We start from the raw sequence: 57,671 nt of genomic DNA, 5'->3' as shown, positions 1-57,671 counted from the left end.
CCACCCGGTGTCCTCGACCAGCGGCAGGAGGCGCTGCGCGACGTCCGCGCGCATCGCCTTGAACCCGCACTGCGCGTCCGAGAACCGCGCGTGCAATGCGCTGCGAAGGATGAGGTTGTAGCTGCGGGAGATGAATTCGCGCTTCGGACCGCGGACCACCCGTGACGAGCGGGCGAGGCGGGAGCCGATCGCGATGTCCGAGTGCCCCGACAGCAAGGGGGCGACGAGGGGCATCAGCGCGTTGAGATCCGTCGACAGGTCGACGTCCATGTACGCGACCACCTCGGCGTCGGAGGCACTCCACACCGCGCGCAGGGCGCGGCCACGACCCTTCTCGTCGAGGTGCACAACGCGGACGCCGTCGATCTCTTCGGCCAGCCGGTCCGCGACGGCGAGGGTGGCGTCGACGCTGGCGTTGTCGGCGATGGTGATGCGGGCGGAGTAGGGGACGCTCTCGTCGAGGTGCCGCCGCAGCCGGCGCACGCAACGTTCGAGTCCGGCTTCCTCGTTGTAGACCGGCACGACAACGTCGAGCACGGGCGAGGTCTCGGAAATCTCGATTCGTCTCATGGCACCCGGTGCGCGGGAGAGGGAATTCGTCGTCATGTGTCCAAGATTCGGCCTCTACGCTCCGATGACTCTGGACGGAGGCTGGGAGTTTCCTGTGCGCTTCGCGCCCGTGAGTACTTATTAACTGCGGGAGGTTAATAAGTACTCACGGGCGGCGAAGCCGCATAATGTCGGCCATGGGATCTGTATTCAGCGCCATCATCAACGGAGATCTGCCCGGACGTTTCGTGTGGGAGGACGAAGACGTCGTCGCATTCCTCACCATCGCCCCCGTCACCCAGGGCCACACCCTGGTCGTACCGCGCAAGGAGGTGGACCAGTGGCAGGACGTCGACGGTGAGATCTGGAACAAGGTCATGGACGTCGCCCGCACCGTCGGGCAGGCCGTCCGACCGGCGTTCGACGCACCGCGGGCGGGCTTGCTCATCGCCGGCCTCGAGGTGCCCCACCTGCACGTGCACGTGTTCCCGGCCTACGATCTCGGCGATTTCAACATCAGCAACGCCGAGCAGAATCCGTCGCAGGAATCGCTCGACGAGGCGCAGACGAAGCTCAAAGCAGCGCTGCGCGAACTCGGTCACGGGGACAACGTTCCCGACTGACGGTCAGCTCGACCGGGGCAGTTCCACCCGGAACGTGGCGCCCTCGCCGGGTCGGCTGTCGACGGTCACCGACCCGCGGTGGGCCGCCACCAGGGCCGCCACGATCGACAACCCCAGCCCGCTGCCGCCGCTCTCCCGGGTGCGGGACGCGTCGGTGCGGTAGAACCTCTCGAACACCCGGGCGGCGTCCTCCTCGCCGAGGCCCGGTCCGGTGTCGGCCACCTCGAGCACGACGCTCTCCTCGGTGGTGCTGAGCCGCACCGTCACGTCGGCGGTCGCGGGGGTGTGTTTGACAGCGTTGGCGAGCAGGTTGCCGAGGACCTGTCGCAGCCGGGCCTCGTCCCCGATCACCTCGGGTGTGCCGGGACCGGGCAGGACGTCGAGCGCGATGGAGCGGTCGGGGGCAACGGCACGCGCGCCGTGCACGGCGTCCGAGGCGACCGACAGCAGGTCGACGGGCCGGGTCTCGAGGGGACGCTGGGCGTCGAGCCGGGCGAGCATCAGCAGATCCTCCACCAGGAGTCCCATCCGCGACGCTTCCCCTTCGATGCGGCTCATCAGGGTTTCCGTGTCGGTCATCGCGCCCTGCCGATACAGCTCGGCGAACCCGCGAATCGTGGTCAGCGGGGTGCGCAGCTCGTGGCTCGCGTCGGCGACGAATCGCCGCATCTTCTCCTCGGACCGCCGCGCCGACTCCTCCGATGCCTCGGTGGCGGCGAACGCGTGCTGGATCTGCGCGAGCATTCCGTTGAGCGCCACGGACAGTCGTCCGATCTCGGTACGATCGTCCCGTTCCGGGACGCGTCGGTGCAAGTCTCCCGAGGCGATCGCGGCGGCGGTCTCCTCCACTTCGACGAGGGGGCGCAGGCTGCGCCGGACGACGAAGTACGCGACCACTCCCAGGGCGATCAGCACCACCACACCGATGATGAGTTGCAGCACGATCAGCCGGTTCACCGTTTCGTCGTTCTCGGTGAGGGTCATCGCGACCGTCGTCTCGGTGCCGTCCGGCGCGGTCGTGGTCAGCACCCGCCACCGCACGTCGGAACCGTCGTCCGAGCCGACCGTCACCGGCACCGTCGCGGGATCGTCGGGTAGGGCCGGCGACACGGATTCGTCGTTGATCTCCCGCAGGAGGGTGCCGTTCGGCGATGTCACCCGGACGTAGAACGGACTCGGGGGCCGGCCGGGATTCGGTTCGTCCGGCGGAGGCAGCGGACGCGCCTCGCGGGGCTTCGCCCACCCCTGCGCTGCGTCGTGCAATTGGTGGTCGACGCGACCGGTGAGGGAATTCTCGAGTGCCGACGTCACCGCGACTCCCGACGCGAGAAGCCCGAGCGCGGACAAAAGGAGCACCGCGCCGACGAGGGTGAATCGCAGCGGCATCGAGCGGATCCACCGCCGCGCAGGCCTGTTCGGGGCGGGAGCGGCGGCCGCAGTGGCCGAGTCCCGGGGAGTCGCGGGAGCGGTCATCGCCGCGGTTCTCGCATCACGTAGCCGACTCCGCGGAGGGTGTGGATCAGCGGCGTCTCGCCGGTGTCGACCTTCCGGCGGAGGTAGGACACATACGACTCGACCACCCCGACCTCTCCGCCGAAGTCGTAGTTCCAGACGTGGTCGAGGATCCGCGGCTTGCTCAGCACCGTGCCGGCGTTGACCATGAAGTACCGCAGCAGCGTGAACTCCGTCGGAGACAGCGACACCAGGTCGCCCGCCTTCCAGACCTCCCGCGTGTCGTCGTCGAGTTCGATGTCGGCGAACTTGATGCGGGCGGACTGCTCCTCCACCGACACCTTGCCGGCCCGTCGCAGGATGACGCGAAGCCGGGTCACCACTTCTTCGAGGCTGAACGGCTTGGTGACGTAGTCGTCCGCGCCGAGGGTGAGGCCGCTGATCTTGTCTTCCACCGCGTCCTTCGCGGTGAGGAACAGCACCGGAGCGTCCACACCGTCGGCGCGCAACCGCTTGAGCAGGCCGAACCCGTCCATTCCCGGCATCATGACGTCGAGAATGACGGCGTCCGGACGGAAGGTGCGCGCCGTGTCGAGTCCCTCGGCCCCGGTCGACGCCGTCGCCACCTCGAATCCCTGGAATCGGAGACTCACGGAGAGCAACTCGAGGATGTTCGGTTCGTCGTCGACGACGAGGACGCGGGCTTCGACAGGCTTCTCATTCACGTAACCCATCATCACTCGTGACGCTGGATCGTCGCTGTAGGTTTCCTGGGAGGTTCCTGTGAGCCGGTACCGCCGGCCCTGGACGGACGGATTCCGATCGTCAGTTGACGACGATATTGAGGTTGAGCACTACCCCGCCGAAGGTCAGGATCGTGTTGGCCAATCCGAGTGTGACACCGCTGTTGAGCGCCCCGAGCAGTCCGAGCATCATGACCTCCATCGTCGCCCCTCGGAAGGGGTGGTTGCGCGCTGTCCGTGCGCGTTGCGGATGACACTAAGTCAAGTCCGAAGAATTCGTGGCGACACGCGCACGTGAATTCCCCGAATAAAATCACCCATTCTCGTTTACCGAAAAAGGGTGAAATTCTCGGCGCATGGGCGAGGATGGGAAAGTTGCGCTCCGGATCCCGGCGCACGTGCTCGACACACACGACGCAACCCCGCCGTCGAACGGACAGCGGGGTTGCATCAAGGGTGGAGTTGTGTTGACGGGCAGTTGAGTTCAGGCGACAACGTTCATGTTGAGCACCACTCCACCGAACGTCCCGATCGTGTTGGCGAGTCCGAGGGTGAAAGCGCTGTTGATTGCGGCAAGCAGTCCGAGCATCATGGTGTGCCTCGTTATCTTCCGTGGTATACGCACAGAATTCACTGTCGGGCTCGACAATAAATGAGGCCGCATCGATCTGCGGAATAATAGGCGCATTCGCGCTCGTGCGCGGCCGACGAGTCTGTGGAGTCGCTCACCACTCACAGGCGCGGAGCGCATCCTTGGGTACCGTGGAATCCGTCGACACGACATCCGGACGAGCGCACCGTACCCGGCCAGCGACAAGACGGTGCCCGGAGGTTTGTCATGGCGTGGATCGTGCTTGTGCTGTCGGGAATCCTGGAGGCCGTCTGGGCCACCGCCCTCGGCCGGTCGGAAGGCTTCACCAAACTCGGACCCAGCGTCGTCTTCGGCGTCGCGTTGATTCTCAGCATGGCGGGTCTGGCCTTCGCGATGCGCAGCCTCCCCATCGGAACGTCGTACGCGGTGTGGGTGGGCATCGGCGCATCCCTGACCGTCGGGTACGCGATGGTGACCGGCACCGAAAGTGCGTCGCTGGTGAAGATCCTGCTGATCCTGGGCATCGTCGGATGCGTCGTCGGACTGAAGGTTCTGCACTGACCGCATCGAGTCGCTCGATGCTTGTGTGTCGCGGGTTACAGTAATCTCATGAACCTGGTGTCGTTGATGACCCTCCCGGTGCGCGTCGGTCTCGCGGCCGCCGATGTCGGTCTCGGAATCGCCGAGGCCAGCCTGATGACCGTCCGGACGGCAGTAGCGGGGACCGGTGTGGTCACGGGCATGAGCACCCAGGGCAGCCCGCTCCAGGTGATCAGCCAGCTGTCCTCGCTCGCGGCCAACGACCGGCCGCTCGGGCAGGCTCTCCAGCCGGGTGGTCCACTCGACCGTCTCCTCGCCCCGGGCGGCCCCGTCGACCGTCTCACCTCGGAGGGCGGCACCCTCGAACGACTGCTCGAACCGGGCGGCCCGCTCGAGCGGGTACTCGCGAAGGACGGCCCGCTCGACCGGGTGCTCGCCGAAGACGGCACGCTCGAGCGACTCCTCGCCAAGGACGGTCTGCTCGACCGCCTCACCGCCGAGCAGGGACCCCTCGAACGGTTGACCGCGCAGGACGGCGCCGTCGAGCGGCTCACGGCGCCGGGCGGTCTCGTGGACCGGGCGCTCGCCGAGAACGGCATCCTCGACACGCTGCTGTCGGAGGGCGGCGCGTTCGAACGTCTCATCGCCGAGGGCGGACCGCTCGATCAGATCGTGGCGCTGTCCGAGACGTTGACGGCCTTGGCGCCCAACCTCGAGCGGATGAGCGCCAGCATCGACCTGCTGCAGGAAACGGTGGGGGTTCTCAGCGCCGCGGTCGGGCCTCTCGGTGACCTGGCCGGCAAGTTGCCGGGACGCTGGTTGAAGGGCAAGGGCGACCGCCCGGGGGTCGACTACACGCTCGGGCCCGCCTGATCGCCTTGACCTGAACAGAACTCGAGGTTTTACGGTCGGGTGATGACTCGCATCGCGGACCTCGGACCCGTCGGCATCTCGCTGAGCATCTCACCGGACGACACGCATCTCGACGAGGCGGCGCGGCTGGAATCGCTCGGTTACTCGGCGATCTGGTTGCGGGGCGGTCAGATCGACAGCTTCGACCGCATCTCGGCTGTCGTCGCGGCAACCGACTCGATCCCCGTGGCGACGGGCATCATCCCCGTCGACGTCTACGGCGCCGACGCCGTCGCGCAGCTGTACGCCGATCTCCAGACCACCGCACCGGACCGGTTCGTCGTCGGCCTGGGCGGCCCGCAGATCCCGCGGCCGCTCCGGGCGTTGAACGAGTACCTCGACAGGCTCGACCGCTCCGCCCCACCGGTGCCGGCGGAGCGCCGGATACTGGCGGCACTGGGCCCGCGCAAGCTGGAACTCGCGCGGGATAGGGCCGCGGGAGCCGTCCTGCTCCTCGTCACACCCGACTACACCGCCGAGGCCCGCCGCATCCTCGGCCTGACGCGACGCTCGTCGTCTCGCTCGTGACGATTCTCGACACCGACCCCGGGCGTGCCCGCCAGACAGCCCGCGTCCCGCTCGGCTTCCTGTCCGGAGTCCCCGGATACGCCGCCAACTTCGCGCGGATGGGCTTCGATGCCGCCGACATCTCGGGACTCGGCGACCGGCTCGTCGACGAACTGGTGGCCTGGGGCGACGCCTACGCGATCGTCGCGCGGGTCCACAGCCACCTCGCGGCCGGTGCGGATCACGTCGTCGTCAGCGAACTGGGTGAGCGGCCCGGCGAGGTGGCCCGGCAGCTCGCGACACTGATGCCACTTCGCGCGTAGGCCGACCGGCCGACAGCGCCCGACCCACGCCTCTGGTATGTATTTCGCATGACACGAACCATCGTTGCGCTGTTGATCCCTGCCGCCCTGCTGCTCGGGGCGTGCAGTTCCGAATCGACCACCACCGAAGCCGAGTCCACGGCGAGCGCAACGAGCGAGGCCACCGAGGCCGCATCCGCCGATCTGCCCGCGGTCGCGGACCTGTGCAAGGGACTGCTCCAGTACGCGAACGGCGCGGAGGCCCGCGCGCAGCAGACCGGCGAGACGTTCGACCGCACGAAGGCCCTCGACGACCTGTTCACCCAGTCGGCCGAGACAGCCGAGTGGAAGGACGCTCCGCAGGAGCGCAAGGACCAGATGATCCAGGCCTACGACGCCGCCAAGACCGGAGCCTGCTGACCCCCGCCCGACCACAGCATGGAGACGCACTGCCGGCACCGAGTGCGGGAGCGGCAGTGCGTCGACAGGTGATGCGTCAGCTTCCGATACCGGCGACTTCCTGGGCGATGCCGGCCAGTCGCGTCTGAGCGGCCGACACCACGCCGTGGCGATCCTTGTGGGCTTCCTCGTAGGCGACGACGGTGCGCACGTCGGACGGGTCGATCAACTCCTTGACCGCGGCGACGGCCTGCGACACGTTGAGCTCGTCGTAGTCGGCGATCGGGAGCTCGTCCGCCTCCAGGACTCCGCCGGCGGCGCGTGCCGAATGAAGCGCGTCCGCGATCCCGTCGGCGCCCTCGCTGCGGGTGACCTGCTCGGCCGTTTCGAGGGCGGCGTCGCGCGAGGCGGCCAGCGTCTTCACCGCGACGTCGCCGGCGTGGGCGCCTCGCCCGAGCAGGGTGCTCAGCATGGACGGCGTGGTGCGCGCGGCGTCGACGGCACGGTCGATACCGCGGGCCGACCACGACACGGGAACGTTGATCAGCCGGACCGTTGCGCCGGCCGCCGCCTGGAACGGAGTGCGCCGCAAGGCGGTCGGACCGCCGAGCGCCTCCTCCGCCAGCACCGTCGTCAACCACTCGACGGTCGCGGTGTGTGCGGTGATCAGGCGGTCCGCCAACCGGACGACGTCCTGCTTCTTCGCCGCGGTCGCGAGAGCCTTCACGTACCGCGCCCGGTCGAGCAGCTGATGCTCCAGGGCGAGGTCGCCGAGCAGCGCCTCGTCGAACGGCTGCGCCTGCTCCGCCATCGCCTTGATCGACGCAGCCACTCGACCGAGCAGCGGGCCGATGAGCTCGGGCACTCCCCCGAGGTCGCGGATGGCACGTTCGATCGCTTCGGCCCGCGAGCGGCCGTTCTCGGCGTTCTGCGTCAGTTCCCGGCGGACGGCTTCGGTACGCGCCTGGGTGATACGAGTGTCGGCCACCTGGATTTCGGTGTTGGTGAGGTCGAGTACTGCACGGAGCTGGGTGACGAGCGTCGGGACGGTGGAGATGGTCATCGATGTTCTCCTTCGACAGTTCGTGGGTGCGGTCAGATGAGGCTCGAGATGAGAAACGCAGCGAGCAGGACGCCGACCAGGACGGACCCGGCGGTAGTGGCAGCGAGAACCACCGATCCGGTCACGGACATCGCAGGCACGGCGGCGACGAGCGCAGCAATGAGTGCGGTGCCGAGCGAGAAGCGGCGGTCGGGTTCGTCGGGCTCGTTCTTCGCGTGCCGGGGTGCGCGGCGAAGAGCATTGTGGGCGGCAAGGGTCATGGTTCGAATTCCCGTCTGGAGTCGAAGTTCGGACCAGAGGTCGGGGTACACGAGGGACGTTCACCGGGACGGCGCTGTCGGCGGATTCGTGCGGGCCCGCGCTGTTCGCGATCTACAGCGGTAGTGCGCTGACGACTCGAGGTGTGTCTCGTTCGGCCATTGCTCTTGTTCTCTCCCTGCCGCGACGCGGTGGCATTCATCGGTCGCAGCCTTAATGGATCGTCAACTTATCTGCTCTGGCGGATACATATTTTATCGTATCGGCTGAGCACTGAAGTTCAACCCATCGAGGTAAAAAGAATGGATTGGCCGGATGAGCGCGGCGCCGGACCCGTCGTGACCTGCGAACAGGACGGATTCGCGGGATCCCACTACTCGAGAACGTCGTGGGCGACCTGGGATCGTCACCCGGCCGAGGTGTGCCCGCCCGGCCCTTCGAGCCGGGAGGACAGGTCCGCGTTCTCCGATTCCAGCGCCAGGATTCGCTGGATCCCGGCCACGTTCACGCCGCCCTCCATGAGCTGCGCGATGCGCGCCAGCCTCAGCAGATCGTCGTCGCTGTATCGGCGAGTGCCGCCACTGGTCCGGGCGGGTGTGAGCAAACCGCGGCGCTCGTAGAGCCGCAAGGTCTGCGGACCTATGCCCGTCAGCTCGGACGCCACCGCGATTGCATAGACCCCGCGACGTGAGCGGGGCAATACGTCGATCGTCACAACAGGCTCCCTTCTGCTTAAGGAACACCTGATGTTATCAAACAGATGAAATGAATCTGATTGACGAGATATAGATTTTGCATCTTTCACAGTTCACGGGCGGGCCGCTGCGGCGAAGTCCGGGATCGCGTGCCGTAATCTCGGATCCGAACCGAACACGAACCGAGGCTGCTTTCGCAGGGTTCGTGGAGGTGTCGTGGCTGCGAGCGCCACGGCCTCTGCGCCAGAGACGAGAGAACCGTGCCCCGCACACAGGAACACGCAGATCGTTACCGCGACGCACTCACCGCACTCGCGGCGGCCACCCAGCGACCGGCAAATGTCGTCAATACCGGTGCGGGCTATGCGATCCGGGTCGATTTCGAATACAACCGCTACCTTCTCGCGTCCAACGCAACCGACGGACTCACCGACAGCATCGACGACACGTCCGCGTGGCGGGTCAGCCTCTACCAGGGTGTCACGGACGGGGCTTCCGACGAACTGCTCGCCGCCGCGGAGCACGCGTGGCTGGTCGACGCTTTCGATCTCGCGTTCGCGGACATCAGGGCCGAGGGTAAGTGGCAGGCGGCCGACGCGTCGTTCGACGAGTTCACTCCCACGAACGACCAGTCCGCGAGCTGAGCCGACCGGACCGTCGGTCGCCTGTCAGGCGCGGCCGGCAACGTCGGACTGTAGGAGTTGCTCCAGTTCGGCGTTCCTCGCTGCGAGGAGAGCATTTTCGGCTTCGAGGCGAAGGATCTGACCGATTCCGATCAGATTGACGCCGGCGGCCACGAGTTCGGTGATCTTGTGCAGGCGCGCGACATCGTCCTCGCTGTAACGACGAGTTCCGCCACCGGTGCGGGTCGGCGTGATCAGCCCGCGCCGCTCGTACAACCGCAGCGTCTGCGGCCCGATACCCGTCAGCTCAGACGTTACCGAGATTCCGTACACACCCCGCTGCGAACGAAGCGGCACATGAGAGGACGTCACCGAGTCTCCCTTCTTCTCAGGGCGGATTAATCCTATCAAGGTTCGAACCACACAATATGCCGCAGGGGGCGCAGGTTCGCTCCGAACCGAGCGCTGCGCCTCCTCACCGGCCGACGCAGCTCACTCCGACAGCACGAGCGGTCACGCAGTCACACAAAGTTTCCAACGCGATCGCGAACCACCGAACCGCACCTCCGAGACCGCACGGTAGCGGCGAAACCTCCACGTCAGGACCCCTGCGAGTGCGAGAAATCCCGCCGTCACCGGCGAGCGGAGGGACCTGGCGCGACCAGCAATCTTGCCGATTCGGCTTGAACTTCCCCGCTAAGGGCTGTACAACAAAATCTATATTCTTCAACGCAGATAAGTTCACATCACGAGTTTGCACCTAGGAGAACCGATGACCACGCCCCATCCGGAGAACACGCCCCACGACGGCGAGGTCCTGGTCCTCGGCGCAGGCAGCGGCGGAGCGATCGCCGGCGGCCTGATCGCCACGCTGGCCCTCAGCGCGCTGGCTCTCCTCTCGTCTCTGCCGACCTGACCGGACACGATTCCCGCCCATTTCCCTCACGACAGGACACCGCGCTGATGCCCGCCAGTTCCACATCCCACGCTTCCGTCACCAGCACTGCCACGCGAGGCGGAGCAACGATGAGCACCGAGGAAATCAAGGCCCGGATCGAGGCGATGTTTGCCGACGAGGCCGCCGACACGTCCCCCGCACTCGTCGAATAGCGACGCCGTCGCCGCACGTCGAATAGCGACGCCGTCGCTGATGACGGCCGGTCAGAGAAGGGCAGAGCCATGAATGCGTCCACCCAGCTCGTCGAACCGTCCTGCGAGATCCGCCGCATTCCAGCGCGGATCAAGCCGACACATCGCACCGCGTCTCGCGAGCGCGACCAGTACCGTGACGTGCCCGCGCAGTGCGCGGCAATCGGCCGTCTGGCCGCCACCGACCCCCGCCGCGACATACTGCGGCAACGGCTGATCGAACGATGCCTGCCGCTGGCCGAGCACATCGCCCGACGGTTCCACGGCCGTGGGGAGCCACTCGACGACCTGATCCAGGTGGCGCGCCTCGGTCTGGTGAAGGCCGTCGACCGCTTCGACGGCCGGTGCGGAGAGAATTTCGTGTCGTACGCCGTGCCGACGATCACCGGCGAAGTGCGCCGCCACTTCCGGGACACGGGCTGGGCCATGCACGTTCCGCGCAGCATGCAGGAGCTGCACCTCTCTCTCACCAACGCCACGACCGAACTCACCACCACCCTCGGACGGGCCCCGACCGCGAGCGAATTGGCCGAGGCCCTGGGGATCGACAAGGACGAAGTGGCGCAGGGACTCCGGGTCTCCGACGCCTACAGCACCCTGTCGGTCGATTTCCCGCTCGGCGAGGGCGAGCGCCCGCTGTCGGAGACGGTCGGCGACGTCGACCCGTCCCTCGCACACGTCGAGGACCACGTGATCCTCGAACCTCTGCTGGCATCACTTCCCGACCTCGAACGGACCGTGCTGGTCCTGCGCTTCTTCGGCAACATGACCCAGTCGCAGATCGCCGCGCGTGTGGGTGTCTCGCAGATGCAGGTGTCCCGGCTGCTGGCCAAGACGCTCACGGACCTCCGCGGAAAGCTCGCGGACGTCGGTAGTCAGGCGTCCTGACCGGCGGCGAGGAAGCCCTCCCAGGTCCGCTTGCCGGTAGTGCCGCCGAGCGCCAGATTCTCGCCGGTCCGGTACGCGCGGCCGGCCTTTCCGGGCATCCGCACCGGCAGCATCAGCCGATGCTTGCCGTTCGCCCGCAGGTATCCGCGAGCGAGATCGGCCATCCCGTAGACCGTCGGTCCGGGCAGGTCGGGCACCAGACCGGCCGGCGGTGCGAGCGTCAGCTCCACCAGCCGCGCCGCGACCTCGCCCGAGTCGACCGGCTGGAAGCGCAGTCCGCCCGGGACCGGGATCACCGGCAGCTTGGTCATCTTCTGCATCATGCTCAGCATCAGGTCGTGAAACTGGGCCGCGCGCAACGTCGTCCACGGCAGACCCGATTCGGCGACGGCCCGTTCGGCGGCCGCCTTGGACGCGAACCAGCCGAGCGGAACGCGATCGGCCCCGATCACCGAGATGTACACCAGGTGCTGCACCCCGGCTCCCGCGGCGGCGTGCACCAGATTCCGGGTCGCGACCTCGTCGCCCTTCGGTCCGCCCGCGAGGTGCAGCACGATCTCGACCCCGTCTACTGCGGCCTCGATCCCGGTGCCCTCGAACAAGTCACCGCTCACGTAGTCGACGCCGTCGCCGGACTCGCTCGTGTGCCTGCTGAGCACGCGCACGTCGCGACCCGCCGCCCGCAACAGTGGGACCACCTGACGCCCGAGCGTGCCGGTACCGCCGGTGATGAGAATGGGTGATGTCATGATCTCTCCAATTCGTTCGACGACTGATGTCGGTGGGTCTACTGCCAAGACACGCCGCGAGGAAGGAATGTGACACGGTGGACGACCGCGACGTGCCGACCGATCGTTTCCAGGAACATCGGCCTCGTCTCCAGGCGGTCGCCTACCGGATGCTCGGCTCGGCGAGCGAGGCCGACGACGCCGTCCAGGAGGCCTGGCTGCGGATGAGCCGCGCCGACACCGGCGATGTGGAGAACCTCGAGGCATGGCTGACCACGGTGGTGTCGCGGGTGTGCCTGAACGTGTTGCGCTCACGCGAGCAGCGGCGCGAGGAACCTCTCGACGTGCAGGCGCACGACCCGGTCGTCGGCCACGACGCAGGCGGCGACCCCGAGCACGAAGCGATGCTCGCCGACTCCGTCGGGCTGGCGCTGCTGGTGGTCCTCGACACGCTGACTCCGGCCGAGCGGCTCGCCTTCGTGCTGCACGACATGTTCGACGTGCCGTTCGACGACGTCGCCCCCATCGTGGGCCGCTCCTCCCCCGCGGTACGGCAACTCGCCAGCCGTGCCCGCCGACGGGTGAAGGGGGCCGCCCCGACCCCGAACTCCGCAGACCCGGACTCCGCGGACCTGGATCGCCGGCGGCGCGTCGTCGACGCCTACCTGGCCGCCACCCGCGCAGGCGATTTCGACGCCCTCGTCGCGCTGCTCGATCCGGATGTCGTGCTCCGGGCCGACGCCGCGGTCGGACCCACGCCGGCGCCCCTGGTGATCCGCGGCGCCCGAGTCGTGGCCAAGGGCGCTCTCGCCTCCGCCGAGCGGGCGCGATCCACCGAGACCGCGCTGGTGAACGGCACGGTCGGGCTCGTGATGGCTCCCCGCGGACGACCGTACGTGGTGCTCACCTTCACGATCGTCGACGGCAGGATCACCGAGATCGACGTCATCGCAGAGCCGGATCGTGTGCGCCGGCTCGATCTCGCCCCGCTCGGTGACTGAGCGGGGATTCGGCGTCGATACGACACCGGTCACCCGAACAGGGTGATGACCGTGCGCGCCGCGATCCGCAGCATGGAGGTAGCCAACACTCCGGAAGAGGGCCGCGAACGTGACGACTGCCTCGGAAGACGACGCCGCACCCCAGAGCGCGGCGGCACCGTCGCCGTTTCCGCCGATCGCGGACTACGCGTTCCTCTCGAACTGTCACACCGGCGCGCTGGTCGCTCCCGACGGTTCCGTCGATTGGCTGTGCGTGCCCCGTTTCGACTCGCCCAGTGTGTTCGGTTCCCTCCTCGACCGCGAGGCAGGCATGTTCCGGATCGGGCCGTTCGGCCTCAACGTTCCGGCGTCCCGGCAGTACGAGCCGGGCAGCAACACCATTTCGGTGGTGTGGAACACGCCGACAGGCTGGGTGAACGTGCGGAGTGCGCTGACGATGGGACCGAGCAAGGGAGAGGACACCGTCACTCCCCACACCCGTCCGCCCGCGGACGAGGACGCCGACCACATGCTGGTTCGCACGGTCACCTGTCTCGACGGCAGCGTGGAGGTGGAGTTGGTGTGCGAGCCGGTGTTCGACTACGGGCGCACACCGGCGGAGTGGGTTCTCGTGGGCGGCAGCCGGCACACCGCAGACGCGAGCGGCGCGGGTCAGACCCTGCGCCTGCAGACCGACATGGCACTCGGCATCGAAGGGGGGCGCGTTCGTGCCCGCCATGTGCTGGAGAAGGGCGAGACGCTGTACTGCGCCCTGACGTGGGCGGCGGATCTCGTGGCACCGCAAACTGTGGAAGAGGCTGCCGGGCAACTCGATGCGACGACGGAGTTCTGGCGTCGGTGGTTCAGTCACGCGCGTTTTCCCGACCACCGGTGGCGTGAGGCGATCCAGCGTTCCGCCCTGACGATCAAGGGCCTCACCTACATGCCGACCGGCGCCACCGTCGCAGCTCTGACGACCTCCCTTCCGGAAACCCCGGGAGGCGAACGCAATTGGGACTACCGGTACACCTGGATGCGGGACTCCACGTTCACGCTGCAGGCCCTGCACTACCTGAATCTCGATTGGGAGGCCGACGAGTTCATGCAGTTCGTCGCCGACCTCGAGTCGAATACCGATGGCGCACTGCAGATCATGTACGGCATCGACGGCAGCCGCGACCTGACGGAGTCCACCCGGGACGACCTGTCCGGCTACGCGGGCGCGCGTCCCGTCCGAATCGGCAACGGCGCGTTCGACCAGCGGCAGAACGACGTGTTCGGCGCCGTCCTGGATTCGATCCTGTTGCACACGGTCCGCAGCAAACGCCTCCCCCGCCGCCTGTGGCCGCTCGTGCAGCAGCAGGCGACGTGCGCGTCCGCGGTGTGGCGCAACCCCGATCAGGGAATCTGGGAGGCCCGCGGCGCGCCGCAGCACTACGTGTCGTCGAAGCTGATGTGCTGGGTGGCGCTCGACCGGGCGTCGAAGATTGCGGGGATCCGCGGCGACCGCGTGGCCGAGGAAACGTGGCGTGCCACCGCCGAAGAGATCCGGGCCGACATCCTCGAGCACGGTGTGAAGAAGGGCGTGTTGCGCCAGCACTACGACACCGAGGCGCTGGACGCGTCGACCCTGCTCGCCGCCGTGTTCGGGTTCCTCCCCCGAGGGGACGAACGCCTGCGGGCCACCGTCGACGCGATCGCGAACGATCTCACCGAGGACGGATTCGTCCTGCGCTACCGCACCGGCGAAACCGACGACGGATTGTCGGGCAAGGAAGGCAGTTTCCTGATCTGCTCGTTCTGGCTGGTCTCGGCACTGACCGTGGTCGAACAGACACAGGAGGCGACCGATTTGATGGAGCGCCTGCTCAGCGTGTCCTCTCCCCTCGGGCTGTACGCCGAAGAATTCGACACGAGCACCGGCCGCCATCTCGGTAATTTTCCGCAGGCGTTCTCCCACCTCGCGCTGATCGAGGCCGCCGGGCGCATCATCCTGCACGAGCGGATGCGCGAACTGATGTGAGCCGAGACGGGACCGCGCCGACCGTGACCGTAGGCTCGAGAACGTGGTCAGAGCTGAATCGAACCGGACGTACAGCGGCCAGCCGGTTGCCGAACGTCGCGTGGCCCGCCGGGCCCGGTTCCTCGAATCCGCCCTGTCGGTCTTCGCGGAGAAGTCCTACGCCCACAGTTCGATCAGCGACATCTGCGCCCACGCCGGACTGTCGCGTCGCCAGTTCTACGAGGAGTTCGGCAGCCGCGAGGAGATCCTGCTCGCTCTCTACGACACGATTCAGGACGAGGCCCGGGACGCGGTGCTCGCCGCGAACGAGGCGGCGCCCTCGCGCGATCCGCGGACCGTCGCCGGCACCGTCATGACGGCCTACATCGAATCGGTCGGCACGGACGAGCGGCGGGCGAAGATCATCTTCGTGGAGGTGGTCGGGGCAGGCCCCCGGGTCGAGCAGTACCGCCTCGAGCGCCGGCGTCAGTGGGCACAACTCTTCGAAGCGGTCACCCGCACCATCGACGGCGGCGTCGTCGACCCGCCCGAGCGGTTCGCGATGGTGTCGATCGCGTTCATCGGCGCGGTCAACGACCTCGCCCACCACTGGAGCACCGCCTCCCCCCGGCCGGCCGCGTCGATCCTGGTGGACGTCCTGAGCACGATGCTCATCGCGCTGGTCACCGACCAGTCCTGAGCCGAACTTACTCGCCAGTATTGCGATACGCATCACGCGTGATCTAGGGTCTGCTCTCAAAGTGAGACACGGACGTCTCACTTCGGGCCGGGGAGGACGACATGACCAGATCGAGGGCGCTGCGACGCCGGATACTGCTGGCGGGAGCGGTGCTGGCGAGCTGTCAGCTCGCCGTTGCCGCACCCGCGATCGGGGCTCCCGCCGACGACGGAAATTCGGTGGACGTGCAGCCCGCCCCGGTCGTTCCGGCGTGGCCCGATGCCGACCGAGCCTTCTACGAACCGCCGGCCGACGTGGTCGCGGCAGCCGAGCCGGGCGAGATCATCGCGGCCCGCGAAGTGCGCCTCGCGAACCTGTCGGTGCTTCCGGTCGACGTCGACGCGTGGCAGCTGTCGTACCGCTCCAACAATTCGCGGGACGAGCCGATCCCCGCGGTCGCGACGGTCGTCAAGCCCCGGGGCACGATCGCCGGCGTCCGCAATCTGCTCTCGCTCCAGCCTGCGGAGGACTCGCTCGGCAAGTACTGCGCCGCCTCGTACGCACTGCAGCAGTGGTCGGTGCCCGCACTGCTCACCGGTCAGATCGTGGCACCGCTGCAGTTCCTCGAGGCCCAGGCCGCACTCGCCCAGGGCTGGGCCGTCGTGATGCCGGATCACCAGGGTCCGAACGCCGCGTATGCGGCCGGTCCCCTCGCGGGCCGCATCACCCTGGACGGAATCCGTGCGGCGGAGAACTTCGATCCGCTGGGCCTGACGGGCCGGCACACTCCGGTCGGGTTGATGGGCTACTCCGGAGGCGCGATCGCGACCGGGCACGCCGCCGAACTCCACGCGAGCTACGCGCCGGACCTGAACGTCGTCGGCGCGGCCGAAGGCGGCATCCCCGCGGACCTCGGCGCCCTGGTCGATCTCGCGGACAGCAATCTCGGTGCCGGAATCGTGCTGGGGGGCGTATTCGGGGTGAGCCGGGACTACCCCGAGCTCGCGGACTATCTCGACAATCATCTGAACCCACTCGGCAAGGAGCTCCTGGCCGCCAAGAGCAACCTGTGCGTCAGCTATCAGTCGGCCCTGCTGCCGTTCGCGAATCTGAGGGGCCTGTTCGACAGCCTGAGCGGCGACCCGCTGCGCGATCCGGTGGTCGAATCGGTTCTCGACCGGACGAAGATGGGCCACCGCGTGCCGGACGTTCCGATGTTCATGTTCCAGGCGAACCCGGACTGGCTGGTGCCGGTCGGGCCGGTCGACACCCTGGTCGACACCTACTGCCAGGACCCGAACGCCCGAGTGACCTACACCCGCGACCACGCCAGCGAGCACCTGTCGCTCGAACCGATCGCCGCGGCGAGCGCACTGATGTGGCTGCGGGACCGTTTCGACGGGGTTCCGGCCGACGCCGGGTGCACCACCCACGACGTGGGGTCGATGGCTCTCGACCAGAAGACGTGGCCCGTGTGGTCGTCGATCGTCGGAAACACGCTCGCGAGCCTGCTCGGTCAGCCGATCGGCACGTGACGGGTCAGAGTCCGCCGCCGACACCGGCGAGCAGGGTGCGCGAGCCCTCGTGGAGCCGGTCCCGGACGACGTCGACGGTGGTCTTCATCGTCACCGCCACCTCGTCGCAGGACATTCCCCGGTAGTACACGAGGGCGAGCGTCTCCCTTTCGAGGGCCGGCAGCGCCTCGACCGCGTCCAGTACCGCCGACCTGCACGCATTCACTTGCATGAACCCATCGTCAATGACCGGTGGGCTCGGAGACAGGGACCCCAGGGTGACGATCGGACCACCCCAGGGGTGAGCGCGGAAACGACAGAGGGCCACCTTCCGGGAGGAAGGTGGCCCTCTGTGCGCGGTGACAAATCCGCGGTGGAGCCTCCTGTCAGGATTGAACTGACGACCGCTCGCTTACAAGGCGAGTGCTCTACCACTGAGCTAAGGAGGCGGACACGCGCGCCCATCATATCCATTGCGGGAACGTCGGCCACTTCCGCCCACATTGGATAGCGTTGAAGCCATGAGTACCTCGGAGATCGCCACTGTCCTCGCTTGGCACGACGCCCTCAACTCCGGCGACATCGACACCCTGCTGTCACTGTCGAGTGACGACATCGAAATGGGTGGGCCGAAAGGCGCCACTCAGGGTCTGCAGGCGCTCCGGGACTGGGCGTCGACGGCGGGCATCACGCTGGTTCCGAGGCGAATGTATTACTTCGACGGTGTGCTGGTGGTCGAACAGGAGGCCACGTGGACCACGGACCCGGAAGAGACGCGTATCCTGGCCTCTGCATTCCGTGTCGTCCACGATCAGGTCATCTCCACGTTCCGCCACGAGACACTCGAGTCTGCACTCTCCGCTACCGATTTGACCGAGAAAGATCTTGTCTCCGACACGTAGTATGGCCAAGCTCACAGATACCCTCCAACGTCTCACCGGCGACCGGCGCGCAACGGTCGATGCGGTCACCGCTGCACCGACACCGCTGCAGCCGATCGACCTCACCGACGACGCGGTGGTCGCCGAAGTACTCGACCTCGCCGTGCGCGTCGGTGAAGTGCTCCTCGCGTCCGGCACCGGCGCGATGGACACCGCCGAGCAGGTGCAGTTCATCGCCGCCACGTACGGCCTCGCCCAATGCGATGTGGATGTCACGTACAACTCCATCGTCTTGTCGGCGTACCGCGGGCCCACGCTCCCCCCGGCGAGCACGATGCGGATCGTCCACTACCGCTCGATGGACTTCACCCGTCTCGCGGCGGTCGACCGGCTCACGCGGCGGATCCGTCGCGAAGCCGTCACCCCCAGCGAGGCGCACGAGGCCCTGACCGCGGTCACGACGGCGCCGCACCCGTACAACCGCTGGATCGCGACGCTCGCCTGGGCGTCCATGGCCGCGTCGATCTCCGTGTTGATGGGTGGTGGCGTGCTGGTCGCGTCCGTCGCCTTCCTCACGACGATGGTGATCTACCGGGTCAACCGCGTCCTGAACCGGGTCGGACTGCCGTTCTTCTTCCAGCAGGTGGCGGGTGGTCTGGTGGCGGCCACCCCGGCGGCGACGCTCTATACGTTCCAGGATCAACTGGGTGTCGAGATCAGACCGTCGCAGATCATCTCGGCCGGTGTGGTCGTGCTGCTGTCCGGACTGTCGCTGGTCGGCTCCGTGCAGGACGCCATCACGGGGGCACCGATCACCGCGGCGGCCCGGTTCTTCGAAGTGGTCATGATGACCGGCGGCATCATCGCCGGCGTGGCCATCTCGTTGCGTCTGACCGGGGTGCTGGGTTCGACCCTGCCGCCGGTGAACGTGGAGATCACCGAACTCACGCAGCTGCCCGTCCTGGTGATGTCGGGGGCGTTCGCGTCGATGTTCTATGCGCTGGCCTGTTACGCCGAGCAGCGCGCGCTCACTGCCGCGTGGTTCGGCGGCGCCGCCGGTGCCCTCGTCTACATGGTGGCGCACCAGTTCGGTATCGGCCCCATCATCGGTTCGGCACTCGCGGCCACCGTGGTCGGGTTCGCCGGTGGTCTGATGGCCCGCCGCGCACTCACGCCGCCACTGGTCGTCGTGGTGGCCGGTATCACGCCACTGCTGCCGGGTCTGTCGCTGTACCGGGGCCTGTACGCGCTGCTGAACAACGAAGTGGTGATCGGGCTCAGCTCGTTGCTGGCCGCGTTCGGTATCGGTTGCGCTCTCGCCGCAGGTGTCACTCTCGGTGAATGGATCGCCCGGACCCTGCGGAGGCCGCGCATCCTGCGCCGCACAGACGACATCCGCCGCCCCGTTTTCAAAACGAGGCGGCGGAAGCCGGTCGAAACGCAGAAAGCGGCCTGAGGCAGTTTCAGATGACGGCCATGTCGGCCGGGAACGACCGCCGGTGTCTCACCGGACGGTCGTCCCGGCCACATCGTCGCCGAAACGCCGGGCGCCGGAGGGTCAGCTCTTGTCGACGCTGTGCCGACCGCCCGACTTCTCGTCGGCCTCCATGGCCTCACGCAGGCTCTTCGGGCGCATGTCGGTCCAGTTCTTCTCCACGTACTCGAGGCACGCGGCCCGGCTTTCCTCGCCGAAAACCACACGCCAGCCTGCCGGCACCTCAGAGAACGTGGGCCACAGTGAGTGCTGGTCCTCGTCGTTCACCAGCACGTAGAAGCGGCCTTCTTCGTCATCGAATGGATTGGTGCTCATCTCGCCTCGCTTGTCGCATACGTGTCCTGTGCGTTCACACTAGCAAGCGTGCCGTCGCGGCCACGCCTTGTTACGACAGATGTAACGATCTCTCCCGCCCGCACGGCCACATTCGACAGGAGCGACGACGTGATTCCGTGCGTTTTCTCAGTGCCGCCCTGCAGATAGATTCCCGCTGTGACGTCCGGTGAAACCGCCAATCGGTAATCGCGGCCCACTTCACGTGGTGGGTGGGTTTTCGGCGCGAGATCGCCGAGCAGAGGTTCGAGGGGCGCCGGGGTGAATCCGGTGGCCAGAATCAGTGCGTCGCAAGAGAGAGTGTCGGTGAGACCGTCCACGCCGCTGCGTACCGCCACCTCGATTCCGTCCGAAGTCTCGTCGACGGCGACGATCTCCGACGCGCGGCGCATGAAGAGGCGGCGACGTCCCCGCACCCGTTCCTGATATTCGGTCGCGTAGAGCTCGTTGATGAGTTCGATGTCGACCACCGAATAGTTAGTACTCCTATGGACATCCAGGAGTCGCAGGCGTTCGGCCTCGGGGGCGCCGTGGAGATCGTCCACCGCCTCCGGATCGAAGATGCGGTTGGCGTACGGACTGTCGTCTGCCGGGCTGTACCCGTAACGCGAGAAGACGCTGTGGACTTCGGCTTCGGGGTAGTTGGCGTGCAGGTACTGCACGATCTCGGCGGCGCTCTGCCCCGCCCCGAGGACGACGAACCGGTGGTGGACCGGGTCCGGCATCTCACCGAGCCGGAACAGGAACTGATGGTTGTGGAAGCAGCGCGCAGAGGGATTGGCCCACTCGGGGATTCGCTCCCGCAGTCCGGCCCCCATCACCACGTTGCGCGCGATCACCGCGGTGCCGTCGGCGGCGCGGACCTCGAAGCGGTCGATCACCCCGTCGTCGCCGCGAATTCCGCGTACCGTCTCCACTGCGGTGCCGTACCGCACGTCAGCGTCCACTCGACGTCCCGCCCACTGCAGGTAGTCGTGAAACTCGTGGCGCGTCGGGAAGAAGGTCTGGTGATTGACGAAGTCGACGAGGCGACCCTGATCGAAAAGGTAGTTGAAGAACGTGAATGCGCTACGCGGATTCCGGAACGTCACCAGGTCCTTGGGAAACGCGATCTGCATCGTCGCGCCGTCGAGCAGCATCCCGGGATGCCACCCGAATCGATCCTGCCTCTCGAAGAACTGCGCACTGATCCGCTCGCGTGGGGGGCACTCCGCGTTATGTTCCTCGATGGCGATGGCCAGGGCGAGGTTAGCGGGACCGAACCCGACACCCACGACATCTCGCACTGGGAGATCTGTACCGACCGTTTCCGGCGATTCACTCATAGCTCGTTGTCCGTCCTCGACGCCGCGCCGCACCCGACCCAGCCGCCGTCTCTGCCTTCGAAAAGATAGTGAAGCCTATCCTTATTTCGAGCACAGTACCAAGTACTTCCGGCTCCCGCGGCGGCGAACTCCGCCCCGGAACTGCGATCTAAATCACTCTTGATCATCGAGATCCTTCCGCCCATGCGGTGACCAGCGCGGACAACTCCGAAGCCCAGCCACGAACCTTGTCGGCGTCCAGCACGTGCGACGAGAACGAGAAGTACGCGTGGACGGGACCGTCACCGATCGGCTCGTGGAAACTCAGCGTCAGATCCGAATCCGGAATACCCACCGGCACCGGCATCAAGCCGCCCAGCGCGTCGAGATGCCCGAGCCTGGCCTGCTCATGGTGGACGAGCAGGACCTGCGGTCGAAGCACCGACGTGTCACCGACCGCCTCCACGACGTCGGCGAACGCCACGTCCTGGTTGTCCAGCGCATCGAGATTCGCCGTGCGGATACGCCGCAGCAACTCCACGGGATCGGGGTCACCGCTCGTATCCGTTCGCAACAGAACGATGTTGAAGAAGCAGCCCACCAGCGCGTCCAGCGTCGCCTCCGTGCGTCCCGCGACGAGCGATCCCAACGGAATGTCCGTGCCGGCGCCGTGCCGGGTCAACACGGTGGCGAGCGCGGCCTGCAACACCATGAACAGGCTGGTCCCGGTCTCGCTCGCGAACTTTCGGGCCGCACTGTGGAGTTCCGCGTCGATCTCGACCGGAACGATCTCCGCCGTCCGCGGCCCGCGGACGGTCGGGGCGGGCAGGTCGAGCCGGGACGGCATGCCGTCCAGGGTTTCGCGCCAGTACGCGAGCTGACGGGACCGCCTGCTGTCCGGGTCTTCGGGATCGCCGACGAGCGACTGCGACCACACGACGTAGTCGGCGTATCCGACGGGCAGCGGCTGCCAGACGGGTTCCTCGCCGTGCGAGCGGGCGGCGTACGCGCCCATCAGATCACCGAGCAGCGGCACCACCGACCACTCGTCGACCGCGATGTAGTGCATCGCGAGAAGCAACGCCTGTGTGCCGTCGGCGCCGGCGACGAGATGCACTCGCAGTGGGGCCTGCTCGGTGAGATCGAGGGGCTCCTGCGCCAAGTCGAAGACGGTGCGGTGGACGTCGCCATCCCCGACGTCGACGAGTTCGAGGGCGGGCCGCACCGCCTCCTGGGCGACGACGGCATCTCCGACCTCCACGTACACGGTCCGGAGCGGTTCGTGCCGGGAGGTGACATCGTCGAGCGCCTGCGCCAGGATCTCGGGGTCGACGGGGTCGCGAAGCTGCAGCGACAGTGCGTGACTGGCCTTCGCCTCGGCGCCGGCCGCCCGGAACTGCTTCCAGAACCGGCGTTGCGGCCCGGACAGCGGTAGCGCCTCCGGGCGCGGGTCCGCCACCGTCAGGACCGGTCTGCCGGTGGCGGCCGCCGCCGCGACGATCGCGGCGAGTCCGGCCACCGTGGAATGGTCGAACACGTCCCGGATGCCGATGTCGACGGCGAATCGCCGGCGGATGCGTCCCACCAACCGCATCGACGCCATGGAGTTGCCGCCGAGGTCGAAGAAGTTGTCGTGGATACCGACCGACGGCAGGTGCAGGATTTCGGCGAACGCGTCGGCGATCTCCTTCTGCTCCGGGGTCTGCGGAGTGCCGTCCCCGGTGAGGGCCGACCAGTCCGGCAGCGGGAGCGCCTTGCGGTCGAGTTTGCCGTTGGGAGTGAGCGGCAGATCGCCGTCCAGCACGACCACCAGCGTCGGCACCATGTAGTCGGGCAATCGGGCAGCGGCGTGTTCCCGCACGGCTTGCGGATCGACCTCCCCCGCTCCGTGACCGTCGGTTGCCGTCACATAGCCCACGATTCGGACGATGTCACCGGACCGATCCGCCACCACCGCCGACTGCTTCACTGCCGGATGGCTTCCGAGGGCCGCGATGATCTCGCCGAGTTCGATGCGGAACCCGCGGATCTTGACCTGGTCGTCGACGCGTCCGAGGAAGTCGATGTTGCCATCCGCCCGCCAGCGCGCCCGGTCGCCGGTCCGGTACATCCGGGATCCCGGTTCGCCGAAGGGGCTGGGCACGAACCGTCCCGCCGTGAGATCGGGCCGCCCGAGGTAGCCGCGGGCCAGACCGCGTCCGGCGATGTACAACTCGCCTGCCACGCCGGGCGGCACCGGCAGCAGACGGTCGTCGAGCACGTACGCCTGTTCGTTGGGGTCGGGGATGCCGATCGGGACAGCCGAATTCCATCCGGGCTGCGCCTGCCACAGGGTGTTGTTGACGGTGGCCTCGGTGAGTCCGTATGCGGCCAGCAGGTTGAGCCGTTCCGCCCAGCGGCCGATCAGTTCCGGCGGCACGGTTTCCGTGCCCACCAGCACCGTGCATCCCTCGGGGACGTCGCATCCCGACGGCAGCGCCGCCAGCAGGGACGGCGGAATGATCGCGTGCGTCACGCCGTGGCCGGCCATGAACTCGGTGAGTTCCGGTCCGGCGACCCGGGACTCGTCGGGCACGATCACCAGACGGGAACCCGTGCAGAGGGCCATGGACAGCTCGAACACCGCGACGTCGAATCCGATGGACGCGAACTGCATCACCACCGACCCCGGAACCAGCTTCATCCGCTGTTCTGCGGTGGCGACGAGACTGGGAATTCCGTCGTGAGTGAGGATCGCGCCCTTGGGCTTACCGGTGGACCCCGATGTGTAGATGACGTACGCGGCGTGGTCGAGGCCCCGCGGCGCCTGCGGCAACGGGTCGTCGTGCTCGGTCCTGAGTTCTGCGGCAACGGATGCGTCGTCGAGAAGAACACGGTCGAGCCCGTCGATCTCCGCGATGCGGGGGCTCTCCCCCACCGTGGTCACCAGCACCCGCGCCGCGGAATCGGCGAGCATGTAGGAGATGCGGTCGGAGGGATGGTTCAGGTCGAGCGGCAGGTACGCCGCCCCGAGCCTCAACACACCGAGCACGACCGCCACCATCTGCGTCGATCTCGGGACTGCCAGTCCCACCACGTCTTCGACGGTGACGCCGCGGCGATGCAGCACTGCGGCGACACGGTCGGCGCGAACGCTCAGCTCCGCATAGGTCACCTCACCGTCCTCGTCGACCACGGCGACAGCGTCGGGGGTCGCGGTGACGTGGCGCGCGAATGCCTCGTAGAACGTCTCCTCCGCCACCGGATGCGCGGTGTCGTTGAACCCGCGCACCACGAGTGCGTGCTCGTCGCCGAGGAACACGTCCAGGTCGCCAACCGCGAGGCCCGGATCGGCGGCCACCGCGTCGAGCACCGTGACGTGCCGGCGCGTGATCTTCTCCGCGGTGCCCCGGTCGAACAGGTCGGAACCGTATTCGACGCGCAGTTCCACGCGGTCCTCGTCGAGGTACTCGGTGAAGTTGAACACCAGGTCGAACTTGGCCGTCCGCTCGTCGAACGACACCGGGGCGAGGGCCGCGTCGGACGTGCGGCTGTGGTAGCCGACCATCACCTGGAACAGCGGGTTCCGGGCAAGGGTGCGCGCCGGATTCACCTTCTCCACCACGGTTTCGAACGGGACGTCCGCATGCGAGAACGCCGCCAGGTCGGTGTCGCGGACCCGCGTCAGGAGTCGATCGAACGTGGGGTTGCCCGACACGTCCGTGCGCAACACCACGGTGTTGACGAAGAAGCCGATCAGGTCGTCGAGACCCTGTTCGCTGCGGCCCGCGACCGGTGCGCCGATCGGCAGGTCGTCGCCCGCGCCGAGGCGGTGCAGCAGCGCCGCCGACGCCGCGTGCAGCACCATGAACATGCTGGTGCCCGACGTCCGCGCGAGCGAACGCAGGGCTCGGGTCGTCGCGGCGTCGAGTGTCGTCTCGACGACGCCGCCCGCGAAACTCGGCCGGGCCGGACGGGTGCGGTCGGTCGGGAGCACCAACTCTTCCGGTGCGCCGTCGAGGGTCTTCGCCCAGTAGTCGAGTTGACGGCTGACGAGACTGGCCGGGTCCTGCGGGTCGCCCAGCACGTCGCGCTGCCACAACGTGTAGTCGGCGTACTGCACCTCCAGGGGCTCCCACTCCGGCGCGGAACCCTGTGCGCGAGAGGCGTACGCCGTCATCAGGTCCCGCAGGAACGGGCGGTCGGACCATTCGTCGGTGGCGATGTGGTGCAGCACGATGGCCAGCACCTGTTCGTCCGCCACCCGGATGAGGCTCGCGCGCACCGGGATCTCCGTGGCCAGGTCGAACGGGCGGCCGACGGTCTCGGTGACGAGCCGCACCAGATCGGCCTCGGTGCCCTCCAGCACCGCGACGTCGGGGCGGACGTCGTCCAGGATCACCTGCACCGGTTCGCCGGCGTGCTCCCCGAACACGGTGCGCAGCGATTCGTGTCGCGCCACGACATCGGTCAGCGCCTGCTCGAACAACTCGGGGTCCAGCGCGTCCTGCAGTCGAAGAACGATGGGGAAGTTGTAAGCGACGGCGGAGCCCGCCCCATCCCGAACCGACGCGCCCTCCATCTGCTGCAGCAGCCACAGTCGTTGCTGCGCTGCGGAGAGCGGCAGGTGCTCGGGACGCGGCCGGGCCACCAGTATCGGACGCGTCGATCCGGTGCCGGCGCCGATGCGGGTGGCGAGTTCCGCTACGGTCGGCGCCTCGAACAGGTCGCGCATCGCGAGGTCGGCGTCGAGCGCGGCCCGCGCCCGGCTGATCAGCCTCGTGGCCAGCAGTGAATGGCCACCGAGGTCGAAGAAGTTGTCGTCGACACCCGGGGCGGGCACGCCGAGGATCTCACCGAACAACTCGCACAGTACTCGTTCGGTGTCGGTGCGCGGTTCCGTACGCGCACCGCCGGTACGGCCGAGCACGTCGTCCGCCGACGGCAGGGCGGCGACGTCGAGTTTGCCGTTCACCGTCATCGGCAGGCTGTCGACCTCGATGACCGCGGCCGGGACCATGTAGTCCGGCAGTGTTGCGCGCAGCGCCTGTGAGTACTTGTTAACGTCCCGCGGTTGATAAGTACTCACGGGGACGGCGTAGCCGACCAGTCGCTTGAATCCACCCGCACCGGAGTCGACCACGACAGCCGCCTGGCGCACGCCGTCCAGCGCTTCGAGTGCGGACGCGATCTCGCCGAGTTCCACCCGGTGCCCGCGGATCTTCACCTGATCGTCGGTGCGGCCCAGGAAGTCGAGATTCGCTATGACATTCCCCCTCGCTCCGCTCGACCGGTCCTCGCGACGGCGGACGAGATCGCCCGTCCGATACATACGTACGGATTCCCGGAACGGATCGGCGACGAACCGCTCTGCGGTGAGCGCGAACCGGTCGAGGTAACCGCGCGCCAACCCGACCCCGGAGATGTACAGCTCACCGGGAACGCCGTCGGGCACCGGTCGCAACCAGGGGTCCAGCACATAGGCGGACGTGTTCCAGATCGGTGTGCCGACGGTCGGCGCCGAACTGTCCTCGGTGCCGGCACCGAGGGTGTTGATCGTGTACTCGGTGGGACCGTAGAGGTTGTATCCGCACGTTCCGTCCGTGTCGCGCAACCGGTTCCACACCGAGTCGGACACGGCCTCACCGCCGAGGAGTACGAGCGGCGGCCGGTGCCGGCCCGGACCGTCGTCGAGCAGACCCTCCTCGATCAGGTGCTGCGCATAGGTCGGTGTCACGTTGACGACGTCGATCCGGTGCGTGTCGCAGTACGCCACGAGCGCCTCGGCGTCACGCCGGAGGTTCTCGTCGCAGATGTGGACCTCGTGACCTTCCACCAGCCACAGCAATTCCTCCCACGACATGTCGAAGGCGAACGACACGGTGTGGGCGATGCGGAGTCGCCGGCCCCCGGCCGCACTGACAACCGGCTCGAAGATCGCCTCACGGTGGTTGAACTGCATGTTGGTCAGGCCTCGGTACGGGGTGACGACGCCCTTCGGCCTGCCGGTGGACCCGGACGTGTAGATGACGTACGCCGGATGGTCCAGGCGCCCCGGGGTTCCGGGCGCGAATCCGCCGAGTTCCGCCTCGGACAGCGGGCCGGACGCGACCGACTCCACGTCGAAGGTGTCGACAGCCAGCGTGTCGACCGTGGCGGCGGCGAGAGTGCCCGCGACCTCGGACGTGGTGACCAGGGTCGCCGGGCGTGCGTCGTTCAGCATCCCGACGAGCCGCTCGGCCGGGTGGTCCAGTTCGAGCGGCAGATACGCGGATCCGGTGCGCAGGACGGCGAACAGCGCCACCACCATCTCCACCGACCGCGGCAGCGCGAGCGCGACGATCCGTTCCGGGCCCGCGCCGTGCGCGAGGAGGAGCCGGGCCATCCGGTTCACGTCGGCGTCGAGTTCGGCGTAGCTCACGGTGCGGTCGCCGAACACCAGCGCCGTCTCCTCGGGCCGGATGCGGGCCGCGTCGGCGAACAGGTCGGCGATGGTCGCGTCGGGCAGCGGCAGCGCCGGGGCAGGCAACGGTGCTGCGGCACCGGCGATTCCGCCCACCACACCCGACAGGTCGGTGGACCATTGCTCGAGCACGGTCAGGTACCGCGACAGCATGCGCTCGACCCGCAACTCCGACACCTGTTCGGGGTGGAATTCGAACTTCACCTTCACGCTCGCGCCCGGTGTCACGACGACGGTGACCGGGTAGTGCGTGTGGTCGATGCTGTCGCCGCCGCTGATGTCGTGGGCGGCGTTGAGCGCCGACACCTGCTTCTCGTCGACGAAGTTCTGCAGCACGTACAGCACGTCGAACAGCTGGCGGTGCTCGGAGACCCGCTGGATGGACGCCAGTCCGAGGTAGTCGTACGGGGTGAGTGCCAGTCGCTCGGACTGGGTGCGCCGCAGCAGGTCGGCGACCGACTCGTCCGGGCGCAGCGTCGTCCGGACGGGGACGGTGTTGAGGAACATGCCGGCCACCGCGTCGATGCCCGGGACCTCCGGTGGGCGTCCGGCGACGGTGGTGCCGAACATGAGGTCCTGCCGTCCCGTCTCGATCCCGAGCACGACGGCGAGCGCGGCGTTCAGCACCGCGTTGAACGTGACACCGGCACCGCGGGCGCCGGCGCGCAGTCGCTCGCTCAGTTCCTCGGACAGCACGGCGTCACGGCGCTGCGGTGGCTGCGGCTCCCCCGGCACCGACGCGGCGAGCAGGGTCGGTTCGTCGAGACCGCGGAGCGCCTCGGTCCACGCGAACTGTGCGGCGTCCGCATCCTGCGCGGCCAGCCACCGCAGATAGTCCTCGAACGTGCCCTCGGGGGCACCGAATCCGGAGTCGTCGCCGCCCGATTCGTAGAGGGCGAGCAACTGGCTCACGACGAGCCCGTTGGACCATCCGTCCCACAGCAGGAACTGCCGATTGATCACCAGCCGGTCGTGGGAGTCGCCGAGCCGCAGGACCATGGCCCGCCACAGCGGCGGGGACGTCAGGTCGAACGGTGTCAGCCGGTCCTGCGCCGTCAATTGCTCGGCGTAGGAACCTCGTTCGGATTCGTCGAGTTCCCGCAGGTCGAACTCGGTGATCGGGACGTCCGGTCCGGCGCCGAAGAACTGGACGGGCGCGGGCAGGCCTTCACTGACGAATCCCGCTCGCAGGGTGGGGTTGCGCCGCTGCAGAGCACGCAGCGCGGCGGCGAGCCGTTCGGTGTCGAGGCGGTGCGCGAAGTCGAGCGAGAACTGTGCCGTGTAGATGTCGGGGCCGGCGTCGAACCCGGCCTGGAAGTACAGCCCCTCCTGCAGCGGCGACAGCGGCAGCACCGTGTCGACACCAGTCGGGCTCGCCTGAACGATCCGGTCGATCTCCTCCTGCGTCAACGTGACGAGAGGCAGGTCGGACGGGGTGAGCATCGCCGGACCGTCGTGTTCTGCGGCGGCGTCGACGAGCTCACGAAGGGCGGTCACCCAGCCGTCGCTCAACGCGATGGTGTCGGCCTCGGTGAGGTCGGGCTCCGACCAGGCGAACACCGCCTGCAGTTCGGTGCCCTCCGCGGACTCCTCGCACAGGGCGTTGATCACCAGCCGGTAGGGGCCACCGAGATCGGCGTCGGGATCGGTGGCCAGCGAATCGGATTCGGCGGCCGGTGTCCACGCGCCGGGCTGTGCGTGCGGCATGCGGCCCAGGTAGTTGAACAGCACCTGCGACTCCGAGCGCGCCGCCAGAAGACCCGCGGTGCGGGCGTTGACGTACCGCAGCATGCCGTAGCCGATGCCGCCGTCGGGCGCGCCGCGCAGCTGTTCCTTGACGTCCCGGAGCGTCTCGAGTGGGCCCCCGCGGCTGCGCAGCCGGACAGGGGTGACGTTGGTGAGCCAGCCGATCGTGCGGGACAGATCCAGGCCCTCGGCGAGTTCTTCGCGGCCGTGCCGCTCGAGATCCACCAGCAGGTCGTGGTCGCGGCCACGTGCGGCGAGCCACCGGTCGGTCGCGAGCCGCAGCGCGGCCAGCAGCACGTCGGTGACGTCGGCGCGGACCACTCCGGGAACGGTGGTCAGCAGGGCCGTCGTGAGTTGCGGATCGAGCCGCACGGTCCGCCGTGCACCGCTGCTCACCACTGCGTGCCCGTCGCTGCCGGGCACCAGGTCGGCACCGGGTTCGGTGACGCGCACCCAGTGGTCGAGTTCGGCGAGGCGGGCGGGTTCCTGCGCCTGCTCGAACACGATGCGGGCAAATCCGCGCAGCGACGTGGCTACCGGGTCGAGGGCCGCGCTCTGGCCGCTGTCGGCGGCCACCCAGGCCATGGCGAGGTCTTCGATCAGGGTCCGCCACGACACTCCGTCGATCACCAGGTGGTGCGCGACGAGGAGCAGCCTGCCCAGCTCCTGCGGGCCGGCGTCGAACCACACGGCCGACAGCATGGTCCCGGCGTCGGGGTCGAGCCGGTCGGTGGCGGCGTCGGATTCTGCTGCCACCGCCTCGCGCAGCGCGGCGGTGTCGAGTCCGGTGACGTCGACACGATGCACGGGCAGTTCCGCGGAGTCGGTGATCTCGAGCGACCACACGCCCGGTGCGTGCCGGGTGAGCTTCTGCCGCAGGCCGTCGTGGTGGTCGATCACCGAGTGCAGGGCCGCCGTGAGGACGGCGGTGCTGGTGCCCGCCGGTGCGTGCAGGAGAGCGGACTGGTTGAAACGGCTCGTTCCGCCGCTCCACTCCGAGAGCCGATGGACAACGGGAAGAGGCAGCAGGACGCCGGTGCCCGCGTCGTCCATTCGCGGGGCCGCGGCGACCGCTGTCGTCGCCGCCAGCCGGGCGAGTGCGGACGGGGTCCGCTGTTCGAAGATCTGCCGCGGGGTGATCGTGATCCCGTCTCGGCGAGCGAGATTCACCAGGCGGATGGCGAGGATGCTGTCGCCGCCGAGCGCGAAGAAGTCATCGTCGGCTCCGACGGTCCCGAGTCCGAGGACCTCGGCGTAGTGCCCGGCCAGCACTGCCACCGGTCCGCCCTCGACTACCGGCGCGGAGGTCACCTGCGCGACGAAGTCCGGTGCGGGAAGGGCTTTGCGGTTCAGCTTGCCGCTGGGACCGAGCGGAAACTCGTCCAGCGTCACGAACGCGACCGGCACCATGAATTCCGGCAGTGCCGCGGTCAGGCGCGCACGGACGTCGTCCGGGTCGGCGTCGCCGACGACGTATCCGACCAGTTGCTGCTGACCGGGCCGATCCGCGCGGACGACGGCGGCAGCCTGCCGCACGCCGGGGCAGGCGGCCATCTGGGCTTCGATCTCGCCCAGCTCGATGCGGAACCCGCGCAACTTCACCTGGTCGTCGACCCGGCCGAGGTACTCGACCGCGCCGTCCGCGTTCACCCGGGCGACGTCGCCGGTGCGGTACATGCGGGACCCGACGAGGGAGAACGGGTCGGCGACGAACCGCTCGGCGCTCAGACCGGGTCGGCCCAGGTACCCGCGCGCCAGCTGCGGCCCCGACAGGTACAGCTCACCGGCGGCACCCGGCGGCACCGGTTGCAGGTACCGATCGAGCACGTAGAGACCGGTGTTCGACGTCGGCAGGCCGATCGGCACGGACGCGGCCGCGGTGATTCCCTGAACGGACGCGGCGTAGCTGACGTCCACCGACGCCTCGGTGGGGCCGTAGAGGTTGTCGAGTTCCACGCCGGGCAGGAGTTCGGCGACGCGCCGCGCGGACGCCACGGGAAGCGCCTCGCCGCTGCACGAGATGATCCGGAGCCCGGTGCACCGGGCCGCGGCGGGTTCGGCGAGGAAGACCTCAAGCATCGAGGGCACGAAATGCACGCGCGTGATCGACTGCCGGACGATGACGTCGGCGAGGTACGCCGGGTCCTTGTGGCCGTCGGGTCGCGCGAGCACCAGGGTCGCCCCGGCGAGGAGCGGTCCGAAGAACTCCAGCACGGACACGTCGAAACTGGACGGCGTCTTCTGGAACACGGTGTCCGAAGGGGTGATCGGACGGAACCGCTGCACCCACAGCAGACGGTTGACGATGCCGGCGTGCGGCACGACGACGCCCTTGGGCCGCCCCGTCGAACCGGACGTGTAGATCACGTACGCGGGGTGCTGCGGCGCGAGCGCGACGCCGGCGAGTGGCTCGGACGAGAACTCGGCCGCGTCCGACACCCGGACCTGCGGAACGTCGGAACCGGCGAAGGTCACGGTGCCGTCGGTGAGAACACAGACCGGCTGCGCGTCGTCGACCATGTACGCCAGCCGGTCGGCGGGGTAACCGGTGTCGAGCGGAACGTACGCGCCGCCCGCCTTCCCGACCGCGAGGAGCGCGACCATCAGATCCAGCGAACGGGGCAGCGCCACCGCGACCTTCGACTCCGGTGCCACCCCGCGGTCGACGAGCAACCGGGCGAGGCGGTTGGCCCGCGCATGCAGTTCCGCGTACGTGAGGTGATCGTCCTCGAACACGACCGCCACCGCGTCGGGTGTCCGCACTGCCTGTTCCTCGAGCAAAGCCGTGACCGTCGTCTCGGGGAATTCCACCTGCGCGTCGCGCAATGCCGCGTCGATCGGCTCCCGCGACGCCAGCGCCACGGCAGACACGTTCTGGTCGGCGTCGCGGGTCAGCTCCGCGAGATACGCCACGGTCGACTCGGCGAACCGGGCCGCCGTTGCCGCGTCGATGCGGGCGGCGTCGTACTTGAGCTCGAGGGTCAGCGCGTCACCCGGCACGACGATCAGCGTCAGCGGGTACGGCGGGTGCTCGTCGAAGCGGATGTCGGTCACCTGCACCGCACCGGTGGGATCGGCGACGGCGCCGTCGCCGAGCGGGTAGTTCTCGAACACGACCAGCGTCTCGAACAGGTTCTGCAGACCGGCTTCCCGGCGCAGCTCGGGCAGCCCGAGGTACTGGTGGTCGAGCAGGATCGACTGCTCGTGCTGCCACCGCGCGAGGGTGCCGGCCACCGTGTCGGTGGGCCGGAACCGCAGCCGGGTGGGAACGGTGTTGATGAACAGGCCCACCATCGTCTCGATGCCGGGCAGATCGCCACCACGGCCCGACACCGTCGAACCGAACAGCACGTCCTCCCGGCCGGTGAGGCGGCCGAGGACCAGACCCCACGTGCCGTGCACGAGAGTGCTGAGCGTCAAGCCGCGCGCCCGGCCGACCGCGGTGAGCGCGGCCGTGGCGTCCGGCGGCAGCGCCGCCCGCACACTGCGGATCCCCGACTCGCCCTTCGACGCGGGCTGCGGAAGTTCCACCGGCTCGGGTGCATCGGCGAGCGCCTCCCGCCACACGGCGATCGACGCTTCCCGGTCCCGCGCGCGCAGCCAGTCGAGGTAGTTGCGGTACGGCGTGGGTGTGGGCAGTGTCGGCGGCGTTTCCTCGACGCTGTACAGGGCCATCAGCTCACGCAGCATCACCGGCACCGACCATCCGTCGGCGACGAGGTGGTGAATCGACTGCAGCAGAAGGAACTTCTGCGGCACATCCCCCGTCGATTCGCTCGCTCCGGCCACCCGGGCGAGCGTGTAGCGCAGCAGTGGGGCGCGGTCGAAGTCGAAGCCCCGGGCCCGGTCGGCCGTCAGCACCTCGTCGATTCGCCGGGCCGGATCCGGAATTCCGGTGAGGTCCAGCACCTCCATCGGCACCGGGACGTTGTCGCGGACCACCTGCACGACCCGGCCGTCCGACACGGCCTGCACTCCGACGCGCAGGGCCGCGTGCCGGTCGACGACCGTCTGCAGTCCGCGGTGGAGCACCGCCGCGTCGACAGGCCCGGTCAGTTCGATCACCTGCTGCACCACGTACGGGTCCGCACCGGTGTCGTCGAACGCCGACTGGAAGTAGATGCCTTCCTGCAGCGGAGTCAACGGAAGCACGTCGGCCGGTTCCGCCAACGCGTCGACGTCCGACTGCGTCAGAGACACCAGCGGGAAGTCCGACGGCGTGTGACCGCCGAGACGGTCCAGCCCGGCCAGCACCCGCAGCGCCGCGGTCCACTCTTCGGCAAGCGATTCGACGGCGTCACGAGCGAGCGCACCGGGCGCCCAGGTCACCGTCGTGCGCAGCACGGGACCGTCGGGGCCGTCCTCGGCGATCACGTCGAACACGAGGGCATGGCCGAGCGGCATCCGCGGGTCGTCGGCGCCGCCCATGGCTCGGGGCAGCCAGTCCACACCCTCCCCGGACGCCACCCGTCCGAGGTAGTTGAACAGCACCTGCGGCGTGGGTGCGTGTGCGAGTTCCGGCTTCGGGCCACCGAGGTAGCGCAGCGCTCCGTAGCCGAACCCGGAATTCGGGACGCGTCGCAACTGTTCCTTCACGGTCTTCAGCGCGGTGGCCATGTCCGCCTCGTCGGCCGCGGCCCCGGGGTCGAGCACCACCGGGTAGACGGTGGTGAACCAGCCGACGGTCCGGGAGAGGTCAACGGCGGGTCCGTCGGCGCGGCGCACGAGTTCTTCCTCGCGTCCGTGGCCCTCGAGATCGAGGAGCACCGGGCCCGCCCCTGCGCCTCGCCACCTCTGCAAGGCCACGGCGACACCGGTGAGGAGCGCGTCGTTGACGTGACCGTGAAACGCCGCGGGCACCGTGGAGAGCAGCGGCCGGGTGAACTCCGGGGGCAATGTCACGGTGAGGGTTTCGGCGTCGCCGGCGAGGTCGGCCGCCGGGTCGAGCGCGCGCGAGCCGAGGAGCGGGTCGGGGGTGGACGTCACGCCCGACCAGAAGGGCAGCTCGTCGTCGAAGGCACCCGCACGGGCGTGCTCGTCCAGCAGCTCGGCCCACCGGCGCAGCGACGTGCCGACCGGAGCGAGCGTGGGGGCGGCGCCGTCGATCACGGACGTTCCGGCGCGGGCGAGATCCTCGAGGACGACCCGCCAGGACACGCCGTCGACCACCAGGTGATGTCCGATCAGCAGCAACCGGCCGGACCCCTCGGTCGCCGAGAACAGCACGGCCTGCACCATCGTGCCGGTGTCCGGGTCGAGTCGTCCGACCGCCGCACGCGTCTCGGTGTCGAGTTGTTCTGCGCTGCCGTCGCATTCGACGACCCGCAGGATTCCGTCGAGGGAGGCGGGCGACGGTTCGGGAACGGACAGCGTCCAGTGTTCGCCGCGGACGAGCGTCGCACGCAGGGCGTCGTGCCGTTCGAGCACCGCTGCCAGGGCGGCACGCGCGGCACCCTCGTCGAGGTCGGCCGGGGTCTGCACGAGCACCGACTGGTGGAACGCGGCGATCTCGCCGCCCCTCTCGGCGGTGCGGGCGAGGATCGGGGTGCTGCGGACGTCGCCGACGGCGACGTCGTGCGCATCCACCGCGGCCGCGGTCCGGCCGTCCTGGACGCGGGCCAGTGCCTCGGCGGTGCGGAGCTGGAAGATCTCCCGGGGACTGATCGAGAGACCCTCCCGTCGAGCGTGGTTCACCAACTGGATAGCGACGATGCTGTCGCCGCCCAACGCGAAGAAGTCGTCTGTGACACCCACCGAGTCCACACCGAGGACGGCGGCCATCAGCGCGCACAGCTTTTCCTCGGCCGCGGTGCGCGGCGCGACGTTCTCCCCCGCCGCGCCGAGGTCGGGCTCGGGCAGGGCCCGGCGATCCAACTTTCCGTTCGGTGTGAGCGGGAACCGGTCGAGGATCACGAACGCCGACGGCACCATGTATTCCGGGAGCTTCGACGACGCCCACACCCGCAGCTCGCCGACATCCGGAACCGAATCCTGTTTCGCCACCACATAGGCGGCGAGATACTTGGCACCCGAGGGTGTTTCCCGCACGACCACGGCACTGTGCCGGATGTCGGGATGCGACACGATGCCCGCCTCGACGTCCTCGAGCTCGAGTCGCATTCCCCGGATCTTCACCTGATTGTCGGCGCGGCCGAGGAAGTCGAGGGAGCCGTCGACCGCCCACCGGGCCAGGTCGCCGGTCCGGTACAGCCGGGAGCCGTCGGTCGCGAAGGGGTTGGCGACGAAACGGGACGCCGTCAGCCCCGGCGCCTTCACGTAGCCGCGGCCGAGCAGGAATCCGCCGGCGTACAGTTCGCCGCCGGCGCCGAGCGGCACCGGGTTCAGGTGCTCGTCCAGCACATACAGCTGCGTATTGGGGTTCGGGCGTCCGATCGACGTCGCGATCCGTGCGGCGTCCTCCCGGTAGATCACGTGCGACACACCGATCGTCGCCTCCGCCGGGCCGTACCCGTGATACAGCGTCGTGGCGAGCTGCGTCCGGAACCGTTCGAACAGTCCGGGAGTGAGAACCTCACCGCCGCACCACACGTGCGTCAACGCCCCGAGCAGGTCGGTGCCCCGCGACAGGTCGAGCAGCACGTCCAGCATCGACGACACCAGGTACACGAACGTCACCGACTCGCGGGCGATCAGGTCGAGGAGGTACTGCGGATCCCGTTCCCCGCCTGGCTCGGCCACCACCAGACGACCACCCGACACCAGCGGCAGCAGAATCTCGTTGACGGAGATGTCGAACGACAGCGGCGCCTTGAACAGCGACGCGTCCTCGGCCCCGAATCCCAGGATCTCGTCGCGCTGCCACAGCAGTCGTGCGCAGACGGCCTCGTGGCGGATCATGGCGCCCTTGGGGCGTCCCGTCGAACCCGACGTGAAGATGACATACGCCAGCCGCGCACCCTGCACGGCCACCGCGGGCGGTCGGGTGGGCTCCTCGGCGTACGCCCACGCACCGAGGTCGACGGGCACGGCCCGCTCCCCCGCGTCCGACACCCCGCCGGGGCCGGTGAGGACCAGCGACGCCCCGGCATCCGCGAGCACCGACGACCGTCGGTCCTCCGGCCACGAGGGGTCGAGGGGCACGAACGCGCCCCCCGCACTCATGACGGCGAGCAGTCCGATCACCATCTCCGCGGAGCGCGGAAGACCGATCGCCACCACTGTCTCCGCCGCGACACCGCGGGCGCGCAGGTGATGGGACAGCTGCGCCACCCGTCCCCCGAGTTCCCGGTAGGTGAGCCGGATCTCGCCGGAGATCAGCGCCTCGGCGTCCGGAGTCCGTGTGACCTGGTCGTGGAACAGGTCGGGCACGGTCACCGACTCCGGCGGGGCCGCAGTGTCGTTGAACTCCACCAGCAACTGTCTGCGCTCGGCCTCGGTCATCGGATCGAGCGACGCGATGGGCAGCGACGGGTCTGCGACGAACTGCCCGACGAAGTGCTCGAGCCGGCGGCGGTGCTCCTCGAGTTCGGCGTCGAGACCGGCCGGCGCGCGGAGATCGATCTGGATGGGCTCCGAATCCTGCCCGCCGCGGATCGAGAAATCGAGGTCGCGGACCGGTCCGGTGGCCGAACCCCGCACCCACGCCGGGAACCCGCCGAAGGTCAGCGAGTGCTCGAACATCATGGAATTGATTCCGGGGCCGAAGATCTGACGGTCCGGGTCGATCGACCGCAGGTCGCGCGCGAGGTCCTCGCCGCGGTAGCGACCGTGCCGCAGCACCGAGATCAGCGTCGTGTCGATGCGGGTGGCGAGCTCACCCACCGTCATGTCGGGATCCACCTGCACGCGCAGGGGCAGGATCGTCGAGCACATTCCGGGGATGCGGCGCAGTTCACGTCCGACCCGCGCCGTCATCGGCAGCGACACGGTGAGGTCGCGCCGGCCGGTGATCCGGTGGAGGTACGCCACGACCGCGGCCAGTGGCAGTCGGGTGCGCCTGATCCCGGCGTCGGAGGCGAAGTCGTAGAGCGCATCGGCGTCGACACCGTCGATCTCGACGAGAGCGGAGATGGGCGAACCGGAATGGTCGATCACCTGCGGCAGCAGCCGCGGCGGTTCCGGCGCGTCGACGACCTGCCGGATCCAGAATTCGCGGTCGGATGCGAAGCGCGCGGACGCCCGGTAGTCGCGATCGGACGCCACGAGCGTGTCGAGCGGCCACGCCGCCGCGGAGGTCTCGAGTTCCGGGTGTTCGTATCGGTCGACGACATCGGCCACGAGCAGGGTGATGGCGTAACCGTCGATGAGGCTGTGGTGGTAGCGCTGATACCAGATCACCGACTCGTCGCCGGTGCGCAGCAAGGCGTGCCGGAACAGCGGCTCGTCGCCCTCGAGGTCGACGACGGTCTGCATGTCGTGGTCCATCCACGCGCGTGCGGTCGCGTCAGGATCCTCGTCGCCGCGCAGGTCCACGATGCCGAGGGTCCACGCGTCGGGTGCGATCGGGGCCTGGACCAGGTGGTTGTCGGCGCCGCATTCGAAACGCACGTGCAGCGCTTCGGCCCGTTCGACGGTCTTCCGGATCGCCGCGGCCGCCCTATCCAGGTCGATCCGGCCCGCGACCTCGACGACGAGGGACAGGTTGTACACCGGGCTGCCCGGGTTCAACTGCTGCCCGACCCACACCTCGGACTGCGCGGCCGTCAGTGGTAGCGCGACACGCGTCGAAGTGGTGAAAGCCGAGGAAGGAGCGCCCTCAGCCGAGGTGGCCTGAGGGCGAGCAGCCGCCGAGTGGTCCGGAGACATGGGGGATCCGATCGTCCGTCGAGAGTGCCCGTCCAACGACGGGCACCCGAGGAGTTTAGGTTAGGCTACCCACCAGCAACAACCCGGTTGCCAGCAACTTCACAGGTGCGAGTTATCACAGCGGCAATTCGAGTTCAACGTCCCCGAACGCGTGTCCCTCGCATCGTGGAGCGCATTTGCCGCGTAGAACCGGTCCCGAAGCGGCCTTGGAGCACGTAAACATACCGCGCGTCGGTGAGGACGTCGGACCCCTCACCACACCGTTTTCGGGCGGCAGACGCCCAGCAACCAAGGGCGTGTCTCCCAATCCCTCTCGGATGCACCTGGCGAAACAATCGTCGTCCGGCAAGGCGGAGGAGAAGCCGATACCGCTGTTGTATCGGCGCCGACGACAACGCAGCAGGGCGGCGATTGGGCGCCAGGAGCGCCGAAATGGGGATTGGGAGACATGCCCTATGTCGTCTGTGCATGCCAGACGGCAGTGTTGCCCCCGAGTCGCTTCGCGGCGTAGAGGGCGGTGTCGGCATGGTGGAGCAACTCGTCGACCGTGTGAGCCGACGTACTGCGGGCCATCCCCACGCTGATAGTCACGACGAGCAGTTCGTCGCCGACGTCGATCGGCGTCGTGATCGACGAGACCATCAGGGTCACCACCTTCTCGACGTCGATGTCGCCGGCCTCGGGGAGGATCGCCACGAACTCGTCACCACCGAGCCGTCCCACCACGGCAGGGGCCCGCATCGCGCGGGACAGGTGCTCCGACACCGCCTGCAGGATGCGATCGCCGACGCGTTGTCCCCTCGTGTCGTTGACGTCCTTGAACCCGTCGACGTCGAGGAACATGACCACAGCCGGACCGGCGCCGGGCTCGACGAGCCGCTGCAGGTGCTCGGTGATCGCGGCGCGATTGAGCAGTCCGGTGAGACTGTCGTGCCTCGCCTCGTGGAGAAGGAGAGCGTGCGCCTCGTCCGCCTGCTGCTGGGCGGTGACCTCCGCGGTCACGTCCCGGAAATGCACGACGAGCGCGCCGGAATCGGCCGCGGCGGTCACCTCGATCGTCGTGCCGGGCGAATACAACGAGTCGACCCGGGTCTGATGCTCCCGCCCGGTGGCGAGAACCTTGCGACACAGTGCGTCGAAGTAGCTGCCCCGAGTTTCGGGAAGAACGTCGGTGACGACCCGGCCGAGCATCTCGTCCCGGGACCGCCGTACGTGCCGCAGGCAGCCGGAATTGACGTAGATGATCCGGAGGTCCTCGTCGAGGGCCATGAACCCCAGACCGACCCGGTCGAGCAACGACGCGAGTTGCGCGTCCTGGCCGGTGAGATGTCCGAGTTCGATGACCACGCCCGTCAGCTCCGCAGGAACGCCGGACTCGTCGACGGTGACGTCGATGCTGCGGGTGAGGATGTAGCGGGTCGACCGGTCCGGCAGCACGATCCGGAAGACGCATTCGGCACCGACCGACCCGGCCGTGTCGCCGAACATTCGCCGGACCACGTCGATGTCGTCGGGATGCACGCGCTCCCGCCACTGCAGGAGGGGCGGCAGGGAGCCGTCGTCACCGAAGATGGCAGCGGCCTTCGCGTCCCACCACAACACTCGATTCACGATGTCGTACCGGACGATGCCCACCCCGAGACGCGGGTTACCCGACGCCATCAGAACCTCGCCGTCACCGTGATCGCCCCCAGCCGCTCGGAACTGTCAGTTGGCGAGGAATTCGAGCAGTACCTTGTTCACCACTTCGGGCTGTTCGAGGTAGCCGTAGTGCCCCACGTCGGGGATCTCGTAGTAGCGGGCCGACGGAATCGACTCGGCCACTTCGCGGGAGAGATACGGCGGAATCATCCGGTCGTCGGCGAAACCGATGGACAGGCACGGCGTCGTGATCGCTCGGTAGGCCTGCCGCCGGTCGAAGCTGCGATCCATCTCCATCTGCGCGCGCACGCCGTCCGACGTCCGGCCGCCGCTGAATTCGAACAGGTCGAGCCAGTCGCGGGCCGTGTGCGGGTCGACGAGCGATGCGGGCGACAGGTTCATCACGGCGGTCACCGCCGCCCGGTACTTGGCCGGGAGTTCGACGCCGCTGTCGTGGAGGGCGCGCTCCCCCTCGGTGAGCGTCTGCTGGAAGTAGTCCATGCGGGCGTGACCGGCGAGGAAGGCCGCCTTGTGCACGAGATCGGGTCGGGACAGCGCAAGTTCCTGCGCGACACGGGCGCCCATCGAGGTGCCGACGACGCGGGCCGGTCCGCCGCCCAGGTGCTCGATCAACCCCGCCGTGTCCGCGACGAGGTCGTCCATGGTGATCCCGTCCACGCTCTCACCGGACGGCGCGATGCCGCGGTTGTCGAACGTGCAGACGCGGTAGCCGGCGTCGATGAGCGCAGGCGTCTGGTGCAGATCCCACACACGTCCCGGGCTACCTGTCCCCATGATGAGCACCACTAAATCGCCGGACCCCTTGACCTGGTAATTCAGGGGGATCCCGTTGATCGTGGCGATCGTCATGTTGCCTTCCTTCCATGGGCGGTCTCACCAAATTAGATTGGATAGCCTAAGCTGGCCTCGCTGCCGCTCTCGTGCGGCGTTGACCGACAAGCACGTCCAGGAGGACCGCGTTGAGAGTCGCCACACTCGGATATCAAACCTGGGGTCACCGTACCCTGCAGGCCCTGCTCGAGTCCGACCATGAGGTCGTGCTCGCGATCACTCACCCCAAGAGTGATCACGTCTACGAGCAGATGTGGGCGGACTCCGTCGCCGATCTGGCCACCGAGCACGGGGTGCCCGTGCACATCGCCACCAAACCGGACGAGGACTTCAAGGCCGCATTGAAGCAGGCCGACCCCGACATCGTCGTCGCCAACAATTGGCGCACGTGGCTGCCGCGGGACATCTTCGACTCGCCCCGCTACGGCACCCTCAACATTCACGATTCGCTCCTGCCCAAGTACACAGGATTCTCCCCGCTCATCTGGGCGCTCATCAACGGTGAGGAAGAAGTAGGCCTCACCGCGCACCTGATGGACGAGGAACTCGACGCCGGCGACATCGTTTTGCAGAGGTCGACGCCCGTCGGACCGACGGACACCGTCACCGATCTGTTCCACCGCACCGTCGACATGATCGGCCCGATCACCCTCGACGCACTCGAGCTGATCGCGTCCGGCCGCACGGACTGGACACCGCAGGACCGCTCGCAGGCCACGTTCTTCCACAAGCGTGCTCCCGAGGACAGCCTCATCGACTGGACGTGGCCCGCCGACGCGATCGAACGGCTCGTCCGCGCGCAGTCCGACCCGTACCCGAACGCCTTCACCCATTACAAGGGACAGCGTGTCCGGGTACTGAAGGCCGCCGTATCCGAAGGAAATTACGGTGGAACGCCCGGGCGTGTCTTCATCCACGAAGGCGACGGAATGGTGATCGTCGCCGGACCCGACGCCCGCACCGGCCGCAACAAGGGTCTCAAGATCCAGCGCGTCCGGCTCGACGACGGCACCGAACTCGACGGGACCGAGTTCTTCCCCCACGGGGGCGGTTACCTCAGCTGACCGGTCCGCCACCTGGACCACACGGGTGAATGTACCGTTCAACGCTTCGAAGGCGTTGAACGGTACATTCACCCGTTTTTGGGTGCGGCGCTACCGCCCCTCCCACGCCGACCACAGTTCCGCATACCTCCCGCCGGCGGCGACGAGCTCGGCGTGCGGGCCTTCCTCGACGATCCGGCCGTGTTCGAGGACCACCACCCGGTCCGCGGACGCCGCCTGCGTCAAACGGTGGGCCACCACCAACGTGGTCCGGCCGCGGGTCGCGGCCTCGGCCGACGCCTCCAATTCCCGCGCACCGGCGCTGCCGGCTTCGGCGGTCGCCTCGTCCAGGATCGCGACCGCCGGATTCGCGAGGACGAGCCGCGCGAGCGCCAGTTGCTGCGCCTGGGCTGCGGTCAGTTCGTGGCCGCCCTCCCCGACCACGGTCTGGACGCCGTGGTCCAATGCGGTCACCCAGACGTCGGCGCCGACGGCTTTCAACGCCATCGCCGCGTCCTCCTCGGACGCGTCGGGTGCCGCGAGCCGGAGGTCGTCGATCAGCGGTCCGGCGAACACGTGAACTTCCTGGCTGACGATGGCGACGCGGCGGCGGAGGTCGCCCGGTTCGAGGTCCGGCAGCGTGGTTCCGCCGATGCGCACCGAACCGGACGTCGGGACGATCGATCCGGCCGCGATCGCCGCGACCGTCGTCTTGCCCGCCCCGGTCGAGCCGACGAGGGCGACCCGTTCCCCGCTCTTCACGTGCAGGCTGATGCCGTGCACCACCTCGTGGCTGCCGTCGTACGAATGCCGGACGCCGGCGAGTTCGAGCGTCGAGTCCGTGGTCTCCCGCACGGCAGCGCTCCCGGTGCTCGATTCGTCCGGGAGGTCGACGACACCGACGAGCCGCGCGAGGCTCGCGCCCGCCGACTGCACCTCGTCGAACGTGTACATCAGCATGCCGATCGGATTGAACAGCCGGTGGAAGAGCAGTGCGGCGGTGGTGGTCTGCCCGACGGTGACGATGTCGGCGTTCACGAGTGCGAACCCGGCCGCGAGGATGGTGGCGAGCCCCACGAACTCGGCCCGGTTTCCGCGCCCCGCGAATCGGGTGAACAGCCCGAAGACGCCGACGGACAGGTCGCGTGCCTTCTCCGACGCACCGTTGATCTGCCCCAGATGACTGTCTTCCAGACCGTAGGCGCGCACCGTTCGGGCACCCTGCATGCTGCTGATCAGGGCCTGCGAACGCTCCCCCATCGCGACGCGTTCGGCGGCGTACACCGGCGCGGACCGCGGCAGGTACCAGCGCATCGCGAGCGCGTACATCGGCAGCGCCACCATGCCGGCGAGTCCGAGTCGCCAGTCGATGCCGAGCATCGTGACCATGCTCAGTACCACGAGCAGCACGGCGGTGACGAGGTTGGGGACCACGTCGGTGACGGCCTTGCCGATCACCGCGACGTCGTCGCCGACCCGCGACAGCAGGTCGCCCTTCCCCACGCGTTCGACGGTCTGGATCGGCAACCGGAGCGCTCGGTCGACGGTGCGCTCGCGCAGATTCGCCAGGATTCCCTCGCCGAGACTGCGGATGAGGAACGACGCGAACCCGGCGCACACGCCGCCGATCACCGCGGCGGAGGCGATCACGGCGACCACCCATCCGATGGTGGACGGCGGCGCCCCCTCCTGCACGCGGTCGACGAGGACGCCGAACACGTAGACGGGTACGAGGGCCATGCCCGCTGCGACGGCCGCCACCAGCAGGGTGAAGGCGCTCCGGCCCCGGCGGCGTCCCAGTTCGGACTTCAGCCAGCCCCACGTGTCGCGCGCGTCCGCGATGGGCAGCAGTTCACTCATCGCAGGACCGCCTGACGGTAGTTCGCGTCCTGGGTCGCCAGTTGCGAGTGTGTGCCCTCGCCGACGACCGTGCCCTCGTCGAGCACGACGACTCGGTCGGTCACCGACAGCAGCGCGGGGCTGCTCGTGATGAGGATGGTCGTGTGGGCTCGGGTGGAGCCGCGGTGCCGCAGGTCGGCGATGCCGCCGGCGATCGTGTGTTCGGTGACGGCGTCGACGGCCGTCGTCGGGTCGTGCAACACCATCACCGGCGACTGCGCCACCAGGGCGCGCGCGAGGGCCACCCGTTGCCGCTGGCCGCCGGACAAAGACGACCCGCGGTCGGCGACGTCGTGGTCGAGCCCCTCCGGGTGTGCTTCCACGACGTCGACCGCCGCGGATGCGGAGAGCGCCGCTTGCACCTCGGACGCCGTCGCGCCGGGCCGGCCCGCGGTCACGTTCGACGCGACGGTGCCGGAGAACAGATCACCGTTGTGCGGTTCGACGAGCAGTGCGCGGCGCGCCTGCGCGAGATCGGCGTCCGACAGCCGGACCCCGCCCATGGTCAGTTCCCCGTCGTAGCGGTCGGGCGGAACCTGCCCGGACAGCAGCGCGGCCAGCGCCTCGGCGTCCTGCGGGCGGTACGCGACGATGCCGAGCAGTTCGCCGGGCGTGACCCGCAGATCCACCGCGCTCAGCGACCGGTAGGACACCCCGGTCAGGCTGAGCTCGCTGCCGTCGAGCGTGCGGTCCGATCCGGCGGGGAGCAGCGGTTCCGCGTCCAGGACCAGGGCGAGGCGGTCCGCCGACGCGCGGGACAGGGCGAGGAATCCGGGCAGACCGGCCAGGACACCGAGCGGCTCGATGAAGAACTGGGACAGTCCGACGACGGTGATCAGCTCGCCGATGGTGATACGCCCCTCCAGGGCGAACCAGCCGGCGAAACCGGCGACACCGACGGCGAGCAGGGCGCTGACGGTCATCGACACCCCGGCGAAGACGGCCGAGCTCTTCGCCGTGTGGAGCGTCGCGCCGAGCGCGTCGCGGCTGGCCGCCCCGTATCGCCGCGACGCCGACACCTCCGCGCCGATCCCCCGCAGCGGCCGGAGCCCGCTCACCAGGTCCGTGGCCATGGCGGACGCCCGCGCGACCGCGGCCTGCTGGTCGGTGGCCCGGCGGGTGATCAGCGGCGCCGCGAGTTGGAGAAGTCCGAGGATGACGGGGGTGCCGATCAGCACGGCGAGCCCGAGCGGCACGTCGATCAGCAGCAGCGCGACGGCGGATCCGATCGCGGCCGTGAGGGCAGCGGCCGCGCGCGGTGCGATGTCGGCGATCCAGGCGGCGCGATCGGCGTCGGACGTCGACACGGACAGCAGCTCGCCGGCACGCAGGTCGGTGCGCACGCCGCGGGGGTCGAGAATGCGGTGCGCCACCTCCATCCGCAGCTGGTGCGCCTCGTTCTGCATCGCCACCACGATGAACCGCGCGCCGTACCGCCAGGCCGCCGTGAGCACCAGGAACAGCAGGGCCAGAGCGCACAGCCACACCGCGAGGGCGAAGACGTCCCCGGTCGCGACGGCCCGGTCGACGATCACGCCGATCGAGATCGGGACCAGCGTCTCGGCCACCTGATGCAGGCAGACCAGGACGGTGCCGATGCCCAGCCGGGCACGATTCCGCACCAGCGTGCGACGCAGAATTGCGGTGCCACCAGTCTTCACGCGCGTAACTCCCAACGCCGACGCTTCCCCACTCACCAACCAAGTAAGCAGACCCTAACTAGATGAACCCTAATCGATGGGCAACTAGCGTTGACATGCCCGGTTCTCATAGAGTCGCCGATACGAACTACTGCGCGTGACGCAGCAGCAAGCCCGAGAGGAAAAAGATGGCCGCGAAGACGACCGCCGAAAACGACATCGCGGACGAGGATCTCGAACCCCTAGCCGACGAGACCGCCCGCCAGGCGCAGCGCGTTGTCGCTGCATACGCCGAAGACGCCGACGAGTGCAGAATGCTGCTCTCGATGCTCGGAATCGGACCCACCACCAAGCTCGACTGAGAATTTCATCCACTTCGACTGCGAAGGAAGCCCGTGGCTGCCAGCTCGGAATCGTCAGCATCGTCATCACGCTCGACATCTGATCCTGTTTCCGGGCAAGCCGACTTCGTCGTCGTCGCGAACCGACTCCCCGTCGATCTCGAACGCCTTCCGGACGGCACCACCCGCTGGAAGCGCAGCCCCGGTGGCCTCGTCACCGCGCTCGAGCCGATCCTGCGCCGCAACAAGGGCGCATGGGTCGGCTGGGCGGGGGTCGCGGACGCCGAACTCGACCCGGTCGTCGAGGACGAGCTCGAGCTCTACCCCGTCCCGCTGAGCGCCGCGGAGATCGCCGACTACTACGAGGGCTTCTCCAACGCGACCCTGTGGCCGCTGTACCACGACGTGATCGTCAAACCCGAATACAACCGCGACTGGTGGAACGCGTACGTCGAGGTCAACCGGCGTTTCGCGGAGGCCACGTCGAAGGCGGCCGCGCACGGCGCCACCGTGTGGATCCAGGACTACCAGCTGCAGCTCGTCCCGAAGATGCTGCGCATGCTCCGCCCCGACCTCACCATCGGGTTCTTCCTGCACATTCCGTTCCCGCCGGTCGAACTGTTCATGCAGATGCCGTGGCGCACCGAGATCATCGAAGGTCTGCTCGGCGCCGACCTGATCGGATTCCACCTCCCGGGCGGCGCGCAGAACTTCCTCTACCTGGCCCGCAGGCTCGCCGGTCAGCAGACGTCCCGGGGCACCGTGGGCGTCCGCTCCAAGCTGGGCGTCGTGCAGGTGGGATTCCGCACCGTGCGCGTCGGCGCGTTTCCGATCTCCATCGACTCGGGCAAGCTGGACGAGCAATCCAGGTCCAAGTCGATCCGGGACCGCGCCAAGCAGATCCGCAAGGAACTGGGCAATCCCAAACACATCATGCTGGGCGTCGACCGCCTCGATTACACGAAGGGCATCGACGTCCGCCTCGCCGCGCTGCACGAACTGCTCGACGAGCATCGCATCGATCCCTCCGAGACGGTGATGGTGCAGTTGGCCACGCCGAGCCGCGAACGGGTCGACAGCTACGTGCAGATGCGCGACGACATCGAACGCAAGGTGTCGCGGATCAACGGCGAGTACAGCGAGGTCGGCCGGCCGGTGGTGCACTACCTGCATCGGCCGATCCCCCGCGACGAGCTGATCGCCTTCTTCGTCGCCGCCGACGTCATGCTCGTGACGCCACTCCGCGACGGCATGAACCTCGTCGCCAAGGAGTACGTGGCGTGCCGCAGCGATCTCGGCGGTGCCCTGCTGCTCAGCGAGTTCACCGGCGCGGCCGCCGAACTGCGCCAGGCGTTCCTGTGCAATCCACACGACCTCGACAGCGTCAAGGACGCGATGGAACAAGCCCTCGAGCAGCCGAAGGAGGACGGCCGACGCCACATGCGCGCCCTGCGCAGGCAGGTGCTCGCTCACGACGTCGACCGGTGGGCCAAGTCGTTCCTCGACGCGCTCGCGCACGGCGGAGCCGCAGGGCCGGCGCTGATCGCTCCCGCCGAGGCCTCCGAGTCCGACTACGACGAGGACGCCACCGGGGAGAACTGATCTCCACGGCCCAGCTGGCCGGACGTCACCAGGAAGGCGACGAAGTCGCGGATCGTCTCGTCGGCCGGGCGCGGAACGTAGCCGAGTTCCGACCGCGCCTTGGTGCCGTCGACAACGGGCGCCGCGAGCAGCGCCGACATCGCCGACCGCGACAGCACGTCGGAGCCGAACCGCGCCCCGATCGGTTCGGCGATCGGCAGCACCCGCTCGATGACGCTGAGCGGGAACGAGTACAGCGGCCCCCGACGGCCCGCCGCACGCGCTGCCCTTCTCACGGCATCGTGCATGCCGAGCATGTGCCCGGAGATCAGGTAGTTCTCCCCGGTGCGCCCCTTCTCCCCGGCGGCGATCAGGCCGGCGGCGACGTCGCGGACGTCGACGAAGTCGAACCCACCCTGCACCGCGGCGGGGACCCTGCCGCGAGCAGCGTTGCGCAGCAAGGCATTCACGCGGGACAGTCCGTGGTCGACGGGCCCGTACACGCCGGTGGGGTTACAGATGACCGCGTCGAGTCCGGTCTCGATCACGTCGCGCAGTTCGAGTTCGCCGGCCCATTTCGACCTGTCGTACACCGGGATCGATGCGTCGACGGAGCGGGGCGAGTTCTCGTCGAGCGTTCCGCCGCAACTGCTCTGATCGAACGAGTGCACGGAACTGCAATGCACCATCCGCCGAACACCCACTGCGAGAGCAGCTTCGGCGACGGTCCGGACTCCCTTGGTGTTGACGGTCCAGGCCTGATCGTCCTTCTGGGCGAGGGTGATCATCGCGACCAGGTGGTAGACCACGTCGGCTCCGTCCAGCGCCCGCTTCATGGATTCGACGTCGAGCACGTCGGCGTTCACCCAGGTGACCCCGTATTCGGGTGCGTACCGGGAACGCACGCGGTCGATCGCGGTCACCTCATGCCCCGCCTCGACCAACAGATTCAGCAGGTTGTTGCCCACGAATCCCGCGGCGCCGGTTACTGCAACCTTCATCGACGACTCCCCATTCGGTTGTGGCCCCGTGACGCAACGCGGTGCGTCGGCGATCGGCCCGGAGAACCCGAGAGTACTAGAACTTGTTTCATTTTGGGAAGGGGCCGACCTGCTCGACGTACATCCGCACCCGCGAGATCTCGTGGGACCGCGGCGTGAACTCGATCAGCGCCACACCCTCCCACGAAGCCGCGCGGACGGATGCAGTCACCGTGCGTCCCGCCACGATCATCTTGTTCCACCGCAGTTCACGCAGGGCATTGGCGAAGTCGTCCACTGAGAGGGGGGTGCCCGCAGGCAGTTCGAGGGTGGCACCGCGGGCGAGCCGGGCCGACACCGCGGCGAAATCCTGCCGGCGCACGGCGACCAGGAATCCGATGGCCGCGTTCCGCCCCGGGCGCCCGACCGTCCGCAGACCGCGCATGAAACCTGTTGCACCCGGAACGCCTTGATTCGAGAGGAGTTGCGGCCCCAGCTTCGCCGACGCCGCTGCGCCCCGCCAGCCTGCCCTGGCCAGCTGGCCGATCATCCCCGGGAGCTCCCAGTGCGCATACAAGCGGTCCAGGCTCACGCCGTGTACCTCCGCGACGAGGTCGTAGCGGAGGTGCATCGGGACAGTCAGCACCACACCCGTCGACATCCGCGTCTCGAGTTCGAGGTCACGGACGACGGACATCCCGCAGACCACGTCCCGCGTCACGTGGAAGGTGATCGTGTTGGGCGCGATGAACGTGTCGTAGAACTTCTCGATGGCCGCCCTGCCGACGTGCGGTCGCGAGCCGACCGGGTCGTTGACGCGGGCGCCGTCCGAGAACAGCCCCACCCACGCGGCCCGGTCGTGAACCGCCACGGCAGCGGGTGAACGGCCGACTGCGGCAAGCAGTTCCGCCACGGTCGGCGCCGGTTCGGCCACGGCTACACCGGTGTCAGCTGATCGACGAGCCAGCGGTCGTCCACCTTCTGCAGCGACACCCGCACCCTGCTGCCCGACGTACGGGCGTCCGGGGCCTCGGCACTGGTCGTGGTCTGGTTCAGGTACAGCAGCACCACCGCCTCGTCGGGTGTGGTCGACACGGGCGCGGCGGCCTGCACCGACACCTGCACGGTGAGTTGCTTCTCCTTGGCACCCGGAGCGATGGTCTCCTGTACCAGGGTGGTGTAGTCGTCGCGGAACGAACCGGTGAGTCCGTCTGCGGCAGCGGCCAACTGGTTGTCGACGTCGGCGAAGTCGTACGCCAGCATCGCGACCGCCTGCTTGCCCGCCGCGTCGACGGCCTCGGTGCGTGCCTGCTCCGCCAGCTGATCCTGCCGGTGGCCGTACCAGAGGAAGCCCACCCCGACGGCGAGGGCAACCACCACGACCGCGGCGGCGATCTTCAGCGCTGTTCCCTTGGTGATCGCGAACTTTCGCTTGCCTTCATTGTTCTCGCTCATGGGACGAACTCCACCTTCGATGCGGTCAACTTGCCGTCGACGTCGCTGATCGTCACCCGCATCCGGAAGTCTCGCGGTGAGGGGTCCGGCTGTTCCTTGCTGCTCACCATCGTCCGCGCGGCCACGAGCACGTTCGCCGAGATCGACGTCTCGCTCCCGTTCTCGACGCCCGCCTCGACGACCTCACCCTCGGTGGTCACGTTCGCGTCCTGGACGACACCGACGAAGGGATCCTCCCGGCCCTCGAACTCCTGGAGGAACTGCCCCGACGCTCCGGCGATGATCCGGTCGACGTCTTCCTTCGCGGTCTCGGGATGGATGGTGGTCAGGTTGAGCACCGTCTGCCGGGCGGTGTCGACGTAGGCCTGCCTGCGATCGTCCCGCTCGCGTGCGGACCGCTGGTCGAGCAGCAGCACCACCGCCGCGGCGACCAGCGCGACGATGACCACCGCGGTAACGCCCCACGCGAGCAACGACTTCAGGGGTCGACGCTGCTTCGGTGCACCGGGCGCCGGAGCGTCCGACGCGGGCTCCGGGGACGCAGCCTTCGTCGTCGAGACCTTGTCCGGCGCGGGTTGGGCGTCGGCATCTCCCGGCTTTGCGAGGACCACCGGCTTCGGGGCCTCCGTCTCTCCCACCGGTGGGCCCGCGTGCCGGACGGCTCTTCGCCTGCTCCGCTCCTTCCCGGCGGGTGCCTGCTCGGCCGCCTGCTCCGCGGAGTCGGTTGCGCGTTCGTCTGTGCTGGAACTCAAATCTGCTGACCTGTCATCATCGTCTGCCACGTCGAGTCCTTCCCCCGCACCGCCAGATCCGGTTGGGTGTACGTCTTTCCATCCGAACCAATGAAGCTACCGGTGGCCGGGTCGTAGGGCACGGCCGCGACCGGTGCACCCGCGGCGCCTTCGTAGGAACTCGGAACGGCTGTGTACGAGGGTACATCCGGCGGCATGATGGGCCCGTACGGCGGGTTGTTGCCCGTCGCCTCCCAGCCCTCGCGGCACGCCTCGACGGTCGGTGCGCGACGCCCGGGGAATTCCATGCACGGCAGGTTCCGCGCACCACGGACCACGGACGGGTCGTCCGGGGCTGCCTTGCAGTACAGGTCGTTCGGGGTGGCGATCGGGTCGGTCTGATCGCCGGACCGGCGTTGCTCGGGGGGCAGGAATCCGGTCGTGCACGCGGGCGGGTCGTGCAACTGCAGTGCGAAGTCGACGATCGCGCCGTCCTCCACCGGTCCGCCCTTCGCCGCGGTCACCAGCGCGGCCGTCAGGGGTGGGTAGATGACGAGGACCTGCTCGATGCTCTTGTTGTAGATCACCCCGACCTGGGCGACGCTCACCAGATTCCGCAGCAGGATCGGCAGCGTCGGCTGCAGGTCCTGGAACAACTGGGTGGCCTCCTGCGCCGCTCCCGGCCCCTTCTCCAACACCGACCGCAGATTCGGGTCACTCGCCCGCAACTGGTCGGTGAACGTCACGAGGTCCCGGGTCCACGACCGGATCGCGTCGCTGCTCACCGTCTGGGTGTCGAGCAGCGGGCCGACCTGATCGATGAGAGCCTTGGTCGCGTCGCTGTTGGCGTCCGCCTCCTCGACGAACAACCGGGCCGAGTCGATGAGCCTCTGCAGGTCGGGTCCGGATCCGTTGAACGCGGTGAACGCCTCGTCGACCACCGTCTGCAACCTCGTGTCCGAGATGCTCGCGAGCAGTTCGTCCGCCTGGTCGAGCATCTCGCCGACGTCCTGCGGAATGCTGGCGCGATCCAACGGAATCACGTCGCCGTTCGCGAGGTACGGTCCGTCGGCCTCGGCGGCGCCGTCCCGGGGAATCAGATCGACGTACTGCTCACCGACCGCCGACACGCTCTTGACGGCGGCGTCCACGTCGGCCGGGATCTTGTAGTCGCTGTCGAGCGACATCTTCGCTTCGACGCCGTCCGCCGTGAGCGCGACGTTCTCGACGACACCGATGTTGGTGCCGCGGTACGCGACGTTGGCGTGGGGGTAGAGCCCACCGGTGGACGGCAATCGGACACTCACCTCGTAGCGTCCGACGCCGAACAGCACCGGCACCTTCACATACTGGATCGACATCACCACCAGTCCGATGACGGTGAGTATCGAGAAGATGACGAGCTGAATGCGAACGAATCTGGTCATTCTCACGGTGTCGGCGCCCCTCCCAGTTGCGGCGGAAGGCCGGGTATCTGCGGTAGTCCGGGTATCTGTGGCAGTCCCGGAATCACCGGCGGCGCCGGTGCCGGCTTCGGAGCCGGCTGCAGGGGTGACTGCAGCGGATCGCCCGACTGTCCGGCCACGCCGGCGAGTGATCCCACCGCGCCCTCGACGCCGCCGAGTGATCCCCCGAGGCCGGTTCCGGTCAGGAAGTTGTTGTCGACGCGCGCGTTGGTGAGGTCGATCGTCATCATGAGGTTCGCGTAGTCACCCTGGATCGCCTTGTCCATCGTCTTCATCGGGAAGGGATACGTGAGCATCAGGGTCAGGACTTCGGTCAGTGCGCTCCCCGAGTTGGCCAGCTCGCGCAGCACGGGGGTGAGGTTGCGGAGATTCGCCTTCAGTTCCTCGCCGCTGCTCTCGACGAGGCGGGTCGCGGTGTCGCTGAGCTTGCCCACCTCGACCAGTGCGGTGGTGAGGTTCTGACGCTGGTCGACGAGCACGTCCAGCGCCGGCGGGATGCCGTCCAGCGCCGCGTCGAGGGTGGCCTTCTGCTCGTTGACGGTGCCCGACAACCGGTCGAGCCCCTCCATCGCACCGATGATGTCTCCGCGCTGCTGATCGAGGCTGGTGACGAGCTGGTCGAGCCGCGGCAGAAGGTCCCGGATCGAGTCCTCGCGGCCACCCAGTGCGGCGTTGAGCTCGAGGGTGATGTCGTGAATCTGGGCGATGCCGCCACCGTTGAGCACCACCGACAACGACGACAGCGTCTGTTCGGTGGTCGGGTAGGCGCCCGCCCGCTCGATGGGGATGACGTCGCCGTCCTCGAGCGTGCCTTCGGGCTCGGTGTCGGTCGGCGGAGCCAGTTCGAGGTGCTGTGAGCCGAGGAGGCTGGTCTGGCCGATCTTGGCGGTCGCGTTGGCGGGCAGTTGGACGTCGCCGTTGATCGAGACGGTGACCAGGGCGTGCCAGTCCTGCACCTCGATACCCGTCACCGCTCCCACCGTCACGTCATTCACCCGCACCGGCGAGTTCTGCGACAGCGTCGTCACATTGGGCATCTGGATCTCCACGGTGTAGGCGTCGTCGCCCTGCCCCTCGGTACCGGGCAGCGGGAGTGAGTTCAACCCTTCCCACTCGCACCCGGTGAGTGTCAGGGACAGCGTGATCGCCACCGCCGCGATGCCGCCGCGGCGTGCCCGTGTGCGCTTCGTCATCGCCCACCTCCCGGCTGCAGCAGATCGTTCAGGTCTCTCGGCACGTCCACCGTGGGCATCCCGGCGAGGGTGCCGGTCACCGGCGGCGCAGACCGCGGCGGAACCGAACCTTCCAAACTCGGCGGGCTGTACTCGATCTGGTCCGGGAACGCATTCACACCCGTGGTCGGGTTGGTGAGGATGGGCAGGTAGTTCATCGTCAGCGAGTTCAGGACCGGCGACAGGTACTGGGTACACAGGTCCGCACTTCGATTCGCCTCGTTGGCCTGCAGGCTCTGGATGGCACCGCACATGAAGTTCACGGGATTGCCGAAGTTCGACATGGCGACAGCACCGACGAGTGAGCCCTGCGCGGGCTTGTAGATGTTGCTGAAGTTCGCCAGCGCGGTGGGCGCGACGTGGAGAACCTGCTCGATCTGCGGCCTCTTGTCGGCGAGCACCTGAGTGGCGTCGGCCAGCCGGCCGACCTGCTCGCTGAGACTCGCCCGGTTCTCCACCACGAACCGGTTGACGTCACCGAGGGCGATGTCGAGATCGTTCAGCGCCGTCCCGAGTTCGTCGGAGTTGGTGGCGAGCATGTTCGACACCGACGCGAGCCGGCCCTCGAACTGGACGATCTGCTCGTTGCTCGACGACAGCGCGGCCACGAACGTCTGCAGGTTGCGGATGGTGGAGAAGAGGTCGGTCCGGCCGTCGGACAGCGTCCGCATGGTCTCCGACAGCTCGCGCAACGTGTTCCGCAACGATTCGCCGTTGCCGTCGAGGTTGGCTGCGGCGGTGTCGATGAACGTGCCGAGGGAGCCCTGCGGGTCCGCCCCCTGCGGGCCGAGCGCCTCCGACAGTTTGTTCAGCTCGGTCTTGATCTCGTCCCACTCCACCGGCACCGCGGTGCGCTCGATCGGGATGCTCGCACCGTCGCCCATGGTGGGCCCACCGGCGTACACGGGGGTCAGCTGGACGAATCGTCCCGACACCAGGCTGGGCGCGACGATGACGGCCTTGGCGTCGGCGGGAATCTCGACGCTCTTCTTCACGTTCATCGTGACCCGGGCGAAGTCGGCACCGGGTTCGATCGAGTCGATCGTGCCCACCTTCACGCCGAGGACGCGGACGTCGTCACCCGAATACAGTCCCGTCGTCGTGGGGAAGTACGCGGTGATCGTGTTCTGGAACAGTTTGGGCACGAACATCACAGCGGCGCCGACGACCAGCACCACCACGACTGCGGCGATGCCTCCGCGGATCAGCCACTTCTTCCGCGTGTTGGTGATTTCCGGGTTCGTCGTCATCGCGGCGGTTCCCTCAGCTCGATGGACGGACCTGTCTGCAGGTAGGCCTGGAGGTCGTTGGGCAGATGCTCCGGCCAGGTCACGGCGTCGCTCAAACCCTGGAACAGATTGCCGATGCCGATGTTGTAGACGTAGGCCATGAAGAACGGTCCGCTGCCGACCGACTCCCCGAGCTGGGTGGCGTACGGGGCGAGACCGTCGAGGGCCTGCGAGATGTTGTCCTTGTTCCGCTGCAGGATGTCGACCACCGAGTTCAGCTTGTCGAGCGTCGGTTTCATCTGCTCCTCGTTGTCCTGGACCAGACCCGTCAGCTGCTGGGACACCGCGGAGATGTTGACGATCAACTGACTGATCGCCGCGCGGCGACGGTCGAGCTCACCGAACAGCTGGTTCCCATCGACGATGAGCGAGTTGATCTGCCCGCTGCGCTCGGCGAGGATTCCCGTCACGTTCTCGGCACGCGAGAGCAGCTGCCTCAGGCTCTCGTCTCGCGAATTGATGCTCTCCGACAACCGGGTCAGGCCGTCGAGTGCGGTGCGCAGTTCGGGTGGCGTGTTCTCGAGCGCGCCGGACATCGCGTTCAACGCGTTGTTGACCTCGTCGGTGTCGAGTTGGGACACGGTGGTGGACAGGTCGCCGAGTGCGTCGTTGAGCGAATACGGAGAGTTGGTGCGTTCCAACGGAATCGTCGATCCCACCCGCATCGTGTCGTGCCCGAGCGGGGTGACGGCGAGGGACTTACGTCCGAGAACGGTGTTGGTCTTGATGTTCGCCTCGGTGGCGTCGCCGAGTGCGATGCCGTCCTCGATCGAGAACGTGACGAGCACGTTCTGATCGTCGAGTTCGACGTCGGCGACCTTCCCGACGTCGACACCGGCAAGTGTCACCGTGTCACCCGCCATGAGGCCGCCCGCGTCGTCGAACACGGCGGAGTACTGCGTTCCACCCGAGAGGAATTGCAGCTGATCGTATTGCAGGGTCGCGATCACGATCATGCTCGCGATGGCGACACCGATGATGCCTACCTGTACGGGATTGCGTTCGCTCTTCATGGCTACGGTGCACACCTCCCCGCCGTCTGACCGCCCGGCATGTTGAGGAGCAGATCCGATCCGTCCGGGCCGGAGAACTTGAACTTCACTGTGCAGACGTACATCTGGAAGAAGCTGCCGTACGTACCGATGCGGATGAGGCGGCGGTAGGCGGCGGGCAGATTCTGGAGGACCCAGTCCAGGTCGTCCTCCCCCGCCTGCAGTTGGGTGGCGGTCCGGTTCGCCTCGGCGATCGTGCTCTGCAGCGGCGGCCGTGCGCCCTCGAGCAGGTTCGCGAGGTCGCCGGTGGCCCCCGCGATACGGGGAATGGCGTCACCGATCTGGTCGCGGTCCTGGGAGAGCCCGCTGACCAATTGCTGCAGTTGGTCGAGCGTCGCGCGGAACTGGTCGCCCCGGTCGTTGATCGTGCCGAGAACCTGGTTGAGGTTCGTGATCACCTCGCCGATCAACTGGTCCCGGTCGGCCAGGGTGTTCGTGAACGAACTCGTGCTGCCGAGGAGCGAGACGAGCGTTCCGCCCTGCCCCTGGAACACCTGGACCAGCGCCTGGGACAGGTCGTTGACCTGCTGGGGGTCCAGCGCCCGCAGCAGTGGCTTGAACCCGCCCAGCAGGAGGTCGAGGTCGAGCGCGGGAGAGGTGTTCTCGACGGGGATCGACCCGCCGTCCGGCAGCGGTTCCACCGATCCGGCGCCCTCGAGGAGTTCCATGTACCGGTCGCCGACGAGGTTCTCGTACCGCACCGTCGCCTTCGTCCCGTCGAACAGCGAGTACTTGGTGTCGACGGTGAAGTCGACATCGGCAAGGTTGTCGTCGTCGATCTTCACCTTCTCGACGGCGCCGACGGGAACGCCGGCGATGCGCACCTTGTCGCCGGGCTTGAGTCCGGACACGTCCGTGAACGTGGCGTGGTAGCCGTCGCTGCTGCTGAAGCGGTACTGGCTGAACACCAGGGCGAGACCGGCGAAGATCACCGACATCACCGTCGCGAAGATCAGCAGCTTGACCGTGGTGGCTCGCACAGTCACCGCCCACCCTGCTCGGGGTACACACCGGCGAACAACAGCTGGAACACCTTGGGCAGGTGCACCTGAACTTCCGTCGACGGCACGAACGGCACCGTTCCGGTGTCGGCGACGACGAAGTTCGCGTGCACGGTGGGGTCAGGATCGGGAAGACCGTGACAGTTCGGCCCACCTGTCGCGTTCACTTTCGGCAGGTCCTTCGGGTAGGTGTACGGCGTCTGCCCGTACATGAAGCTGGCGCTCAGCGCGATACCCGGCTGATTGCCACCGATGAGTTGCTCGGCGAGGGGGATCACGTTGTTCAGGCCGACGATGAAGCAGGAGATCTCGGGCGAGTACTCGGCCAGCAGATCCGTCGTCGGGAGCAGCAGGTCGAGCGCGGAGTCCAGGTTCTGCTCGTTCTCGGTCAGGACGGTGTTCGCCGTGTCGGCCAGCCCGGTGACGTTGAGCAGCACCGCATCCAGGTTGTCCTGTTCGTCGACGACGGTGCCACTGGTGGCCGTCGCGTTGTCGAGTACCCGCAGCAGATCCGGTGCGGTGTCGGCGTAGACGTCGGTGACCTGGGCGGCCTTGGACAGGTCTTCCTGCAGCTGAGGCAGACTGGGATTCATCTTCGCCAGGTAGCTGTCGCTCTGCTCGAGCAGGGAGCCGAGTTCCTCGCCCCGGCCGTGCAGCGCCGAGGAGATGGCGCCGAGCGTGGCGTTCAGCTTCTCCGGCTGCACCTTCGCCAGCACGTCGGAGAGATGCTGGAAGACCGTGTTGAATTCCACGGTGACGTTGTCGGACGCGATGACGGCCCCCGGCTGGAGGTGAGTGGACGACGGATTGTCCGGCATCACGAAATTGACGTACTTCGCGCCGAACACGGTGGTGGACTTGATCTCCACGGTGGCGTTGGAGGGAATCAGCGACATCATGTCGGGGTACATCGCCAGCTTCAGTTCGGCGCCGTCCGTCACGTGTTCGATGGACCCGACGCGACCGACCTCGACGCCGAGGAGCTTGACCTTGGCGTCGGGTTCCATCACCAGCCCGGAGCGATCCGAGGTGACGGTGACGGGAGTGGTCTCGCTGAAGGTTCCGTTGAACATGGCCAGCGACACACCGATGATCGCGAGCAGACTCACGACGAGGACGAGTGCCGCGAGCTTCTTCTTCCCACCCGAATCAGTCATCTACCGGCACCCCCTAACCCGACAGGTTGAAGTTGCCGGACCCGCCGTAGATGGCGAGCGAGATGAGCAGGGTGACGGTGACGACGGCGATCAGCGAGGAGCGCACAGCGTTGCCGACGGCCACACCGACGCCGACCGGACCGCCC

At 68.1% G+C, this 57,671-nt stretch carries 44 protein-coding genes, 1 tRNA gene, 1 pseudogene and 1 riboswitch (2 of these 47 running past the window's edge); of the genes and pseudogenes, 18 read left to right on the top strand and 28 right to left on the bottom strand.

Going from position 1 to position 57,671, the window contains the following annotated elements:
• Window positions 1–606, bottom strand: the 5' portion of a protein-coding gene (locus RJ1_RS02230) for a bifunctional glycosyltransferase family 2/GtrA family protein (RefSeq protein WP_073358258.1). Its footprint begins 639 nt before the window's first position; only the first 606 of its 1,245 coding nucleotides appear in the window; it begins with the start codon at window positions 604–606; its stop codon lies off the left edge, out of view.
• Between the two features lie 140 nt (window positions 607–746).
• Between RJ1_RS02230 and RJ1_RS02225 the strand changes: the two genes are divergently transcribed.
• Window positions 747–1,172 carry an HIT family protein gene (locus RJ1_RS02225; RefSeq protein WP_174694934.1) on the top strand — a complete coding sequence of 142 codons (426 nt, stop codon included), beginning with the start codon at window positions 747–749 and terminating at the stop codon, window positions 1,170–1,172.
• Window positions 1,173–1,175: 3 nt separating this feature from the next.
• Here the strand turns inward: RJ1_RS02225 and RJ1_RS02220 are convergent, their stop codons facing one another.
• Window positions 1,176–2,558 carry a sensor histidine kinase gene (locus RJ1_RS02220; RefSeq protein WP_073358256.1) on the bottom strand — a complete coding sequence of 461 codons (1,383 nt, stop codon included), beginning with the start codon at window positions 2,556–2,558 and terminating at the stop codon, window positions 1,176–1,178.
• A gap of 83 nt (window positions 2,559–2,641) precedes the next feature.
• Complete coding sequence (locus RJ1_RS02215; protein ID WP_170008876.1) at window positions 2,642–3,358, bottom strand: response regulator transcription factor; 717 nt, start codon at window positions 3,356–3,358, stop codon at window positions 2,642–2,644.
• Window positions 3,359–4,133: 775 nt separating this feature from the next.
• Window positions 4,134–4,195: riboswitch (guanidine-III (ykkC-III) riboswitch) on the top strand.
• Window positions 4,196–4,205: 10 nt separating this feature from the next.
• Here RJ1_RS02215 and RJ1_RS02210 point away from each other — a divergent pair.
• The 4 genes and pseudogenes from RJ1_RS02210 (at window position 4,206) to RJ1_RS02195 (ending at window position 6,640) form a co-directional block, all read left to right on the top strand.
• Window positions 4,206–4,520: a DMT family transporter gene (locus RJ1_RS02210; protein ID WP_073358254.1), complete on the top strand. Its 315-nt coding sequence runs from the start codon at window positions 4,206–4,208 to the stop codon at window positions 4,518–4,520.
• Window positions 4,521–4,568: 48 nt separating this feature from the next.
• Window positions 4,569–5,372: an ABC transporter gene (locus tag RJ1_RS02205; protein WP_073358253.1), complete on the top strand. Its 804-nt coding sequence runs from the start codon at window positions 4,569–4,571 to the stop codon at window positions 5,370–5,372.
• A gap of 42 nt (window positions 5,373–5,414) precedes the next feature.
• Window positions 5,415–6,241: pseudogene (locus tag RJ1_RS48765) on the top strand (TIGR03620 family F420-dependent LLM class oxidoreductase).
• A gap of 48 nt (window positions 6,242–6,289) precedes the next feature.
• Window positions 6,290–6,640, top strand: coding sequence for a hypothetical protein (locus RJ1_RS02195; protein WP_073358252.1), 351 nt, complete (start codon window positions 6,290–6,292; stop codon window positions 6,638–6,640).
• A gap of 76 nt (window positions 6,641–6,716) precedes the next feature.
• Here the strand turns inward: RJ1_RS02195 and RJ1_RS02190 are convergent, their stop codons facing one another.
• From RJ1_RS02190 to RJ1_RS02180, 3 genes are all read right to left on the bottom strand, one after another.
• A complete protein-coding gene (locus tag RJ1_RS02190) occupies window positions 6,717–7,682 on the bottom strand; it encodes a hypothetical protein (protein ID WP_073358251.1) in 966 nt (321 codons plus the stop codon).
• A 32-nt stretch (window positions 7,683–7,714) separates the two neighbouring features.
• Window positions 7,715–7,942, bottom strand: coding sequence for a hypothetical protein (locus RJ1_RS02185; protein WP_073358357.1), 228 nt, complete (start codon window positions 7,940–7,942; stop codon window positions 7,715–7,717).
• A gap of 404 nt (window positions 7,943–8,346) precedes the next feature.
• The gene (locus RJ1_RS02180; RefSeq protein WP_073358250.1) at window positions 8,347–8,655 is read right to left on the bottom strand and encodes a MerR family transcriptional regulator; all 309 of its coding nucleotides are present in this window, start codon (window positions 8,653–8,655) and stop codon (window positions 8,347–8,349) included.
• Between the two features lie 240 nt (window positions 8,656–8,895).
• Between RJ1_RS02180 and RJ1_RS02175 the strand changes: the two genes are divergently transcribed.
• Window positions 8,896–9,279 (top strand): hypothetical protein, encoded by a 384-nt coding sequence (locus RJ1_RS02175; RefSeq protein WP_073358249.1) that lies wholly within the window; start codon window positions 8,896–8,898, stop codon window positions 9,277–9,279.
• Window positions 9,280–9,303: 24 nt separating this feature from the next.
• On the opposite strand, the gene RJ1_RS02170 is transcribed toward RJ1_RS02175, so the two are convergent.
• Window positions 9,304–9,630: a MerR family transcriptional regulator gene (locus RJ1_RS02170; protein WP_073358248.1), complete on the bottom strand. Its 327-nt coding sequence runs from the start codon at window positions 9,628–9,630 to the stop codon at window positions 9,304–9,306.
• A 400-nt stretch (window positions 9,631–10,030) separates the two neighbouring features.
• Here RJ1_RS02170 and RJ1_RS46660 point away from each other — a divergent pair, with 400 nt between their 5' ends.
• From RJ1_RS46660 to RJ1_RS02165, 3 genes are all read left to right on the top strand, one after another.
• The gene (locus RJ1_RS46660; protein WP_162850339.1) at window positions 10,031–10,174 is read left to right on the top strand and encodes a hypothetical protein; all 144 of its coding nucleotides are present in this window, start codon (window positions 10,031–10,033) and stop codon (window positions 10,172–10,174) included.
• Between the two features lie 47 nt (window positions 10,175–10,221).
• Complete coding sequence (locus RJ1_RS46655; RefSeq protein WP_162850340.1) at window positions 10,222–10,368, top strand: hypothetical protein; 147 nt, start codon at window positions 10,222–10,224, stop codon at window positions 10,366–10,368.
• Window positions 10,369–10,437: 69 nt separating this feature from the next.
• The gene (locus RJ1_RS02165) at window positions 10,438–11,295 is read left to right on the top strand and encodes a SigB/SigF/SigG family RNA polymerase sigma factor (protein ID WP_083400520.1); all 858 of its coding nucleotides are present in this window, start codon (window positions 10,438–10,440) and stop codon (window positions 11,293–11,295) included.
• Here RJ1_RS02165 and RJ1_RS02160 read toward each other — a convergent pair.
• Window positions 11,283–12,044: an SDR family oxidoreductase gene (locus RJ1_RS02160; protein ID WP_073358247.1), complete on the bottom strand. Its 762-nt coding sequence runs from the start codon at window positions 12,042–12,044 to the stop codon at window positions 11,283–11,285. The two genes, RJ1_RS02165 and RJ1_RS02160, sit on opposite strands and share 13 nt — an antisense overlap.
• A 77-nt stretch (window positions 12,045–12,121) precedes the next feature.
• Here RJ1_RS02160 and RJ1_RS02155 point away from each other — a divergent pair, with 77 nt between their 5' ends.
• The 4 genes from RJ1_RS02155 (at window position 12,122) to RJ1_RS02140 (ending at window position 17,219) form a co-directional block, all read left to right on the top strand.
• Window positions 12,122–13,024, top strand: coding sequence for a sigma-70 family RNA polymerase sigma factor (locus tag RJ1_RS02155; protein ID WP_073358246.1), 903 nt, complete (start codon window positions 12,122–12,124; stop codon window positions 13,022–13,024).
• 109 nt (window positions 13,025–13,133) lie between these two features.
• Window positions 13,134–15,026: a glycoside hydrolase family 15 protein gene (locus tag RJ1_RS02150; RefSeq protein WP_073358245.1), complete on the top strand. Its 1,893-nt coding sequence runs from the start codon at window positions 13,134–13,136 to the stop codon at window positions 15,024–15,026.
• A gap of 43 nt (window positions 15,027–15,069) precedes the next feature.
• Window positions 15,070–15,705 (top strand): TetR/AcrR family transcriptional regulator, encoded by a 636-nt coding sequence (locus RJ1_RS02145; protein WP_073358244.1) that lies wholly within the window; start codon window positions 15,070–15,072, stop codon window positions 15,703–15,705.
• Between the two features lie 101 nt (window positions 15,706–15,806).
• On the top strand, window positions 15,807–17,219 hold the full coding sequence (locus tag RJ1_RS02140; protein WP_073358243.1) for a lipase family protein: 1,413 nt from the start codon (window positions 15,807–15,809) through the stop codon (window positions 17,217–17,219).
• 4 nt (window positions 17,220–17,223) lie between these two features.
• On the opposite strand, the gene RJ1_RS02135 is transcribed toward RJ1_RS02140, so the two are convergent.
• Window positions 17,224–17,430, bottom strand: coding sequence for an RNA polymerase sigma factor (locus RJ1_RS02135; RefSeq protein WP_073358242.1), 207 nt, complete (start codon window positions 17,428–17,430; stop codon window positions 17,224–17,226).
• 142 nt (window positions 17,431–17,572) lie between these two features.
• Window positions 17,573–17,647: transfer RNA gene (locus RJ1_RS02130), tRNA-Thr, on the bottom strand.
• A gap of 72 nt (window positions 17,648–17,719) precedes the next feature.
• Here RJ1_RS02130 and RJ1_RS02125 point away from each other — a divergent pair.
• Together RJ1_RS02125 and RJ1_RS02120 are read left to right on the top strand one after the other, a co-directional pair.
• A complete protein-coding gene (locus tag RJ1_RS02125; protein ID WP_073358241.1) occupies window positions 17,720–18,100 on the top strand; it encodes a nuclear transport factor 2 family protein in 381 nt (126 codons plus the stop codon).
• A 1-nt stretch (window position 18,101) separates the two neighbouring features.
• Window positions 18,102–19,535: a threonine/serine exporter family protein gene (locus RJ1_RS02120; RefSeq protein WP_073358240.1), complete on the top strand. Its 1,434-nt coding sequence runs from the start codon at window positions 18,102–18,104 to the stop codon at window positions 19,533–19,535.
• 102 nt (window positions 19,536–19,637) lie between these two features.
• On the opposite strand, the gene RJ1_RS02115 is transcribed toward RJ1_RS02120, so the two are convergent.
• From RJ1_RS02115 to RJ1_RS02095, 5 genes are all read right to left on the bottom strand, one after another.
• Complete coding sequence (locus RJ1_RS02115; RefSeq protein WP_005244517.1) at window positions 19,638–19,889, bottom strand: MbtH family protein; 252 nt, start codon at window positions 19,887–19,889, stop codon at window positions 19,638–19,640.
• Window positions 19,886–21,232, bottom strand: coding sequence for a lysine N(6)-hydroxylase/L-ornithine N(5)-oxygenase family protein (locus RJ1_RS02110; RefSeq protein WP_073358239.1), 1,347 nt, complete (start codon window positions 21,230–21,232; stop codon window positions 19,886–19,888). Before RJ1_RS02110 ends, RJ1_RS02115 begins: the two co-directional genes overlap by 4 nt.
• Before the next feature lie 163 nt (window positions 21,233–21,395).
• Window positions 21,396–38,165, bottom strand: a complete 16,770-nt coding sequence (locus RJ1_RS02105) for a non-ribosomal peptide synthetase (protein ID WP_073358238.1) — start codon at window positions 38,163–38,165, stop codon at window positions 21,396–21,398.
• 453 nt (window positions 38,166–38,618) lie between these two features.
• Window positions 38,619–39,827 (bottom strand): sensor domain-containing diguanylate cyclase, encoded by a 1,209-nt coding sequence (locus RJ1_RS02100; protein ID WP_073358237.1) that lies wholly within the window; start codon window positions 39,825–39,827, stop codon window positions 38,619–38,621.
• A 45-nt stretch (window positions 39,828–39,872) separates the two neighbouring features.
• On the bottom strand, window positions 39,873–40,676 hold the full coding sequence (locus RJ1_RS02095; RefSeq protein WP_073358236.1) for an alpha/beta fold hydrolase: 804 nt from the start codon (window positions 40,674–40,676) through the stop codon (window positions 39,873–39,875).
• A 110-nt stretch (window positions 40,677–40,786) separates the two neighbouring features.
• On the opposite strand from RJ1_RS02095, the gene RJ1_RS02090 reads away from it, so the two are divergent.
• Window positions 40,787–41,722 carry a methionyl-tRNA formyltransferase gene (locus RJ1_RS02090; protein WP_073358235.1) on the top strand — a complete coding sequence of 312 codons (936 nt, stop codon included), beginning with the start codon at window positions 40,787–40,789 and terminating at the stop codon, window positions 41,720–41,722.
• Between the two features lie 90 nt (window positions 41,723–41,812).
• Here RJ1_RS02090 and RJ1_RS02085 read toward each other — a convergent pair whose 3' ends face one another.
• Window positions 41,813–43,561: an ABC transporter ATP-binding protein gene (locus RJ1_RS02085; RefSeq protein ID WP_073358234.1), complete on the bottom strand. Its 1,749-nt coding sequence runs from the start codon at window positions 43,559–43,561 to the stop codon at window positions 41,813–41,815.
• A complete protein-coding gene (locus RJ1_RS02080) occupies window positions 43,558–45,261 on the bottom strand; it encodes an ABC transporter ATP-binding protein (RefSeq protein WP_073358233.1) in 1,704 nt (567 codons plus the stop codon). The genes RJ1_RS02085 and RJ1_RS02080 overlap by 4 nt, the downstream gene beginning before the upstream one ends.
• 167 nt (window positions 45,262–45,428) lie before the next feature.
• Here RJ1_RS02080 and RJ1_RS46650 point away from each other — a divergent pair, with 167 nt between their 5' ends.
• The gene (locus RJ1_RS46650) at window positions 45,429–45,602 is read left to right on the top strand and encodes a hypothetical protein (RefSeq protein ID WP_005244525.1); all 174 of its coding nucleotides are present in this window, start codon (window positions 45,429–45,431) and stop codon (window positions 45,600–45,602) included.
• A 33-nt stretch (window positions 45,603–45,635) separates the two neighbouring features.
• Window positions 45,636–47,183: an alpha,alpha-trehalose-phosphate synthase (UDP-forming) gene (locus RJ1_RS02075; protein ID WP_073358232.1), complete on the top strand. Its 1,548-nt coding sequence runs from the start codon at window positions 45,636–45,638 to the stop codon at window positions 47,181–47,183.
• On the opposite strand, the gene RJ1_RS02070 is transcribed toward RJ1_RS02075, so the two are convergent.
• The 11 genes from RJ1_RS02070 to RJ1_RS02020 all read right to left on the bottom strand — a co-directional run.
• Complete coding sequence (locus RJ1_RS02070) at window positions 47,153–48,163, bottom strand: NAD-dependent epimerase/dehydratase family protein (RefSeq protein ID WP_073358231.1); 1,011 nt, start codon at window positions 48,161–48,163, stop codon at window positions 47,153–47,155. The genes RJ1_RS02075 and RJ1_RS02070 overlap by 31 nt on opposite strands.
• An 88-nt stretch (window positions 48,164–48,251) precedes the next feature.
• Window positions 48,252–49,076, bottom strand: a complete 825-nt coding sequence (locus tag RJ1_RS02065; RefSeq protein WP_073358230.1) for a nuclear transport factor 2 family protein — start codon at window positions 49,074–49,076, stop codon at window positions 48,252–48,254.
• A 2-nt stretch (window positions 49,077–49,078) separates the two neighbouring features.
• Window positions 49,079–49,597, bottom strand: coding sequence for an Rv1363c family protein (locus RJ1_RS02060; RefSeq protein WP_073358229.1), 519 nt, complete (start codon window positions 49,595–49,597; stop codon window positions 49,079–49,081).
• Entirely contained in the window at window positions 49,594–50,349 is a 756-nt protein-coding gene (locus RJ1_RS02055; RefSeq protein WP_073358228.1) for an Rv1363c family protein, read from the bottom strand. The genes RJ1_RS02060 and RJ1_RS02055 overlap by 4 nt, the downstream gene beginning before the upstream one ends.
• Complete coding sequence (locus RJ1_RS02050) at window positions 50,346–51,755, bottom strand: MCE family protein (RefSeq protein ID WP_083400521.1); 1,410 nt, start codon at window positions 51,753–51,755, stop codon at window positions 50,346–50,348. Before RJ1_RS02050 ends, RJ1_RS02055 begins: the two co-directional genes overlap by 4 nt.
• A 2-nt stretch (window positions 51,756–51,757) precedes the next feature.
• On the bottom strand, window positions 51,758–52,987 hold the full coding sequence (locus RJ1_RS02045) for an MCE family protein (protein WP_073358226.1): 1,230 nt from the start codon (window positions 52,985–52,987) through the stop codon (window positions 51,758–51,760).
• The gene (locus tag RJ1_RS02040) at window positions 52,984–54,276 is read right to left on the bottom strand and encodes an MCE family protein (protein ID WP_073358225.1); all 1,293 of its coding nucleotides are present in this window, start codon (window positions 54,274–54,276) and stop codon (window positions 52,984–52,986) included. The genes RJ1_RS02045 and RJ1_RS02040 overlap by 4 nt, the downstream gene beginning before the upstream one ends.
• On the bottom strand, window positions 54,273–55,328 hold the full coding sequence (locus RJ1_RS02035; RefSeq protein WP_073358224.1) for an MCE family protein: 1,056 nt from the start codon (window positions 55,326–55,328) through the stop codon (window positions 54,273–54,275). Before RJ1_RS02035 ends, RJ1_RS02040 begins: the two co-directional genes overlap by 4 nt.
• 2 nt (window positions 55,329–55,330) lie before the next feature.
• Window positions 55,331–56,353 (bottom strand): MCE family protein, encoded by a 1,023-nt coding sequence (locus RJ1_RS02030; RefSeq protein WP_083400522.1) that lies wholly within the window; start codon window positions 56,351–56,353, stop codon window positions 55,331–55,333.
• Window positions 56,350–57,525, bottom strand: a complete 1,176-nt coding sequence (locus tag RJ1_RS02025; protein WP_073358222.1) for an MCE family protein — start codon at window positions 57,523–57,525, stop codon at window positions 56,350–56,352. Before RJ1_RS02025 ends, RJ1_RS02030 begins: the two co-directional genes overlap by 4 nt.
• A gap of 13 nt (window positions 57,526–57,538) precedes the next feature.
• A protein-coding gene (locus RJ1_RS02020; protein WP_073358221.1) for an MlaE family ABC transporter permease crosses the window boundary here: on the bottom strand, window positions 57,539–57,671 show its 3' portion. 719 nt of this gene lie beyond the right edge of the window; 133 of the gene's 852 nt are visible here — the last part of the coding sequence; the start codon falls outside the window, past its right edge; it ends in the stop codon at window positions 57,539–57,541.

Source organism: Rhodococcus jostii NBRC 16295, from assembly GCF_001894825.1.
Lineage (GTDB): Bacteria > Actinomycetota > Actinomycetes > Mycobacteriales > Mycobacteriaceae > Rhodococcus_F > Rhodococcus_F jostii.
This window is presented reverse-complemented; position numbering and strand designations above follow the sequence as displayed.

Bases quoted from the DNA above. Each gene is read 5' to 3' on its own strand.
- RJ1_RS02215 (WP_170008876.1), bottom strand. From the start codon at position 3,358: ATGGGTTACGTGAATGAGAAGCCTGTCGAAGCCCGCGTCCTCGTCGTC.
- RJ1_RS02140 (WP_073358243.1), top strand. From the start codon at position 15,807: ATGACCAGATCGAGGGCGCTGCGACGCCGGATACTGCTGGCGGGAGCG.
- RJ1_RS02210 (WP_073358254.1), top strand. From the start codon at position 4,206: ATGGCGTGGATCGTGCTTGTGCTGTCGGGAATCCTGGAGGCCGTCTGG.
- RJ1_RS02185 (WP_073358357.1), bottom strand. From the start codon at position 7,942: ATGACCCTTGCCGCCCACAATGCTCTTCGCCGCGCACCCCGGCACGCG.
- RJ1_RS02050 (WP_083400521.1), bottom strand. From the start codon at position 51,755: ATGACCAGATTCGTTCGCATTCAGCTCGTCATCTTCTCGATACTCACC.
- RJ1_RS02135 (WP_073358242.1), bottom strand. From the start codon at position 17,430: ATGCAAGTGAATGCGTGCAGGTCGGCGGTACTGGACGCGGTCGAGGCG.
- RJ1_RS02195 (WP_073358252.1), top strand. From the start codon at position 6,290: ATGACACGAACCATCGTTGCGCTGTTGATCCCTGCCGCCCTGCTGCTC.
- RJ1_RS46650 (WP_005244525.1), top strand. From the start codon at position 45,429: ATGGCCGCGAAGACGACCGCCGAAAACGACATCGCGGACGAGGATCTC.
- RJ1_RS02205 (WP_073358253.1), top strand. From the start codon at position 4,569: ATGAACCTGGTGTCGTTGATGACCCTCCCGGTGCGCGTCGGTCTCGCG.
- RJ1_RS02045 (WP_073358226.1), bottom strand. From the start codon at position 52,987: ATGACGAAGCGCACACGGGCACGCCGCGGCGGCATCGCGGCGGTGGCG.
- RJ1_RS02115 (WP_005244517.1), bottom strand. From the start codon at position 19,889: ATGAGCACCAATCCATTCGATGACGAAGAAGGCCGCTTCTACGTGCTG.
- RJ1_RS46660 (WP_162850339.1), top strand. From the start codon at position 10,031: ATGACCACGCCCCATCCGGAGAACACGCCCCACGACGGCGAGGTCCTG.
- RJ1_RS02060 (WP_073358229.1), bottom strand. From the start codon at position 49,597: ATGAGCGAGAACAATGAAGGCAAGCGAAAGTTCGCGATCACCAAGGGA.
- RJ1_RS02225 (WP_174694934.1), top strand. From the start codon at position 747: ATGGGATCTGTATTCAGCGCCATCATCAACGGAGATCTGCCCGGACGT.
- RJ1_RS02125 (WP_073358241.1), top strand. From the start codon at position 17,720: ATGAGTACCTCGGAGATCGCCACTGTCCTCGCTTGGCACGACGCCCTC.
- RJ1_RS02160 (WP_073358247.1), bottom strand. From the start codon at position 12,044: ATGACATCACCCATTCTCATCACCGGCGGTACCGGCACGCTCGGGCGT.
- RJ1_RS02220 (WP_073358256.1), bottom strand. From the start codon at position 2,558: ATGCCGCTGCGATTCACCCTCGTCGGCGCGGTGCTCCTTTTGTCCGCG.
- RJ1_RS02120 (WP_073358240.1), top strand. From the start codon at position 18,102: ATGGCCAAGCTCACAGATACCCTCCAACGTCTCACCGGCGACCGGCGC.
- RJ1_RS46655 (WP_162850340.1), top strand. From the start codon at position 10,222: ATGCCCGCCAGTTCCACATCCCACGCTTCCGTCACCAGCACTGCCACG.
- RJ1_RS02100 (WP_073358237.1), bottom strand. From the start codon at position 39,827: ATGGCGTCGGGTAACCCGCGTCTCGGGGTGGGCATCGTCCGGTACGAC.
- RJ1_RS02110 (WP_073358239.1), bottom strand. From the start codon at position 21,232: ATGAGTGAATCGCCGGAAACGGTCGGTACAGATCTCCCAGTGCGAGAT.
- RJ1_RS02095 (WP_073358236.1), bottom strand. From the start codon at position 40,676: ATGACGATCGCCACGATCAACGGGATCCCCCTGAATTACCAGGTCAAG.
- RJ1_RS02105 (WP_073358238.1), bottom strand. From the start codon at position 38,165: ATGTCTCCGGACCACTCGGCGGCTGCTCGCCCTCAGGCCACCTCGGCT.
- RJ1_RS02190 (WP_073358251.1), bottom strand. From the start codon at position 7,682: ATGACCATCTCCACCGTCCCGACGCTCGTCACCCAGCTCCGTGCAGTA.
- RJ1_RS02025 (WP_073358222.1), bottom strand. From the start codon at position 57,525: ATGACTGATTCGGGTGGGAAGAAGAAGCTCGCGGCACTCGTCCTCGTC.
- RJ1_RS02070 (WP_073358231.1), bottom strand. From the start codon at position 48,163: ATGAAGGTTGCAGTAACCGGCGCCGCGGGATTCGTGGGCAACAACCTG.
- RJ1_RS02085 (WP_073358234.1), bottom strand. From the start codon at position 43,561: ATGAGTGAACTGCTGCCCATCGCGGACGCGCGCGACACGTGGGGCTGG.
- RJ1_RS02040 (WP_073358225.1), bottom strand. From the start codon at position 54,276: ATGACGACGAACCCGGAAATCACCAACACGCGGAAGAAGTGGCTGATC.
- RJ1_RS02035 (WP_073358224.1), bottom strand. From the start codon at position 55,328: ATGAAGAGCGAACGCAATCCCGTACAGGTAGGCATCATCGGTGTCGCC.
- RJ1_RS02165 (WP_083400520.1), top strand. From the start codon at position 10,438: ATGAATGCGTCCACCCAGCTCGTCGAACCGTCCTGCGAGATCCGCCGC.